At 71.7% G+C, this 56,300-nt stretch carries 52 protein-coding genes and 2 tRNA genes (2 of these 54 only partly in view); 18 read left to right on the forward strand and 36 right to left on the reverse strand.

Translation table 11 applies throughout. The features are described 5' to 3' along the window. The 4 genes from BMY61_RS31115 to BMY61_RS31130 form a co-directional block, all read right to left on the reverse strand. Positions 1-678, reverse strand: the 5' portion of a protein-coding gene (locus tag BMY61_RS31115) for a dienelactone hydrolase family protein (RefSeq protein ID WP_042444676.1). Its footprint begins 66 nt before the window's first position; 678 of the gene's 744 nt are visible here — the first part of the coding sequence; its start codon is at positions 676-678; its stop codon lies off the left edge, out of view. A gap of 92 nt (positions 679-770) precedes the next feature. Next, on the reverse strand, positions 771-1,355 hold the full coding sequence (locus tag BMY61_RS31120; protein ID WP_042444829.1) for an HdeD family acid-resistance protein: 585 nt from the start codon (positions 1,353-1,355) through the stop codon (positions 771-773). Between the two features lie 48 nt (positions 1,356-1,403). Beyond that, positions 1,404-1,476 (reverse strand) — tRNA-Asn (locus BMY61_RS31125). A gap of 29 nt (positions 1,477-1,505) precedes the next feature. Further along, positions 1,506-1,578: transfer RNA gene (locus BMY61_RS31130), tRNA-Asn, on the reverse strand. A 240-nt stretch (positions 1,579-1,818) separates the two neighbouring features. On the opposite strand from BMY61_RS31130, the gene BMY61_RS31135 reads away from it, so the two are divergent. Continuing rightward, a complete protein-coding gene (locus tag BMY61_RS31135) occupies positions 1,819-2,112 on the forward strand; it encodes a hypothetical protein (protein WP_042444674.1) in 294 nt (97 codons plus the stop codon). 235 nt (positions 2,113-2,347) lie between these two features. Next, on the forward strand, positions 2,348-3,772 hold the full coding sequence (locus BMY61_RS31140) for an FGGY family carbohydrate kinase (RefSeq protein ID WP_042444672.1): 1,425 nt from the start codon (positions 2,348-2,350) through the stop codon (positions 3,770-3,772). Positions 3,773-3,801: 29 nt separating this feature from the next. Here the strand turns inward: BMY61_RS31140 and BMY61_RS31145 are convergent, their stop codons facing one another. Next, the gene (locus tag BMY61_RS31145; RefSeq protein ID WP_042444670.1) at positions 3,802-4,140 is read right to left on the reverse strand and encodes a P-II family nitrogen regulator; all 339 of its coding nucleotides are present in this window, start codon (positions 4,138-4,140) and stop codon (positions 3,802-3,804) included. Beyond that, positions 4,137-5,459, reverse strand: coding sequence for an ammonium transporter (locus BMY61_RS31150; protein WP_042444668.1), 1,323 nt, complete (start codon positions 5,457-5,459; stop codon positions 4,137-4,139). The genes BMY61_RS31145 and BMY61_RS31150 overlap by 4 nt, the downstream gene beginning before the upstream one ends. A gap of 192 nt (positions 5,460-5,651) precedes the next feature. Here BMY61_RS31150 and BMY61_RS31155 point away from each other — a divergent pair, with 192 nt between their 5' ends. Beyond that, positions 5,652-6,485: a hypothetical protein gene (locus tag BMY61_RS31155; RefSeq protein WP_075004132.1), complete on the forward strand. Its 834-nt coding sequence runs from the start codon at positions 5,652-5,654 to the stop codon at positions 6,483-6,485. A 44-nt stretch (positions 6,486-6,529) separates the two neighbouring features. Here the strand turns inward: BMY61_RS31155 and BMY61_RS31160 are convergent, their stop codons facing one another. The 6 genes from BMY61_RS31160 to BMY61_RS31185 all read right to left on the reverse strand — a co-directional run bounded on the left by BMY61_RS31160 (position 6,530) and on the right by BMY61_RS31185 (position 14,181). After that, positions 6,530-7,711, reverse strand: coding sequence for an RNA polymerase sigma factor (locus BMY61_RS31160; protein WP_082014857.1), 1,182 nt, complete (start codon positions 7,709-7,711; stop codon positions 6,530-6,532). Between the two features lie 267 nt (positions 7,712-7,978). After that, positions 7,979-9,895 (reverse strand): DNA primase, encoded by a 1,917-nt coding sequence (gene dnaG, locus BMY61_RS31165; RefSeq protein WP_075004133.1) that lies wholly within the window; start codon positions 9,893-9,895, stop codon positions 7,979-7,981. Between the two features lie 139 nt (positions 9,896-10,034). After that, the gene (locus tag BMY61_RS31170) at positions 10,035-11,300 is read right to left on the reverse strand and encodes an NAD(P)/FAD-dependent oxidoreductase (RefSeq protein WP_042444662.1); all 1,266 of its coding nucleotides are present in this window, start codon (positions 11,298-11,300) and stop codon (positions 10,035-10,037) included. 107 nt (positions 11,301-11,407) lie between these two features. After that, the gene (locus tag BMY61_RS31175) at positions 11,408-12,676 is read right to left on the reverse strand and encodes a deoxyguanosinetriphosphate triphosphohydrolase (protein ID WP_042444660.1); all 1,269 of its coding nucleotides are present in this window, start codon (positions 12,674-12,676) and stop codon (positions 11,408-11,410) included. An 81-nt stretch (positions 12,677-12,757) separates the two neighbouring features. Then, complete coding sequence (locus tag BMY61_RS31180) at positions 12,758-13,150, reverse strand: hypothetical protein (RefSeq protein WP_042444658.1); 393 nt, start codon at positions 13,148-13,150, stop codon at positions 12,758-12,760. A 65-nt stretch (positions 13,151-13,215) separates the two neighbouring features. After that, the gene (locus BMY61_RS31185) at positions 13,216-14,181 is read right to left on the reverse strand and encodes a trypsin-like serine peptidase (RefSeq protein WP_052438490.1); all 966 of its coding nucleotides are present in this window, start codon (positions 14,179-14,181) and stop codon (positions 13,216-13,218) included. Positions 14,182-14,463: 282 nt separating this feature from the next. On the opposite strand from BMY61_RS31185, the gene BMY61_RS31190 reads away from it, so the two are divergent. Next, entirely contained in the window at positions 14,464-15,675 is a 1,212-nt protein-coding gene (locus tag BMY61_RS31190; RefSeq protein ID WP_063773207.1) for an alpha/beta hydrolase, read from the forward strand. Positions 15,676-15,774: 99 nt separating this feature from the next. Here the strand turns inward: BMY61_RS31190 and BMY61_RS31195 are convergent, their stop codons facing one another. Continuing rightward, on the reverse strand, positions 15,775-16,686 hold the full coding sequence (locus BMY61_RS31195) for a PAC2 family protein (RefSeq protein ID WP_042444656.1): 912 nt from the start codon (positions 16,684-16,686) through the stop codon (positions 15,775-15,777). Between the two features lie 453 nt (positions 16,687-17,139). Between BMY61_RS31195 and BMY61_RS31200 the strand changes: the two genes are divergently transcribed. Continuing rightward, positions 17,140-17,832, forward strand: coding sequence for a GNAT family N-acetyltransferase (locus BMY61_RS31200; protein ID WP_042444653.1), 693 nt, complete (start codon positions 17,140-17,142; stop codon positions 17,830-17,832). A gap of 87 nt (positions 17,833-17,919) precedes the next feature. Here BMY61_RS31200 and BMY61_RS31205 read toward each other — a convergent pair whose 3' ends face one another. The 5 genes from BMY61_RS31205 to BMY61_RS31225 all read right to left on the reverse strand — a co-directional run bounded on the left by BMY61_RS31205 (position 17,920) and on the right by BMY61_RS31225 (position 25,142). After that, positions 17,920-18,345 carry a hypothetical protein gene (locus BMY61_RS31205; protein ID WP_042444651.1) on the reverse strand — a complete coding sequence of 142 codons (426 nt, stop codon included), beginning with the start codon at positions 18,343-18,345 and terminating at the stop codon, positions 17,920-17,922. 78 nt (positions 18,346-18,423) lie between these two features. Beyond that, a complete protein-coding gene (locus BMY61_RS31210; protein WP_052438489.1) occupies positions 18,424-19,395 on the reverse strand; it encodes a hypothetical protein in 972 nt (323 codons plus the stop codon). Between the two features lie 414 nt (positions 19,396-19,809). Next, positions 19,810-22,560 (reverse strand): pyruvate, phosphate dikinase, encoded by a 2,751-nt coding sequence (gene ppdK / locus BMY61_RS31215; protein WP_042444649.1) that lies wholly within the window; start codon positions 22,558-22,560, stop codon positions 19,810-19,812. A gap of 487 nt (positions 22,561-23,047) precedes the next feature. Further along, positions 23,048-24,223 (reverse strand): tRNA dihydrouridine synthase DusB, encoded by a 1,176-nt coding sequence (gene dusB, locus BMY61_RS31220; RefSeq protein ID WP_042444647.1) that lies wholly within the window; start codon positions 24,221-24,223, stop codon positions 23,048-23,050. A gap of 37 nt (positions 24,224-24,260) precedes the next feature. Continuing rightward, the gene (locus tag BMY61_RS31225) at positions 24,261-25,142 is read right to left on the reverse strand and encodes a helix-turn-helix transcriptional regulator (RefSeq protein ID WP_042444645.1); all 882 of its coding nucleotides are present in this window, start codon (positions 25,140-25,142) and stop codon (positions 24,261-24,263) included. Positions 25,143-25,415: 273 nt separating this feature from the next. On the opposite strand from BMY61_RS31225, the gene BMY61_RS31230 reads away from it, so the two are divergent. Both BMY61_RS31230 and BMY61_RS31235 read left to right on the forward strand, forming a co-directional pair. Continuing rightward, positions 25,416-26,741: an MFS transporter gene (locus tag BMY61_RS31230; protein WP_236655925.1), complete on the forward strand. Its 1,326-nt coding sequence runs from the start codon at positions 25,416-25,418 to the stop codon at positions 26,739-26,741. A 54-nt stretch (positions 26,742-26,795) separates the two neighbouring features. Next, positions 26,796-27,386, forward strand: a complete 591-nt coding sequence (locus BMY61_RS31235; protein ID WP_042444641.1) for a riboflavin biosynthesis intermediates N-glycosidase — start codon at positions 26,796-26,798, stop codon at positions 27,384-27,386. A 1-nt stretch (position 27,387) separates the two neighbouring features. Here BMY61_RS31235 and BMY61_RS31240 read toward each other — a convergent pair whose 3' ends face one another. The 3 genes from BMY61_RS31240 to BMY61_RS31250 are packed head-to-tail and all read right to left on the reverse strand — an operon-like array spanning position 27,388 to position 30,073. Further along, positions 27,388-28,164, reverse strand: a complete 777-nt coding sequence (locus BMY61_RS31240; protein WP_042444639.1) for a DUF4097 family beta strand repeat-containing protein — start codon at positions 28,162-28,164, stop codon at positions 27,388-27,390. Positions 28,165-28,178: 14 nt separating this feature from the next. Then, positions 28,179-28,820, reverse strand: a complete 642-nt coding sequence (locus BMY61_RS31245) for a response regulator (RefSeq protein ID WP_042444637.1) — start codon at positions 28,818-28,820, stop codon at positions 28,179-28,181. Continuing rightward, complete coding sequence (locus tag BMY61_RS31250; protein ID WP_042444635.1) at positions 28,808-30,073, reverse strand: sensor histidine kinase; 1,266 nt, start codon at positions 30,071-30,073, stop codon at positions 28,808-28,810. The genes BMY61_RS31245 and BMY61_RS31250 overlap by 13 nt, the downstream gene beginning before the upstream one ends. 163 nt (positions 30,074-30,236) lie before the next feature. Between BMY61_RS31250 and BMY61_RS31255 the strand changes: the two genes are divergently transcribed. Beyond that, positions 30,237-30,665, forward strand: coding sequence for a hypothetical protein (locus BMY61_RS31255; protein WP_042444633.1), 429 nt, complete (start codon positions 30,237-30,239; stop codon positions 30,663-30,665). 134 nt (positions 30,666-30,799) lie between these two features. On the opposite strand, the gene BMY61_RS31260 is transcribed toward BMY61_RS31255, so the two are convergent. Then, complete coding sequence (locus tag BMY61_RS31260; RefSeq protein ID WP_042444631.1) at positions 30,800-32,182, reverse strand: glycine--tRNA ligase; 1,383 nt, start codon at positions 32,180-32,182, stop codon at positions 30,800-30,802. 141 nt (positions 32,183-32,323) lie between these two features. Between BMY61_RS31260 and BMY61_RS31265 the strand changes: the two genes are divergently transcribed. Genes BMY61_RS31265 through BMY61_RS31280 form a run of 4 tightly spaced genes read left to right on the forward strand, consistent with a single transcriptional unit; the run spans position 32,324 to position 35,263 of the window. After that, positions 32,324-33,283, forward strand: a complete 960-nt coding sequence (locus BMY61_RS31265; protein WP_042444629.1) for a metal ABC transporter solute-binding protein, Zn/Mn family — start codon at positions 32,324-32,326, stop codon at positions 33,281-33,283. Then, on the forward strand, positions 33,271-33,948 hold the full coding sequence (locus BMY61_RS31270) for a metal ABC transporter ATP-binding protein (protein ID WP_042444627.1): 678 nt from the start codon (positions 33,271-33,273) through the stop codon (positions 33,946-33,948). The genes BMY61_RS31265 and BMY61_RS31270 overlap by 13 nt, the downstream gene beginning before the upstream one ends. A 32-nt stretch (positions 33,949-33,980) precedes the next feature. Further along, positions 33,981-34,847 (forward strand): metal ABC transporter permease, encoded by an 867-nt coding sequence (locus tag BMY61_RS31275; protein WP_042444824.1) that lies wholly within the window; start codon positions 33,981-33,983, stop codon positions 34,845-34,847. Then, entirely contained in the window at positions 34,844-35,263 is a 420-nt protein-coding gene (locus BMY61_RS31280; RefSeq protein WP_042444625.1) for a Fur family transcriptional regulator, read from the forward strand. The genes BMY61_RS31275 and BMY61_RS31280 overlap by 4 nt, the downstream gene beginning before the upstream one ends. A gap of 15 nt (positions 35,264-35,278) precedes the next feature. Here BMY61_RS31280 and BMY61_RS31285 read toward each other — a convergent pair whose 3' ends face one another. Then, positions 35,279-36,118: an isoprenyl transferase gene (locus BMY61_RS31285; RefSeq protein WP_042444823.1), complete on the reverse strand. Its 840-nt coding sequence runs from the start codon at positions 36,116-36,118 to the stop codon at positions 35,279-35,281. A gap of 37 nt (positions 36,119-36,155) precedes the next feature. Beyond that, the gene (recO, locus tag BMY61_RS31290) at positions 36,156-36,902 is read right to left on the reverse strand and encodes a DNA repair protein RecO (RefSeq protein ID WP_042444623.1); all 747 of its coding nucleotides are present in this window, start codon (positions 36,900-36,902) and stop codon (positions 36,156-36,158) included. A gap of 205 nt (positions 36,903-37,107) precedes the next feature. On the opposite strand from recO, the gene BMY61_RS31295 reads away from it, so the two are divergent. Then, positions 37,108-37,821, forward strand: a complete 714-nt coding sequence (locus BMY61_RS31295; RefSeq protein ID WP_042444621.1) for a YoaK family protein — start codon at positions 37,108-37,110, stop codon at positions 37,819-37,821. Here the strand turns inward: BMY61_RS31295 and BMY61_RS31300 are convergent. Continuing rightward, entirely contained in the window at positions 37,763-38,425 is a 663-nt protein-coding gene (locus tag BMY61_RS31300; protein ID WP_063773211.1) for a TerB family tellurite resistance protein, read from the reverse strand. The two genes, BMY61_RS31295 and BMY61_RS31300, sit on opposite strands and share 59 nt — an antisense overlap. 230 nt (positions 38,426-38,655) lie before the next feature. Beyond that, the gene (gene leuA / locus BMY61_RS31305) at positions 38,656-40,422 is read right to left on the reverse strand and encodes a 2-isopropylmalate synthase (protein WP_042444611.1); all 1,767 of its coding nucleotides are present in this window, start codon (positions 40,420-40,422) and stop codon (positions 38,656-38,658) included. A 346-nt stretch (positions 40,423-40,768) separates the two neighbouring features. Here leuA and BMY61_RS31310 point away from each other — a divergent pair, with 346 nt between their 5' ends. After that, on the forward strand, positions 40,769-41,035 hold the full coding sequence (locus tag BMY61_RS31310) for a protealysin inhibitor emfourin (protein ID WP_425314718.1): 267 nt from the start codon (positions 40,769-40,771) through the stop codon (positions 41,033-41,035). A 105-nt stretch (positions 41,036-41,140) separates the two neighbouring features. On the opposite strand, the gene BMY61_RS31315 is transcribed toward BMY61_RS31310, so the two are convergent. The 3 genes from BMY61_RS31315 to BMY61_RS31325 are packed head-to-tail and all read right to left on the reverse strand — an operon-like array spanning position 41,141 to position 45,666. Further along, complete coding sequence (locus tag BMY61_RS31315; RefSeq protein ID WP_236655920.1) at positions 41,141-43,618, reverse strand: beta-glucosidase family protein; 2,478 nt, start codon at positions 43,616-43,618, stop codon at positions 41,141-41,143. A gap of 55 nt (positions 43,619-43,673) precedes the next feature. Further along, a complete protein-coding gene (locus BMY61_RS31320) occupies positions 43,674-44,372 on the reverse strand; it encodes an alpha/beta fold hydrolase (protein WP_042444601.1) in 699 nt (232 codons plus the stop codon). Positions 44,373-44,406: 34 nt separating this feature from the next. After that, the gene (locus tag BMY61_RS31325; protein WP_042444822.1) at positions 44,407-45,666 is read right to left on the reverse strand and encodes an MFS transporter; all 1,260 of its coding nucleotides are present in this window, start codon (positions 45,664-45,666) and stop codon (positions 44,407-44,409) included. Positions 45,667-45,889: 223 nt separating this feature from the next. Between BMY61_RS31325 and BMY61_RS31330 the strand changes: the two genes are divergently transcribed. Continuing rightward, positions 45,890-46,900, forward strand: coding sequence for a LacI family DNA-binding transcriptional regulator (locus BMY61_RS31330; protein ID WP_042444821.1), 1,011 nt, complete (start codon positions 45,890-45,892; stop codon positions 46,898-46,900). Positions 46,901-47,050: 150 nt separating this feature from the next. Here BMY61_RS31330 and era read toward each other — a convergent pair whose 3' ends face one another. From era to BMY61_RS31350, 5 genes are all read right to left on the reverse strand, one after another. Beyond that, positions 47,051-47,977, reverse strand: coding sequence for a GTPase Era (gene era, locus BMY61_RS31335; RefSeq protein ID WP_042444599.1), 927 nt, complete (start codon positions 47,975-47,977; stop codon positions 47,051-47,053). A 35-nt stretch (positions 47,978-48,012) separates the two neighbouring features. Continuing rightward, the gene (locus BMY61_RS31340) at positions 48,013-48,645 is read right to left on the reverse strand and encodes a Uma2 family endonuclease (RefSeq protein WP_143094611.1); all 633 of its coding nucleotides are present in this window, start codon (positions 48,643-48,645) and stop codon (positions 48,013-48,015) included. 88 nt (positions 48,646-48,733) lie between these two features. Beyond that, positions 48,734-48,895, reverse strand: coding sequence for a hypothetical protein (locus BMY61_RS46605; RefSeq protein WP_161791218.1), 162 nt, complete (start codon positions 48,893-48,895; stop codon positions 48,734-48,736). A 73-nt stretch (positions 48,896-48,968) separates the two neighbouring features. After that, a complete protein-coding gene (locus BMY61_RS31345; RefSeq protein WP_042444595.1) occupies positions 48,969-49,322 on the reverse strand; it encodes a cytidine/deoxycytidylate deaminase family protein in 354 nt (117 codons plus the stop codon). Positions 49,323-49,365: 43 nt separating this feature from the next. Beyond that, positions 49,366-49,851, reverse strand: a complete 486-nt coding sequence (locus BMY61_RS31350; RefSeq protein ID WP_052438488.1) for a GNAT family N-acetyltransferase — start codon at positions 49,849-49,851, stop codon at positions 49,366-49,368. Between the two features lie 83 nt (positions 49,852-49,934). Between BMY61_RS31350 and BMY61_RS31355 the strand changes: the two genes are divergently transcribed. Continuing rightward, the gene (locus BMY61_RS31355) at positions 49,935-50,798 is read left to right on the forward strand and encodes an LLM class flavin-dependent oxidoreductase (RefSeq protein WP_042444593.1); all 864 of its coding nucleotides are present in this window, start codon (positions 49,935-49,937) and stop codon (positions 50,796-50,798) included. Positions 50,799-50,934: 136 nt separating this feature from the next. On the opposite strand, the gene BMY61_RS31360 is transcribed toward BMY61_RS31355, so the two are convergent. Then, positions 50,935-51,465 carry an Lrp/AsnC family transcriptional regulator gene (locus BMY61_RS31360; RefSeq protein ID WP_042444591.1) on the reverse strand — a complete coding sequence of 177 codons (531 nt, stop codon included), beginning with the start codon at positions 51,463-51,465 and terminating at the stop codon, positions 50,935-50,937. 49 nt (positions 51,466-51,514) lie between these two features. Beyond that, on the reverse strand, positions 51,515-52,888 hold the full coding sequence (locus BMY61_RS31365) for an NAD(P)/FAD-dependent oxidoreductase (RefSeq protein WP_052438487.1): 1,374 nt from the start codon (positions 52,886-52,888) through the stop codon (positions 51,515-51,517). Positions 52,889-53,151: 263 nt separating this feature from the next. Here BMY61_RS31365 and BMY61_RS31370 point away from each other — a divergent pair, with 263 nt between their 5' ends. Further along, the gene (locus BMY61_RS31370; protein ID WP_082014854.1) at positions 53,152-54,726 is read left to right on the forward strand and encodes an APC family permease; all 1,575 of its coding nucleotides are present in this window, start codon (positions 53,152-53,154) and stop codon (positions 54,724-54,726) included. Between the two features lie 191 nt (positions 54,727-54,917). Next, positions 54,918-56,300: the 5' portion of a flavin monoamine oxidase family protein gene (locus BMY61_RS31375; RefSeq protein WP_042444587.1), read on the forward strand. It continues 324 nt past the right edge of the window; the window shows 1,383 of its 1,707 coding nt (coding positions 1-1,383); the start codon lies at positions 54,918-54,920; its stop codon lies beyond the right edge, outside the window.

Below are 56,300 nucleotides of genomic sequence, written 5' to 3' on the forward strand. Positions count from 1 at the left end.
CAGGAAGCTGTGCCCGGCGCCGGGGTAGGCGACGAACGCGTGCCGCGGACCCGCGGCCTCCAACGCGGCGGCGATCTCGCGCTGCTCCTCGGGGCCGATGACGTGGTCGTCGGCGCCGACCAGGTAGAGCAGCCGACCGGAGATCCTGGGGGTGAACGACAGCGTCGGCTCCGGGCCGGTGACCTGCAGGTCGGGGTTGCCGGTGAGCCAGCCGCCGTAGCAGACGACCGCGTTGGGGATGTCCAGGGCCGTCGCGGCCAGGTAGGTGAGGTGTCCGCCGGCGCTCAGGCCGAGCATGCCCGCCAGACGGACACCGCGGGCGTCGAGCGCGGCGAGGGCGGCGGAGACGTCGGCGAGGACGTCCGTGCGGGTCAGCTGCGGCAGCAGCTCGAAGCCGCGGGTCCGGCCGGAGGCGTCGTGCGGCAGATCGGCACCGGGCTGGACCCGGTGGTAGAAGTCGGGCGCGAGGGCGGTGAAGCCGCGCCGGGCCAGGTCGTCGCAGATGCCGCGGACGTGGGCGTCGACGCCGAACAGCTCCATCGCGACGATCACACCCGGGTGCTCCCCAGGCCCGGTCGGCCGGGCCAGGTAGCCGCCCATCGGCGAGCCGCCCGGAACGGGCATCTCGATGCGGTCGGTGGTGATGGCGGTGACAGCGGTGGTGTCCTCGGAGGTCATGCTCCGAACCTAGGCCGCACGGGAGATGCCAACCAGTGGGCCTTCATCCCGGTACCAAGGGCACCTGGTACCGGGATCGGCCTTGACCCGGCTCAGACGCCCTGCGGGATCGCCTTCGCGCGGCTGCGGAACTGCAGGCCCGTGACGATCTCGACCACACCCATCACCAGCAGCCAGATCCCGGTGAAGACGGTGAGGACCGCGATCGAGTGGAACGGCCAGACCAGCACGACGATCCCGCCGATCGCGGTGATCACACCCGCGAAGATCTGCCAGCCGCGGGCCGGCATGTACGGGTCGGAAGCGGCGGCCACGGTGTGCGTGATACCCCGGAAGAGCCAGCCGATGCCGATCCACAGCGCCAGCAGCAGGATCGACTCCAGCGCGCCGCGGAAGCAGAACAGGCCCAGCAGGATCGACAGCGCGCCGCTGATGAAGGCCATCACCCGCAGCGCGGTCGACACGTGCGTGCCGAAGGCCGCGACCAGCTGGAAGATACCGGCGAGCACCAGGTACACGCCGAAGAGCACGCCGACGACGGTGAGCGTGGCCTTGGGCCAGACCAGCACCGCGACACCGAGCAACAGGGTGAGGACGCCCAGCACCAGCACGATCTGCCACGCACTGCGGGCGAGCTGCTGCAACGGGCCGGGAAGGGGTTCCGTCATCTGGTCCATGAGGACCAGGATCGGAGGCAAACGCGCGGACCGCGCGCCGAGAGGAGGCTCCCCCAATTGGACTCGAACCAATAACCTGCCGATTAACAGTCGGCTGCTCTGCCAATTGAGCTATGGGGGACTGCACTTGGGTACAAGAATCGTACCGCGCTCCCCCAATTGGACTCGAACCAATAACCTGCCGATTAACAGTCGGCTGCTCTGCCAATTGAGCTATGGGGGATCGTCTGTCGCCGCCTGCGTCACTCCGGCGGACCGGCGCGGCGCTTGCTGCGGGTCATACATTAGCGCACGTGGGGGGGTGCTCCGCCAATCCGTTGCGGTTCGGGGCCCTCGGCGACGGGTAGTCGCCTTTGACGGGGCTCTCGCCGTCACCCGGCGGCGCGCCGAACGAGCAGGTCCGCGCCGCCGCGCCTAGGCTCCATCCCGGCGGCAGAGCCACTGAGCAGAAGGGCGGAGGGGTATGCGCAAGCTCACTTTCCTGGCGGGCCTGGCCATCGGCTACGTGCTGGGCACCCGCGCCGGACGGGAGCGCTACGAACAGCTGCGTCAGGCGGCGCGGGACCTCTCGCAGACGCAGGCGGTCCAGTCGGCGACCCGCAACGCGAAGTCCGCGGCGGGCAGCGCGGCGTCCAAGGCGGGCCAGGCCGTCGCCGACAAGGTCGGCGACCGCCTCCCGAACGCCGTCACCGACCGCATCCCGTACCTGAACGGCCGCGGCACGACCCTCGACGACTGGGACAGCGCGCGGAGCTGATGCATCGCCCCTGCAGGTCGTTGCACTCCGCCCAGGGGCGCGAGGAACGGCGCGAGGAACCCACCCGAGGCGGCTGGCCCTGCACGTTGAGGACCATCCGCACGCCGGTGGCCTGTCGCGCCCGCGCGGCGGAGCCGCACATCGGTAGAGCCTCGCGCCCCTGAGCGGCTGTGCCACCTGAGATGGTGCAGCTGAACGTCCGCGCAAGGGTGGCGCGATGAGGCATGATCTCGGCATGGCCATCGCCGCGGGAATCGACTGCTCCGCACAGTTCACGAAGATCACCGTCTGCGACACCGCCACCGGTGCGGTGCTGAGGGAGAACCGCGCCCCGCACCCCGGCGTCCCGGCCGGAACCGCGCCCGCGGAGATCGATCCGCAGGAGTGGCTGCGGTCCCTCGGCGCGGCCGCCGAGGGCGGGCTGTTGGAGGGGATCGCCGCGATCGGGGTCTCCGCTCAGCAGCAGGGACTGATCGGGCTGGACGCCGGAGGCGTCCTGGTGCGGCCGGCCATGCTGCGCAACGACCCACGGGCCGCGTCCGCGGCCGTCTCGCTCGTGGAGGAGCTCGGCGGGACCGCCGCCTGGGCGCACGCGATCGGGGCCGTGCCACTGGCCTCCGCGACGATCGCGAAGCTGCGGTGGCTCGCGGACAACGAGCCGCAGTCGGCCAAGCGGCTCGCGGAGGTCCTGATGCCGCACGACTGGCTCGTGTGGCAGCTGCTCGGGCAGTCCGCCCGCCGCACGACGGACCGGGGCGACGCGTCCGGCACGGGCTACTGGTCGACCGTGGAGGAGCGCTACCGCGGCGACCTCGCCGCGCTCGCGCTCGGGCACGAGCTGCAGCAGTTCCCGACCGTGCTCGGCCCGGCGGAGGCCGCCGGACACAGCCCGGAGGGCCTGCTGATCGCGGCCGGCACGGGCACCACCATGGCCACCGCACTCGGCCTGGGGATGGGCCTCGGGGACGTGATGGTCTCGCTGGGCAGCTCCGGCACCCTCCATGCCGTGCACGACCAGGCCGTCAGCGAGCCCGCCGTCTCCACCTACGCGGACGGGACGGGCCGCTTCCTCGCGCAGGTGGTGACGCTCAACGCGGCACGCGTGCTGCGCGCGACGGCGCTGATGCTCGGCACGGACCTGCAGGGACTGAGCGAACTGGCGCTGCGCTCCACGCCCGGCGCCTACGGGCTGGTGCTGCTGCCGTACCTGGAGGGCGAGCGGACGCCGCCGCTGCCGCACGCCGCGGGGACCCTGGCGGGGCTACGGGTGGAGTCGATGAAGCCGGAGCACCTCGCCCGCGCGGCGGTCGAGGGCATGCTGTGCGGGCTCGCGGACGCGCTGGACGTGCTGCGGGCGAACGGCGTGGCGGTGCGGCGGGTCTTCCTGACCGGCGTCGCGGGCCGCCTGCCCGCCGTGCAGGCGGCGGCACCGGCGATCTTCGGTGTCCCGGTGGTGGTCCCGGCGCAGGCCGAGTACGCGGCGATCGGTGCGGCCCGCCAGGCCGCGTGGGCGCTGGCGGGCACGCCGGAGCCGCCGACCTGGGAGCCGCCGTCCCCGCACACCGTGCTGGAGCCGGGCGACGACGCGCCCGTCGGCGGCGCGGTCCGCGCGCAGTTCGCAGCGGTGCTGAAGCGCACCCACCCGGAGCTGGGGCGTTAGCCGACCGCCCCAGACCGCCTCAGACCGCCTCAGACCGCGTCGGGGCCGCGTTCGCCGGTGCGGACGCGGACGACGGTGTCGACCGGAACCGCCCAGACCTTGCCGTCGCCGATCTTGCCGGTGCGGGCCGCGGTGACGATCGCGTCCATCACGGCGTCGGCGTCGGTGTCCTCGACGACGACCTCCAGGCGGGCCTTGGGCACCAGGTCGATGCGGTACTCGGCGCCGCGGTAGACCTCGGTGTGACCGCGCTGGCGGCCGTAGCCGCTGGCCTCGGTGACGGTGAGGCCGTGGACGCCCATGCCGGTCAGCGCCTCGCGGACCGCGTCGACGCGGAACGGCTTGATGACGGCGGTGATCAGCTTCATGCGACGGGGGCCTTGTCGGACGAGTGCGGGAGCCCGGCCGTCACCGAGAGGTGGGTCGCGCCGTGGCTCAGGACCCCGTGATCGTACGCGGTCTCCGCGTGCACGGCGAGGTCCAGGCCCGTCAACTCGTCGTCGCGCGAGGCGCGGAAGCCCATCAACTTGTCGATCGCCTTGCCGATGCCCCAGGTCACCGCGAAGGCGTACGCCGCGACCACCACGACCGCGACGGCCTGCTTGCCGGTCTGGCCGAGTCCACCGCCGTGCAGCAGGCCGCTGACGCGGCCGGTCATCGTCGCGGTGGCGAAGACACCGATGAGCACGGTGCCGATGACGCCGGCGACGAAGTGCACGCCGACGACGTCGAGGGAGTCGTCGAAGCCGAGCCGGAACTTCCAGCTCACCGCGAACGAGCAGACCACTCCGGCCGCCAGACCGATGGCCAGCGCGCCGGGCAGGTCGACGCTGCCGCAGGACGGGGTGATGGCGACCAGGCCGGCGACGGCGCCGGACGCCGCGCCCAGCGTGGTGGCGTGGCCGTCGCGGCGCTTCTCCACCACCAGCCAGCCGAGCAGGCCCGCGCAGCCGGCCACCTGGGTGTTGAGCAGGACGGCCGCCGCGATGCCGTTGGCGCCGAGCGCGGAGCCCGCGTTGAAGCCGAACCAGCCGAACCAGAGCAGGCCTGCGCCGAGCAGCACCAGCGGCAGGTTGTGCGGGCGCATGGCCTCCTTCTTGAAGCCGACGCGCGGGCCCAGCACCAACGCCAGCGCCAGGCCGCTGGCACCGCAGTTCACCTCGACGACGGTGCCGCCCGCGTAGTCCAGCGCGCCCAGGTGCGCGGCGATCCAACCGTCGGGCGCGAAGACCCAGTGGGCGACCGGCACGTAGACCAGCACCGTCCACACGGCCGTGAACAGCACCCAGGCGCCGAACCTGGCCCGGTCCGCGATCGCGCCGCTGATCAGGGCGGCGGTGATGATGGCGAAGGTGAGCTGGAACGCGGCGAAGAGCAGGGTGGGCACGTGGCCGGTGAGGCTGCTCGGGGTGATCCCGGCCATGCCCAGGTGGTCGAGGTTCCCGATGAGCCCGGCCCCCGCGTCGCGGTCGAAGGCGAGGGGGTAGCCGACGGTCAGCCAGACCACGGTGACGACCGCGATGGAGACGAAGCTCATCATGATCATGTTGAGCACGCTCTTGCTGCGGACCATGCCGCCGTAGAACAGGGCCAGGCCCGGCGTCATCAGAAGGACGAGCGCGGTGCTGGCCAGCAGCCAGGCGGTGTCACCGGTGTCGAGACCGGACGGGGAGGAGGCGAGGAGCATGCGGCAGTTTTTCCCGCCTCCGTTACCGCCGTCGGACGGCGATGTTTCGCGCGAGTTTCATGTTGCGTCGACGTTTCGTTCTTCTCACGTGGCCGGACGCGACGAGAAGCCCGAGTATCCGTCATCTCCCAACTCGGAACGGGCAGTTGTGCGACCATGACAACTCGGAAGTCGTCAATGCCGGGGGGCCCGATGCTGCCGCTGCCGTACCAAGCCACCTGGACGTGTCGCCAGGAGTCCCGTACGAAGGTCGCGAAGACGACCGAGGGCGAGTTGCTGCACGCGGCGACGTACACCTGTGTGATCACGCCCGGCGGTGCGACCACCGAATGGACGGTGGACGCCTGGATCAACACCCACCGGGAGTCGCCCTTCAAGCAGCTTGCCGGCTTCAGGGACAGTCTCCGACGTGCACGGTTCAAGCCGACGGCATCCCTTCTCGATGCCGTCGTGCCGCTCTTCCTCGACCTGCCCCTGGACTGGGACTGGCACCCGACCGCAGCGCATCCCACCGTCACGATCCCCGGGACCCCGTCGGCGGAGGTGCTGGCGGCGGTCCCCCTGCTGATGGCCGTGCGGGGCGAGATCGTCGTCCGGCTCAACGTCTGCCGGACGCTCAGCGTCGACCGGGTGACCGCCGTGCCGGCCAAGGCCGCAGTCGCCGCCAAGAACCCCCCGCTCGCGCTGCCACTCGACTGGGCCGCCGCACTCCAGGCCGGCCGTGCGCAGATCGACCACATGCTCAGCGCCGCCGACGTGGCCGACCACAAGGTCAACGCACCCATCGACCTCAACGCCCACCTGCTCGAGCTCATGTGCAAGGCCGACGCGAAGGGGCTCGGCACGCTCCTGGGCCTCGGCCTCATCGATCCCTCCGGCCGCGGGGGGAACCCGTTCCGCGAGAGGGCCAACGGATACGCCCTGGAACCGGACCGCTCCGGGGACCTCAACGCCGCCTACAACCACCTGCGGTTCATCCTGTTCATGGAGTACCTGGCTCTCCGCCAGATGTTCTACGCCGCCTGAACGTCCCTGCCGGGTGCCGACCGGGGGCACCCGGCAACAACGGCTCAGTCGAGGTAGCCACGCAGTTGGTCGGCGAAGGCGTGGTCGCGGAGCTTGTTCAGGGTCTTGGACTCGATCTGCCGGATGCGCTCGCGGGTCACCCCGAAGAGGCGGCCGATCTCCTCCAGCGTGCGCGGCCGGCCGTCGATCAGGCCGTAGCGCAGTTGCACGACCTTGCGCTCCCGCTCCCCCAGCGTGCTGAGCACCGCCTCCAGGTGCTCGCGCAGCAGCAGGAACGCGGCCGACTCGACCGGGGAGGCCGCGTCGCCGTCCTCGATCAGGTCCCCGAGGGCGACGTCCTCCTCCTCGCCGACGGGCGCGTGCAGGGAGACGGGCTCCTGGGCCAGCCGCAGCACCTCGCTGACGCGCTCCTCGGCCAGCTCCAGCACCGCCGCGACCTCCGCGGTGGTGGGCTCCATGCCGCGCTCCTGGAGCAGCTGCCGCTGCACCCGGACCACCCGGTTGATCAGCTCCACCACGTGCACCGGCACCCGGATGGTGCGGGCCTGGTCGGCCAGCGCCCGGCTCATCGCCTGCCGGATCCACCACGTCGCGTAGGTGGAGAACTTGTAGCCGCGGGTGTAGTCGAACTTCTCCACCGCGCGGATCAGCCCGAGGTTGCCCTCCTGGACCAGGTCCAGCATGGTCAGCCCGCGCCCGACGTAGCGCTTGGCGACGGAGACCACCAGCCGCAGGTTCGCCTCGACCAGGCGCCGCTTGGCGATCCGCCCGCGCACGATCAGCAGGTCCAGGTCGTCGGCGAGCCGGTCGTCGACCCCCTCCAGATGGAGGGTCAGGTACTCCTCGGCGAACAGCCCGGCCTCGACGCTGCGCGCCAGCTCGACCTCGTCGGCGGCGGTCAGCAGCGGGATCCGGCCGATCTCGCGCAGGTACTGGCGGAACAGGTCCGCGGCGGGGCCGCCGGAGTCGTCCAGGGCCGGCTGTGGCTCGTCCTCGACCGTGCGCAGCTCTTCGGCGGTCGGCTCGGCGGCGGGTCCGGTCGGCGGCTGCTGTGGCGGGTCGGACGGCGCGGACGGGTCGGACGGCGCGGACGGTGCGGTCGGTGCGGTCGGTGCGGTGTCGTCCGCGGGCCCGCGCGGGACGGGCACGGTCGGGGCGAGGGAGACGGGCGCAGGTACGTCGAGGGTCGATGGGTACACGGCCGTGGCGGCAAGTTCCACGTCCATCCCTTCCGGCGCCGGAGGACGCCCCGGTGACGGGGCCGACGCCTGCTCGGGAGCGGCTACGGGGGCACGCGGCAGCGGGACGTGGGGAGGGTTCTCGTCACCCCGCGTCCGGGAAGCCTGGGGCGCGGCGCCGCCCGGATCGGCAGGCCGCGGCTGAGAGGAGTGAGGCACCGAGAACCAGTGTGGGGCAGTCCGGGGGCGCACGCAGAGACCCGTGCGGAGAGTTTCTGTGAAGGACCGATCACCGAGGGTGAGGTCGACGCACCGTCAGAGTGCCGCAGCCCCACGGGAGCGCAGCTCCCCCTCGTACTGCTGCAGGCCCCACAGCTCCCGCTGGATCGCCTCCGTCTGCTCGGCCGGGGCGTTCGCGCCGAGCCGCTGGAGCTGGACGCGGCAGGCCGCCACCCGCCGGGCCACCGCCTGGATCCGCAACTTGACCAGGAACTCCCCCGCGTAGACGGCGTCCGGGGCGCGCCGGGTCCGGACCGGCTCGACGGCCAGCTCGGTGACCAGGCCGCGCACGGCGTCGTCCGGGGCGACCTCGCGCAGCACGTCGACCCAGATGTCGGCGGCCTGCGCGCCCGCGGTGACGCCGCCGCCCGCGGTGATCGCCTCGCGCACCGCCGCATAGGGCGGCGTCATGAACTCGTCCGGGGCGAAGGCGTCCAGGATCGGCGAGACCAGCGCGGGGAACTGCACGGCCAGCTTCAGCAGTTCGCGCTCCACGAACTGCTGCGGGTTGCGCGCGTCCAGCCGGTACGCCGGGCGGGCGGGCGCGGCCGGCGGCGGGGCCTGTCCGGGCCGCAGCGGCTGTCCGGGGCGCAGGTTCCCGCGTCCCTCGCGGCGCTCGGCGGCCCACTGCGCCACCTGCTGCACCCGGCGCACGACGAACCGCTCGTCGAGGATGCCGAGCATGCCGGCCAGCTGCACGGCGTACTCGTGCCGGATCGAGCCGTCCTTGATCTGCGCGACGATCGGCGCGCAGGCGTCCAGCGCGGCGGCGCGGCCCTCGGCGGTGTCGAGGTTGTGCCGGGCCACGGTGGAGCGGATCGCGAACTCGAACAGCGGCGAGGCCCGGTCGATGAGGTTGCGCACCGCCTCGTCGCCCTCGCCGATCCGCAGCTCGCACGGGTCCATGCCGCCGGGCGAGACGGCGATGAGGGTCTGCGCGGCGAACTTCTGGTCGTCCTCGAAGGCGCGCAGCGCGGCCTTCTGCCCGGCGGCGTCGCCGTCGAAGGTGAAGACGACCTTGGCGTCGCTGCCGTTGGTGTCCAGCAGCAGCCGGCGCAGGATCTTGATGTGGTCCTCGCCGAAGGCGGTGCCGCAGGTCGCCACGGCGGACGGAATGCCCGCGAGGTGACAGGCCATCACGTCGGTGTAGCCCTCGACGACGACGGCCCGGCCGGACTTGGCGATCTCCTTCTTGGCCAGCTCCACCCCGTACAACACGTGGGACTTCTTGTAGAGCGGCGTCTCGGGGGTGTTCAGGTACTTCGGCCCGTTGTCGTCCTCGCGCAGACGCCGCGCGCCGAAGCCGACGACCTCGCCGGTCAGGTCCCGGATCGGCCACACCAGCCGCGCCCGGAACCGGTCCATCGGGCCGCGCCGGCCCTCGGAGCAGATGCCGGAGGTCAGCAGCTCCTTGTCGGTGTAGCCCTTGCCGCGCAGCACGCGGGTGAGGTTCTCGAACCCGGCGGGCGCGTAGCCCACGCCGAAGTGCGCCGCGGCCTCGCGCTCGAACCCGCGCTCCTTGAGGAAGCGCCGCCCGATCTCGGCCTCCGGACTGTTCAGCTGCTCCTGGAACCAGGCCGAGGCGAGACGGTTGATCTCCAGCAGCCGGGTGCGCTCGCCCTGCTGGCGCCCGGGGACGTAGGAGCCGCCCTCGTACCGCAGCGTGATGCCGACCTGCGGCGCGAGGCGCTCGACCGCCTCGACGAAGGAGAGGTGCTCGATCTTCATCACGAAGCCGAGCGTGTCGCCGCTCTCCTGGCAGCCGAAGCAGTTGTAGACGCCCTTGGAGGGGTTCACGTAGAACGACGCGGACTTCTCGTCGTGGAACGGGCACAGCCCCTTGAGCTGCCCGCCACCACCGTTGGCGAGCTGGACGTAGTCCCCGACCACGGCATCGATCCGCAGCGCGGCTTTCACCGCCTGCACATCTTCATCCCTGATCCGTCCCGCCACGCATGAAGTCTACGGCTCGTCGCACTCCCCAGGGGCGCGAGGAGCTGCGCGAGGAACCCACCCCCCGCGGATGGCCCTGTCCGCTTAGGATCCCAAGGCCCGCGGTGGCTTGTCGCGCGGTTCCCCGCGCCCCTGATGGCTAGGCGAGCGTTTCCAGCGGCACCGTGGGATCTCCCAGGCGGTCCGGGTCGATCGCCGCTCCGGAGCGCACCAGCGCCTGGATCGGGTCCGTGACGTCCCACACGTTCACGTTCATGCCGGCCACCACGCGGCCCTCCGCGGTCTGCCAGAACGCGAGGAACTCGCGCTTGCCGACGTCGCCGCGGACGACCACCCGCTCGTAGCCGCCCGGTGCGACGAAGCCCGAGTACTCCATGCCGAGGTCGTACTGGTCGGTGAAGAAGTACGGGACCCGGTCGTGGACGACCTCCTGGCCCAGCATGGACTTCGCCGCGGCCGGGCCGCCGTTCAGCGCGTTGGCCCAGTGCTCGACGCGCAGGCGCCGGCCGAAGAGCGGGTTGAACGCGCAGGCGACGTCCCCGGCCGCGAAGACGTCGGGGTCGGACGTGCGCAGCGCCGCATCCACCGCGATGCCGCCGCCCTCCTCGCGGGTGGCCAGTTCCAGGCCGGACGCCTCGGCGAGAGCCGTCTGCGGGACGGCGCCGACGCCGATGAGAACCGCGTGGGCGGGGTGCTCCTGGCCGTCGCTGGTGTGGGCGGCCAGCACCATGCCGTCGCGGCCCTCGATCTCGGTGACCGTCGCGCCGAAGTGGAACTTCACGCCGTGGTCCTGGTGCAGCCGGGCGAAGAACTCGCCGAGCTCGGGGCCGAGGGCCACCTGCAGCGGCGTGCTCATCGGCTCGACGATCGTCACCTCCGCGCCGTAGCCGCGGGCCGCGGCGGCGACCTCCAGGCCGATCCAGCCGGCGCCGACGATGACCAGGGTGCCGTTCTCCCGGCCGAGCGTCTGCAGGGTGGCGCGCAGCCGCTCGGAGTCGGCCAGGCGGCGCAGGTAGTGGACGCCGCCGAGGCCGACGCCGGGGATGTCGAGGGCGCGCGGCGCGGAGCCCGTGGCCAGCAGCAGCTTGTCGTAGCCGAGGACGTCGCCGTCGCCGCCCAGGCGCAGCTCCCGCGTCGCGCGGTCGATCGCGACGACCGGCTGGCCGAGGTGCAGTTCGACGTCGTGCGCCGCGTACCAGGCGGAGTCGTGGACGAAGACCTCGGCGCGCTCGCTGGATCCGTTCAGGTAGCCCTTGGAGAGAGGGGGCCGCTCGTAGGGGTGGTCGCGCTCCTCGCCGAGCAGTATCACGCGACCGCTGAAGCCCTCCGCCCGCAGCGTCTCCGCTGCCTTCGCGCCGGCCAGTCCGCCTCCGACGATCGCCATCGTCGCGTGCGCGCCCACCATGTCCGTCTGCCTCCGTGGATCGCCTCGGTGGTTGTCAGGTGTCGCAGTGAGCCTCCCGCATGCTCACCCGCAGGTGAAGAGGGCGTCACTGATCATTCGTCAAGATCTCATGGGGACTTGGTGAGCACACGGTGCCTGGCCAGCGCGGATGCGTCGGTCAGTGTGGCGATCTGGTCGATCACCGCGCGCAGCCGCCCGGCCTCGTCCACCGCCTCCTCGTAGCGGCTGCGGAAGACCGGGTCCAGGCCCTCGGGTGCCATCCGGCCCAGGGCCTCGGCCAGCTCGCCGATGACGACGCGCTGCCGGCGCCGCAGCTGCTCCTGGTCCTCGCGCTGCATGACGTACCGGTCGGCGACGGCCTTCAGCACCGCGCACTCGAGGCGGACCTCACGCGGGACGATCAGGTCGGCACGGTAGCGGGTCAGCGGGCCGTCGCCGAAGGCGGCCCGGGTGGCCGTCTCGGCGGAGGTGCAGAACCGGCCGATCAGCTGGCTGGTGGTGTCCTTGAGCCGGGCCTGGTCGCGGGCGGAGCCGTCGTAGCGGTGCGGCCACCACTCCTCCGTGCGCAGCCGGTCGAGGGCCTCCGCGAACTCCTCCGGCTCGGCGTTGGGCGCGTAGCGGGCCGCCACCTGGTACAGCTCGGCGCGCTCGGCCGCCGAGCCGAGCGCGGCCGGGCGGATGTGGCCGGCGTGCAGGCCGTCCTCGACGTCGTGGACGGAGTAGGCGACGTCGTCCGACCAGTCCATCACCTGCGCCTCGAAACAGCGCCGATGGCCGGGCGCGCCCTGCCGCAGCCAGGTGAAGACCGGCAGGTCGTCGGCGTAGACGCCGAACTTGTGCGGCAGCTCCGGGTGCTGCCCGCGCGCCCACGGGTACTTCGTGGCGGCGTCGAGCGTGGCCCGGGTGAGGTTCAGGCCGACGCTGACCGGGTGGCCGTCGTCCTCGGGGTGCGGGACGAACCGCTTGGGCTCCAGCCGGGTCAGGATGCGCAGCGACTGGGCGTTGCCCTCGAAGCCGCCGCACGCCGCGGCGGCCTTGTCGAGCGCCTCCTCGCCGTTGTGCCCGAACGGCGGGTGGCCGATGTCGTGCGCCAGGCAGGCGGTCTCGACGAGATCGGGATCGCAGCCGAAGGCGGCGCCGAGCTCCCGGCCCACCTGGGCGCACTCCAGGGAGTGGGTGAGCCGGGTGCGCGGGAAGTCGCTCTCCAGCGGCGCGACGACCTGGGTCGTGCCGGCGAGCCGCCGCAGCGCGGCGGAGTGCAGGACGCGCGCGCGGTCGCGCTGGAACGCGGTGCGGCCGGGGCGCTTGTCCGGCTCCTCCACCCAACGCGCCTGCGCGGCGGGACTGTAGCTGGTGACCTGCGCGGTTTCGTCCATCCCCAGCACGGTAACGCGTACGACCGACAGCACGGGTCAGACTCGCAGATCAGGCGCGGACCGGCGGCCGACGGGCCTGGCTCAGGACGCGCGTCGGGCCCGGCGGGAGTCCTGAGCCAGGCCCGGGGCGAGCAGGCGCCGCCAGCGCGGGAGCTCGGTGAAGCAGGTCAGCACGGCGAGGCCGGTGACGACGACGGCGAGCCAGGGCCAGAACAGCAGCCAGGCCGCGGCCACGCCACCACCCAGCTCGGCGAGGACCATGACGATGGTCACCCAGCCCGGTACGGCGATGTTCGTCCCCGGCTTGTCGCCCGGCGTCTGGAAGATCGCCGGGACGCCGATCAGCAGCACGTCCACGCCGATGGCGGCGAGGACCGAGTGGTCCCACAGGGCGATCGGCAGGCCGATCCAGCCCACCAGCTCCAGCCCGGCCCGCAGCGCGGTGGCGTACCAGGGCTCCTTGTACGGCTCCATCGTGGCTCCCCCTCCGACGATCGCGGAGGAAGCGTAGCGCCCAACCAGCCGTGGCGGGCCGGACTTCACTGACTCGGCGAGCCCGAGGGGGAAGCGGCCTCGGAGGCGGAGGCGGAGGCGGACGCCGACGGGGTGCCGGCCGCGACCGCCTGGCCGTACAGCGCCTGGATCCGGTCGCCGAAGTACACCGAGTAGGAGACGTCGTCGGTGTCGCCGCCCTCCTGGTACCCGCCTATGACGCCGACCAGGGTGCCGAGGCCGGTGTGCGGGTCGATGCCCTGCAGCACCGGGCCGCCGCTGGCACCGTCGGTGAAGCCGGTGCAGTCGAACTCGGACTGCGTCGTGCTGTAGGCGGTCAGCTTGTTCAGGCAGGAGATCGGCCGGTCCGTGCCGCTCGGATAGCCGATGACGCCGACCATCGCCGGGCGGTCGGCGCCGAAGGCGATCCGCTCCGCGCCGACCTCGTTCTCGATCCTGGCGTTCGGGTCGCCGTCCTTGTGCACGACGAGGAAGGCGACGTCGGAGTCCTGGTCGCTGTTGGCGGCCCAGTGCGGGTCGATCAGGATCGCGGTGGAGCGCCACAGCCCGAACGGGTACTGCCCGTCGTGGTAGCCGGGCGCGAAGACCAGCGCGGTCGGGTTGGGCGAGCCCTGCGCGGGGTCGCTCAGGCAGTGCGCCGCGGTCGCGACGACGTCGCCGCCGGGCGAGTGCACCACGCTGGCGGTGCAGAAGTGGTGGCTGTAGGAGGCGTCGTCGGGGTAGAAGAGGGCCCCCACGGCCGGCAGCCCGTCGAACGGCGTGCTGTGCCCGTCGGGCGAGGCCTGCGCCCCCGCGAGGGACGCGGGCACGTGCGCGGCGGGGCCCGGCAGGGCCGGCACGGCCCGACGGGTGTCGGTGGGGGCGAGCGCCTGCGCGTCCTCGCCGCGCGATCCCGACCCGATCCCCCCGCGCACCAGCACCAGCACGAAGCAGACGGCGAAGGCCAGCACGCCGAGCGCCCGGGAGGCGCTGCGCAGCTGGGCTCGGGTCAATGGGCCGGGGATAGGTCGCACCCGGCCGATGATAGGCAGCCGGGCCCGGGTGCTGTCGAGAGCGCGGACGCAGGTGGCTTCGCGTGTCGTGTCGGTCACACCACCGCCCTGGCTGTCGCTCACAAGGCCACAGGATGCCTCACCCGTGCGACAGTTCTGTCACGAACCGCCCGGAACGGACAGGTAAGAGCCTTTCGCTCACCCGGCGCGGCTAACGTGCACGAGGGCTCCCGGGCACGGAGCCCTCCGAAGTCTGTCCAGCAGCGAGAGAGAAACGGGACTGTGAGCCTCACCGGCACCGCCTTCTTCTACACCCTGATCGCCGCGACGGTGGTCGCCGTCGCGGTGACCATGGTCGCCTGGGGTGCCGTACGTGGGCCCAAGGCCGTCCGAGCGGCCGTGCGACTGGCCCTGATCGGCCTGTGCCAGGTCACGGCGATCGCCGTGGTGGCCGTGTGGATCAACAACGCCAACGGCCTCTACTCCTCCTGGAGCGACCTCTTCGGTCAGCAGGACAACGTCGGCGTCGGCGTCGCCAGCGCGGACGGTACGAGCACCCAGGCGGCCTCGTTCACCGGCGGCCCCAACGGTTTCCAGCGCACCGTCCTGCACGGGCAGGCCTCCGGCCTGACCGGTGAGGTGCTGGTGTGGACGCCGCCGCAGTACGACGACCCGCAGTACCGCAACTACTCCTTCCCGGTCGTCGAACTGCTGCACGGCTACCCGGGCTCCCCGGAGACATGGCTCAAGGGCGGCGGCATGCCCGGCCCGCTGACCTACCTGATGTCCCAGGGCAAGATGAAGCCGGCGATCGTCGTGATCCCGCGGATCAACCCGAACGGCATCAACACCGACTGCACGGATGTCGGCAACGTCCGCAACGGCACCTGGCTCGACACCGACGTGCCGAACCTGGTGAAGAAGGACTTCCGCGTCCTCGGCGACGCCCACGGCTGGGGCCTGCTCGGCGACTCCACCGGTGGTTACTGCGCGACCAAGCTCGTCCTGCAGCACCCCGACCGGTTCGGTGCGGCGGTCGCGCTCAGCCCCGACGACTTCCGCGGCGACCCGTCCACGATCCGCGACAAGAAGGTCCTCGCGGCCCAGAACCCGCTGGCGCTGATGAAGGCCGCGGGCCCGCAGGCGGACGTCTCGATCCTGATCGCCACCACGGCCCAGGACCGCTACAGCACCCCGGCGAACGCGCAGGCCCTGCGCGCGGCGGCGAAGTTCCCCGTGACGGTGGAGCAGCCGATCGTCCTGAAGGACGGCGGCCACAACTGGGGCACCTGGGCGGCGCTCTTCCCGGTCGTCTTCCCGTGGCTCAGCCAGCAGCTGGACGCCCCGCAGCTGGTCCAGCCGGCCCCGCCCACCCCGCACCCGTCCCCGTCGCAGCACGGTCCCGCACAGCAGCAGCAGCCGGGCAAGCCCGCGCCCAACGCCGCCGGCAAGCCCGCCGCCGGTCTCGCCACGGGGGCGCACACCCACAGCTGACAGCCGGCCGTACCGACCCCGGGGGCGCGAGGAACTGCGCGAGAAACCCCCTGTGCGGATGGCCCTGCGCAGTCAGGACCATCCGCTCGTCGGTGTTTGTTACTCCGTGTCGCCCTGCTCGGCGAGGAACTCCTCGAAGGCGCGGCCGAGCTCGTCCGCCGACGGCAGGTCGACCGGCTCCGCCATGAGGTTCTCGCGGTCGGCCGCCCCCGCCACCGCGTCGTACTGCTGCTCCAGCCCGCTGATCGCGGAGCGCAGATCCGCGTCGCCCTCGGCGATCTGGCGGTCGACGTCCTCGCGGACCTCGTCCATCCGGGCGCGCAGGCCGGTACCGGGCAGGACCAGTCCGGTCGCGGACTGGACGGCCTCCAGGACGGCCACCGCGGCCTGCGGGTAGGGCGTCCGGGCGAGGTAGTGCGGGACGTGCGCGGCGAAGCCCAGGACGTCGTGGCCGGCCTCGTCGAGGCGGTACTCGAGCATGCCGCCCGCGCTGCCCGGCACCTGGACCTGCTCGAACCAGCGCGGGAACTGCCCGATCAGGTCCTTGCGGTTGCCGTGCGGGGTCATCCCCGTCGGCCGGGTGTGCGGGACGCCCATCGGGACGCCGTGGAAGGTGACCGCCAGGCGCACCCCGAGGCGCTCCACGACCTGGACGACGGCTGCGGCGAACCGCTCCCACTCCACGTCCGGCTCCAGGCCGGACAGCAGCAGGAAGGGCGCTCCGACCGCGTCGTGGACCAGGTGCAGGTCGAGCGTGGGGGCTTCGTAGGAGGCCCAGTGGTCGCGGTCGAACAGCATCGTGGGGCGACGGGCCCGGTAGTCGACCAGACGGTCGGCGTCGAAGCGCGCGATGAGTCGGCGCTCCGGATCCTCCAGCAGTTCGGCCACGATCTGCTCACCGGTCTCGCCGGCGTCCATGAAGCCGTCGAAGAAGTGCAGCAGGATCGAGGCGTCCGCGGCCAGCTCCTCGGCGTCCGGCTCGAACGCGTACAGCTCCTCGGGTTCCAGCACCTGGATCCCACTCCCGTCCTCAGGCTGTCGAAACAGCATCCACTACCCTGGTTCCAGCATCCCGGAACCAGGGTTCATTCCCCAATTCGGAGTGCGAAGCGCGGCCATGCGCCCCAGGGACACGCCGTGCACGTCGGATTCGCGCGGCTGGGGTGACTTCACCCCTCAGGCCGGGTATGGTCCTCTCGCTGCACTCCACTCTCGCACCAAGTACGCTGCGTGGAGAACGCCGCAGAACCTTTGCAGAACCCTCGCAGAACCCCTTGCTTCGCACCTTGCCTTCACCTGGCCGCCCGCTGTCCTTCGCGCTCTCGTTCCCGCCTCGGCCATTTTCCGGACACACACTGTCCCCTCGCTCCCCGCACGCCTCACGGCGAACGCGATCCGTCGCCGTACCCACGGCTGCCGGGGCGCACCTTTCCCGACCCCACCCGCCGAAGGACATAAGGCCCCGTGCCCGTACCCGTCTTCCTCTGCGGCCGCACCGTGCGGCTGGAGCCGCTCACTGAGCGCCACATCGAGGCCCTTGCCGCGGCCGCGGCAGAGGACCGATCTAGCTATGCGTTCACGCCCGTGCCGCACGGCATCGAGGCGACGGAACGTTACGTCAGCGACGCGCTGGCCGCGCAGGCGGCGGGCCGCGCACTCCCCTTCGCCACGGTCAGAGCGAGCGACGGCCTGGTCGTGGGGTCGACCCGGTTCACCGAGCTGGACTACTGGCAGGGCCCGGTCATCTGGCCGCCGGCCCCGCGCGGTCCCGTCGGCGACCCGCTGTCCGCGATCCCCGACGCGACGGAGATCGGCGGCACCTGGCTGTCCACGCGGGCGCAGGGAACCGGCATCAACACCGAGGCCAAGCTGCTGATGCTGCGTCACGCCTTCGAGACGTGGGGCGTGCGCCGCGTGTCGATGCGCGCGGACGCCCGCAACATGCGCTCGCGCGCGGCGATCGAGCACCTCGGGGCCGTGCTGGAGGGTGTGCACCGCAACCACACCCGCGGCCTGGACGGCATGGTCCGCGGCACGGCCTTCTACTCGATCCTCGACGAGGAGTGGCCGGCGGTCCGCAGCGGCCTCGAGCAGCGCGTCGCCGCGGGCCCCAGGACCCACCACGTCGCGGAATCCCGCCCGCTGATCTCCGCGTAAGCGGAACCAGGGGCGCGGAGCTCTGGGTGGCTTGTCACGCAGAGCCCCGCGCCCCTGGACCGTGCAGCCGTGCGCGGGAGCGAACAGTCAGCCCTTGACCACGATGGTGACCTTCCAGGTCTTCCCCGAAGGGGCCGAGCTGGTCAGCACCGACGTCCCGTCCGTCGTGCCGACGAACATCGCCGGGGTGACGCCGATCGGCGCCGTCATCACGCCCGTGTTCGTCGGGGCGAGGATGCTGCCCGAGGCCTGGACCTGGCTCCACAGGTCGCTGCTCCTCGCCGCCGTGAGGAAGACGTCCACGCGCTGCCCGCGCGGGAGGCAGTAGACCCCGGACTGCTGTTCCGTCAGTTCCCCTGCGGAGTGCGGCAGCACGGGATCAGGGAGCTTCGTGCAGGCGGGGAGCACCGTCGGGGTGGGCGTCGGCGCGGGGGCCGCCGCGGGTGCCGCGCTGGTGCAGGCGGACATCAGGGCCACCGCCGTCAGCGGCAGAACGCGCAGGGCTCGGTTCACGGCAGGCTCCTCGGGTGCGGTCCGGGTACGGCCGAAGGCCGAGCCCTCGCGGACTCGGCCTTCGACGTCGGTACGACGTCAGTGCTGGTTGCTCGCGCTGGTGTAGGAGGTCACGCAGCCACCCGCGCCGCCGCCGAAGTTGTTGCTCCACAGCGACTGCACGGCGAAGTTGGCGCCGTTCAGGGAGATGATCGACGACGCGCCCTGACCGCTGGAGATCCAGGCGCACTTGTCGCCGGTCTCGGCGCCCGTGCTGTCGACCCAGCCGCTGCTGGGCGCCGGGTCGGTCAGGGTCTCGGCGTACTCGTGGCCGCCGACGATGGTGATGCCCTCGTCCGCGCCGTTCACACCGGAGGAGCCGGTGGCGACGAAGTTCGCGCCGCAGCCGGAGCCCGCGTCGGTGATGTAGGGCATGTTGGTGTAGGGCAGGTCCGCGCCGTTGCCGGCGGTGGTGTGGTCGTGCCAGGCGCAGTACTGGGTCTTGAAGCCCGAGGGCACCACGCCGTGCGGCAGGTCGACGACGACCTGGACGTTGTCGCCGGAGATGCCGAAGTGCGTCGCCGCCTTGACCGCCTCGGCGGCGATCTGCGCGGTGGACGGACGGGTCGGGGCCTTGGCGGAGCTGTCCAGCCAGGTGCCGCCCAGCGGGTTCGACGCGGGGTGGCCGACGGGGGTGCCGGCGCCGTTGCACTGGGTGGTGCCGGTCGCGACGCCCTGGCAGTACTGGGTCTGCGAGGTGAAGAACGTGTCGCCGCTGCCGTAGGCGTGCGAGAAGAAGCTCTGCTGCAGCGCGACCTCACCCGACGGGTCGTTGGTGACGCTGGAGGTGCCCCACTGGCTGCCCCAGTAGACGTAGTAGACGGTCGGCGCGGTGACGATGTTGCCGCCGCCGTAGGCGAGGTTGCCGCCGGTGGCGGTGGCCGCCGTCTTCGCGGCATGCGCGTTCATGTGGTGCGGGGCGAGCTCGCTGGCGCCGGCGGGGGCGGCGATGGCGAGACCGGCGACGGCGAGTGCGGCGGCGGAGCCGGCGACGAGTGCGGAACGAAGCACGATGGTGCCCTTCTCGAACGGGGGAGAAGCGGGAGGGCTGTGCAACGCCGCTGGCCAGGCGGCACGTTGGTGTCACCACGAAGGGGGGTGTGCTCTTGCTTCCCGAGACGTTAGGTGATCCGCCAGACCACGTTCAAGAGTGCGTCACCAGGGTCAGAGCGAACTCAGAGGCTCCGGTAACCGCGCCGACGCACGGGGACACAAAAAGCCCGGGCGGGAACGGACGCCATTGTCCGTTCCCGCCCGGGCGGGTGTCCGTCGCGGCTACTCTGCGCCGAGCTCCGCGACGGAGCAGGTGCGGGCAGCGGCCCCTCCCCCTTGCATCAACTAACCGCCTTGGTCGGGGACGGTGTGACGTAGGAGGGGCATACCTCGCGCTGGCACCCGGTGAGGTGAAGACCGGGTGAGGGTTTGTCAGCGCGAGTCGCTGCCCGCCGTCTCGATGGCGGCGCGGCCTGCCTCCAGGCGCGCCACCGGGATCCGGAAGGGCGAGCAGGACACGTAGTCCAGACCGACCTCGTGGAAGAAGTGGACGGAGTCCGGGTCGCCGCCGTGCTCGCCGCAGACGCCGAGCTTGAGGTCCGGACGGGTCTTGCGGCCCTCGATCGCGGCGTTGCGGACGAGGGCGCCCACGCCGTCGCGGTCGATGGTCTCGAACGGGGAGACCCCGAAGATGCCCTTCTCCAGGTAGGCGGTGAAGAAGCTGGCCTCGACGTCGTCGCGGCTGAAGCCCCACACCGTCTGGGTCAGGTCGTTGGTGCCGAAGGAGAAGAACTCGGCGGCCTCGGCGATCTGACCGGCGGTCACCGCGGCGCGCGGCAGCTCGATCATGGTGCCCAGCGCGATCTTCAGGTCGACGCCGGTCCTGGCGGAGACCTCGGCGAGCACCTTCTCGGCCTCGTCGCGGACGATCTCCAGCTCCTGGACGGTGCCCACCAGCGGGATCATGATCTCGGCGCGCGGGTCGCCGGCGGCGAGCTTGCGCTCGGCCGCGGCCTCGGCGATCGCCCGGACCTGCATGGCGAACAGGCCGGGGATGACCAGGCCGAGACGGACGCCGCGCAGACCCAGCATCGGGTTCTGCTCGTGCAGGCGGTGGACCGCCTGGAGCAGACGCAGGTCGTTCTCGTTCGGGTCCTTGCGGGCCTCGGCGAGCGCGACACGCACCGACAGCTCGGTGATGTCGGGCAGGAACTCGTGCAGCGGCGGGTCCAGCAGGCGGACCGTGACCGGCAGGCCGTCCATGGCCGTGAAGAGCTCGACGAAGTCGGTCTTCTGCAGCGGCAGCAGGACGGAGAGGGCGGCCTCGCGGTCGGCGTCGTTGTCGGCCAGGATCAGCCGCTCGACCTCCTTGCGGCGCTCCTCGCCGAGGAACATGTGCTCGGTGCGGCACAGCCCGATGCCCTGGGCGCCGTAGCGGCGGGCGCGCGAGGCGTCCTCGGCGTTGTCGGCGTTGGCGCGCACCCGCAGGCGGCGGGCGGAGTCGGCGTGGGAGATGATCCGGTGGACCGCCTTGACCAGGCCGCCCTCCTCGTCGGCGCCGGCGTGCAGGGTGCCCTCGAAGTACTCCACGACCGGGCTCGGTACGACCGGTACCTCGCCGAGGTAGACCTTGCCGGTGGAGCCGTCGATCGAGATGAGGTCGCCCTCCTCGATCACCTGGCCGTCGGCGGTGGTGAACCGGCGCTTCTTGGTGTCGACCTCGAGCTCCTCGGCGCCGCAGACACAGGTCTTGCCCATGCCGCGGGCGACGACGGCCGCGTGCGAGGTCTTGCCGCCGCGCGAGGTCAGGATGCCCTGGGCGGCGATCATGCCGTCGAGGTCGTCCGGGTTGGTCTCGCGGCGGACCAGGATGACCTTCTCGCCGGAGCGGGACCACTTGACGGCGGTGTAGGAGTCGAAGACCGCCTTGCCGACCGCGGCGCCGGGCGAGGCGGCGATGCCCCGGCCGATCTTCTCCGCCTTGGTGTTCTCGTCGAAGCGCGGGAACATCAGCTGCGCCAGCTGTGCGCCGTTGACGCGGTGCAGCGCCTCGTCGAGGTCGATCAGGCCCTGGTCGACCAGCTGGACGGCGATGCGGAAGGCCGCGGCCGCGGTGCGCTTGCCGACGCGGGTCTGCAGCATCCAGAGCTTGCCGCGCTCGATGGTGAACTCGATGTCGCACAGGTCCCGGTAGTGGTTCTCCAGGGTCTGCATGATGGCCATGAGCTCGTCGTAGGACGTCTTGTCCAGCTGCTCGAGCTCGGCCAGCGGCAGGGCGTTGCGGATACCGGCGACGACGTCCTCACCCTGCGCGTTGGACAGGTAGTCGCCGTAGACGCCCTGGTGGCCGGAGGCGGGGTCGCGGGTGAAGGCGACGCCGGTACCGGAGTCCTCGCCCAGGTTGCCGAAGACCATGGAGCAGACGTTGACCGCGGTGGCCAGGTCGTGCGGGATGCGCTCCTGACGGCGGTAGAGCTTGGCGCGGTCGCTGTTCCACGAGTCGAAGACGGCGTGGACGGCGAGGTCCAGCTGCTCGCGCGGGTCCTGCGGGAAGTCGCGGCCGGCGTGGTCCTTGACGATCTGCTTGAACGTCGCGACCAGGGCCTTGAGGTCGGCGGCGTCCAGGTCGAGGTCGTTGACGGTGCCCTTGGCGCGCTTGACGGAGTCCAGCGCCTCCTCGAACAGCTCGCCCTCGACGCCCAGCACGGTCTTGCCGAACATCTGGACCAGGCGGCGGTAGGAGTCCCAGGCGAACCGCTCGTTGCCGGACTGCGCGACCAGGCCCTGCACCGAGGCGTCGGACAGGCCGATGTTGAGGACGGTGTCCATCATGCCGGGCATGGAGAACTTGGCGCCGGAGCGCACCGAGACCAGCAGCGGGTCCGCGGCGTCGCCGAGCTTCTTGCCCATCTGCGCCTCGAGGGCGGCGAGGTGCGCACTGACCTCGTCACGCAGGGAGGCCGGCTCGCTGCCGGTCTCCAGGTAGACCTTGCAGGCCTCGGTGGTGATGGTGAACCCCGGAGGGACGGGGAGCCCGAGGTTGGTCATCTCGGCGAGGTTCGCACCCTTTCCGCCGAGAAGGTCCTTGAGGTCCTTGTTGCCTTCAGTGAAGTCGAAGACGAACTTTTCCTGAGTGGCCACGAGCCTCTCCTGCCGCACGGTTGCCCTGATGCCGGAGAACATACCCAGATCGAAGGCTCTTGGCTGCCCCAGATAGGCCGTCAGTGGCTGGTACCGACCGGTAACCCGTGAGATCGAAAGCCCGGAATCGGGCTTTGCCTGCGAAAGTAAAATCGTCGTCCTGACGCTAGCGCGCCTTCATCTGTTGAACCCAGTAAACGCCGATCTCACATGTCCGCAACCGGACGACCACGGAAGGCTACGTTCAGGTTGCCTTGGCTTGATCCTCTGGACACAAGCGGGCGATCGTCTCGTCGGTCTCGTTCGGGAACCGTTTCACACCCCTCCCCACCTGCGGTTTTATGTCCATCTGACGCAAAGTGACCGCGAATGTGGCCGGAGTCACGCCGCCAAAGGGGCTCCGTCTCACCCCTTGTCCGTACCGCGTCTCACCCTGCGTCGCCCGGTGTCCACTCTGTGCTCACGAACGGGCATGGCCCGCCTTGGAAACCAAGGCGGGCCATGCGCTCGGGTGGGTTCGCGCGGGTCGTCAGCCGCCGGAGGTGTCCAGCTCCGCGTCGGCGGACGGGACGGCGCAGTCGTACGGGTCGTCGAGCCAGCCCTCGGGCAGGACCACGCGGTGGGCGCCGGAGGTGCGGCCTCGAGGGCCGTCGGCGCTGTCGGGCCAGGGCTGGTCCTGGTCGACGCGGGAGAGCAGCTCCTCCAGCTCGGTGAGCGAGGAGGCGGTGGCCAGGCCGTTGCGCAGCTCCGAGCCGACCGAGAAGCCCTTGGTGTACCAGGCGACGTGCTTGCGGAAGTCGACGACGCCGTGCTTCTCGTCCCCGATCCACTCCCCCAGCAGCTCGGCGTGGCGCAGCATCGTCCTCGCGACGTAGCCGAAGTCGGGGCGGGCGTGGTCGACGGTGCCCTCGAAGACGGAGACCAGCTCCTTGAAGAGCCACGGACGGCCCAGGCAGCCACGGCCGACCACGACGCCGTCGCAGCCGGTCTCGCGAACCATGCGGGCCGCGTCGTCGGCGGACCAGATGTCGCCGTTGCCCAGCACCGGCACGTGCGCCGGGACGGCCTCGCGCAGGCGGGCGATGGCGGACCAGTCGGCCTCGCCGCTGTAGTGCTGGATGGCGGTGCGCCCGTGCAGGGCGATCGCCGCCACGCCCTCCTCCGCGCCGATCCGACCGGCGTCGAGGTAGGTGATGTGATCCTCGTCGATACCGATGCGCATCTTCATCGTCACCGGCAGGTCGCCCGCGTTGCCGACGGCCTGGCGCAGGATCTCGCGCAGCAGGTTGCGCTTGTAGGGCAGGGCGGAGCCGCCACCCTTGCGGGTGACCTTGGGGACCGGACAGCCGAAGTTCAGGTCGATGTGGTCGGCGAGGTCCTCCTCGGCGATCATCCTGGCCGCGCGGCCGACGGTCTCCGGGTCCACCCCGTACAGCTGGATCGAGCGCGGCTGCTCGCTCGGGTCGAAGTGGATCAGGTTCATGGTCTTGGCGTTGCGCTCGACCAGGGCCCGGGTCGTGATCATCTCGGAGACGAACAGGCCCTTGCCGCCGCTCTGCTCCCGGCAGAGGGTGCGGAAGGGCGCGTTGGTGATCCCCGCCATCGGCGCCAGCACGACAGGCGGCCACACCGTGAGCGCCGAGCCCAGCTTCAGCGGGGCGGCGGTGAGCGGCGCGGCGGCGACGGCAGTGTCCGTGCTGGTCATCCCGGGCGGTCCTTCGAAACGGCGACAGGCAGAACCCCTATTGTCCCACTGCCGCCAGCTGCTCCACGCGGGCCTTGGTCACCGGGTCCGCCGGGATGTAGGTGATCATGCGGTAGCCGGGGCGCGGACCGAGCCAGAGATTGGTGTACTCGAAGTTCAGCAGGCCCACCTCGCTGTTGAGGAAGCGCTTGGTGCCCTCCGAGGTGCCGGTCACGTCGTGGCGCTCCCACGCCTCGGCGAACTCGGGCGAGGCCAGCAGCAGTCGCTTGAGCAGCGACTTGTAGGCGGGCTCGGCCACGTGCTCGGCCAGCGTGACGCGGAACTTGGCGGTCATGTGCCGGGCCGCCTGGTCCCAGTCCACCAGCAGCTCGCGCCAGGCCGGATCGGTGAAGGCGAGCCAGAGGAGGTTGCGCTCGTCGGCCTCGAACCGCTCCAGCCCGCCGCAGAGCCGGGAGTAGACGTCGTTCCAGCCGATGATGTCGAAGCGCGCGTTGAGCACGACCGCCGGCATCGGCGAGAGCTGGTCGAGGACGGCCCGGACCGGCGGGGTCACCACCGGGCACTCCCGCGTCGCGTGCACCGGGTCGGCGGCGCCGGCCAGGGCGAACAGGTGCTGCCGCTCCACCTGGTCCAGCAGCAGGCCGCGCGCGATCGCGTCCAGGACCTGACCGGAGACCTGGATGTCCCGGGCCTGCTCCAGCCACGTGTACCAGGTGACCCCGACCGCGGCGAGCTGCGCCACCTCCTCACGGCGGAGCCCCGGCGTGCGGCGGCGGCCACCGCTGGGCAGGCCGACCTGCTCGGGCGAGATCCGCTCGCGGCGGCTGCGCAGGAACGCGCCGAGCTCACGTCGGCGCAGCTCCTCGGGCTTGCCGAGGGGTGCGACGAGCTGCAGGGTGGACGCGGGTGCGGTTGTCATGTATTCCAGGATGCGTCCATTTTGATCCCGTTGCCAGGTACTCCTGATACCTGGATAACCAGACACTGGTACCAGGTTATCGGCGGGCGGACAGTAGTGGACGTGACGATCCACACCGCACCTCAGCAGACCACCGGGACGCCCACCCGGGCCAACGTGCTGCCGCGCATCACGCGCCTCGGCGGCAGCACCACAGCCGCTCCTGCCGTCCCCCCTTCCGGCCGACTCAGCACCCTGGGTCTGGTCACCGTCCTGCTCGGCGCCTTCCTGCCGATGCTGGACTTCTTCATCGTCAACGTCGCCCTGCCCACCATCGACAAGGACCTGTCGGCGGGCCCGGCGACCCTGGAGCTGTTCGTCGCCGGCTACGGCATCGCCTACGCCGTGCTGCTCGTCCTCGGCGGCCGCCTCGGCGACCTCTACGGGCGCAAGAAGCTGTTCGTCGCCGGTGCGCTGCTCTTCGGCCTCACCTCGCTCGCCTGCGGCTTCGCCCCCACCGCGCTGGCGCTCGTGGTGGCCCGCGTCGCCCAGGGCGCCTCGGCCGCGCTGATGCTGCCGCAGGCGCTGGCCACCATCCAGGCCGCCACCGAGGGTGAGCGCCGGGCCAAGGCCATGGGCATCTACGGCGCCGTCGGCGGCATCTCCGTCGTCATCGGCCAGGTGCTCGGCGGCGTGCTGCTGTCGGCGAACCTCTTCGGCACCGGCTGGCGCTTCATCTTCCTGGTCAACGTGCCCGTCGCGCTCGTGGCCGTGGTGCTCGCCCTGCGCACCGTCCCGGAGACCCGCTCCGCCAACCCCGCCCGCGTCGACATCCCCGGCACCGTGCTGCTGGCCGCCTCGCTGCTGGCGCTGCTGGTCCCGCTCATGGAGGGCCGCTCGCTGGGCTGGCCGGTGTGGACCTGGGTGGTGCTGGCACTCTTCCCCTTCCTGCTGACCGCTTTCGTCCTGGTCGAGCGGCGCGGTGAGCGCGCCGGTCAGGTCCCGCTGATTCCGCTCTCGCTGCTGAAGCTGCGTGGGCTGAGGGTCGGCCTGACCATGGCCGTCCCGTTCTTCGCCGGCTTCGGCGGCTTCATGATGGTGATGGCCGTGGCGCTGCAGGTGGGCCTGCGCGAGGGCCCGATCGCCTCCGGCCTCGCGATGGTGCCGATGGCGACCGGCTTCTTCGCCGCCTCGCTGGCCGGCCCGCGCCTGCTCTCCCGCTTCGGCTCCCGCGTCATCGTCACCGGCGCGGTCATCCAGGCGATCGGCCTCGGGACGCTCGCGCTGACCGTCGCCAACGACTGGTCCGGCATCAGCCCGTGGGTGCTGCTGCCCGGCATGGCGATCGCCGGCACCGGCCAGGGCCTGGTCATGCCGCCGCTCATCCGCCTGGTGCTGAGCCAGATCCCGGTCGAGCGCGCGGGCGTCGGCGGCGGCATCCTCGCCACCACCCAGCAGTCCTCCCTCGCCCTCGGCGTCGCCACCCTCGGCACGCTCTTCCTCTCGCTGGCCCCCTCGATGGGCATGAAGGACGCGCTGACCCTGGTGCTGGTGCTCCAGTTCGCGGCGACCTTCCTGGTCATCGCCCTGGCGACGCGCCTGCCGCGCTCGGTCGGGTGAGGGCTGTGGATAACGCGTGGCCGGGTGTCAGTGCCGAGTGCCAGGATCACGGGCATGGACGCGAACGACATCACCACCCACAACCACCCGGCACGGACCCGTAGCCGGAAGCAGCTGGCCGCCCTCGTGGCGGCCGGCGCGCGTCCCAAGTGGCTGATGTTCTGGGGGCATCAGCCGCAGCAGGACGGCTCGGTCGGGCCGGGGTCGCTGAGCCAGTGGTGGCCCTGCCGGCTCGAGATCGAGGGGGTCGAGTACGCCAGCGCCGAGCACTGGATGATGGCGGCCAAGGCCCGCCTCTTCGGTGACGAGGCGTCGGTTCCGGCGATACTCGCGGCCCGCACCCCCGCCGAGGCGAAGGTGCTGGGCCGCAAGGTCACCGGCTTCGACGAGGAGCGCTGGGAGGCCGAGCGCTTCGAGCTCGTCGTCCGGGGCAACGTGGCCAAGTTCGGGCAGGACGCCGCACTGCGGGAGTACCTGCTCGGCACCGCCAACCGGGTCCTGGTCGAGGCCAGCCCGCGGGACAGCGTCTGGGGCATCGGGCTCGGCGCCGCGAACGAGGCGGCCACCGATCCCCAGCGCTGGCGCGGCCTCAACCTGCTGGGCTTCGCACTGATGGAGGCGCGGGATCGGCTGGCCGCCGAGTAGGTCAGCGGTAGCTCACGTCCGCCTCCCCGCTGGTCACCGAGACCTTGACGGTGCTGCTCGCGGAGGCGGAGGCGAGGCCGCCCTCGACGTTGCTGACGCCGGTCGCCACCGAGGAGCTGACGCGGTACTGCTGCCCCCTGGGCAACGTGATCGAGGTCTGGCCCGAGCTCACCTCCGCCGTGACCGAGGCGGGCGGGAGGGCGAAGTCCAGCTCGACCTGGCCGCTGCCTGCCTTGGCGGTGACCTGCTGACTCTGCAGGGACGTACCGACGATCTGGCCGGAGCCGACCTGGACGTCGAGGGTGCCGCTGTCGCGCTCCAGATCGATCTCCCCGGAGCCTCCCTGCGCGGTGATCGGCCCGGTCATGCCGCTGATGTCCACCGTTCCCGAACCGCCGTCGGCGTTGATCGGCACCCCGGCCGGCACGGCGACGGTCAGCCGGACGTCGCAGTGGCCGAGGATCTTCCCGCCCTCGCAGCCCGCGTCGACATGGAGGGTGCCGGTGGCGGGGTCCAGCCGCTCGGTGATCGTGGGCCGGGAGAAGATCCAGCGCATCTCCTGCGTCACCGTGGCGTCGCCGCCCGATGTCGGGACGACCCGCACCGAGGCCGACCCGGTGGTCAGCTCGACCGACTTGATCGCGGACGCCGTGTAGGTGTCCGTCTGGGTGTGGCGCTCCTGGAGGATCCCGGTCACCAGGCCGCTCACCGTCACGCTCGCCGTCACCACGATGACGAGTGCCGACAGCACCCACCAGATCGTCCTCTGCCTGTTCATCGGATTCCTTCGCCTCACGCGTCGAGGAAGCGCAGCACCGCCATGACGCGGCGGTGCTCGCCCTCGGCCGGGGGCAGGTCGAGCTTCATGAAGATGTTGTTGATGTGCTTGGCCACCGCGCTCTCGCTGACCACCAGCTCCCGGGCGATCGCCGCGTTGGAGCGCCCCTCCGCCATCAGCCCGAGCACCTCCCGCTCACGCGGCGTCAGCAGGTCCAGCGGTCCGCTCTGGCGGCGCAGCAGCAACTGCGAGACGACCTCCGGGTCCAGCGCGGTGCCGCCCGCCGCCACGCGCTCCAGCGCGTCGAGGAAGTCGTCGACGTTGCCCACCCGCTCCTTGAGCAGGTAGCCGACGCCCCGGTTGTCGCCGGTCAGCAGGTCGGCGGCGTAGCGCTCCTCGACGAACTGCGACAGCAGCAGCACGGCGATCTCCGGCCACTGGCGGCGGATCAGCAGAGCGGCCCGTACGCCCTCGTCGGTGAAACCCGGGGGCATCCGCACGTCCGTCACCACCACGTCGGGGCGGTGTTCCTCGACGGCGGCGAGCAGCTCCTCCGCGTCGTTGACGGCGGCGACGACGGTGTACCCGACGGCCTCCAGCACCTTGACCAGTCCGGCCCGGAGGAGGACGGAGTCCTCGGCGATCACAGCACGCACGGCAGCTCCACGAGAAGAGTCGTCGGTCCCCCGAGGGGGCTGGTGATGCGCAGCGTTCCGTCCACGGACGCGGCGCGTTGGCGCAGGCCCACCAGGCCCGTGCCCTTGCCGGGATCGGCGCCGCCCACGCCATCGTCGGTCACGGTGATGTGCAGGAGTTCGCGGCGCTGGTCGACGAGGACCTCGGCGCGCGAGGCCCGGGCGTGCTTGGCGACGTTCGCCAGCGCCTCCGACACCACGAAGTACGCGACCGCCTCCACGGCGGGGGCGGCCCGGCGCTGCATCCGCACGTCCAGCTTGACCGGCAGCGGCGCGCGGGCGGCGATGCCGGACAGGGCCGCGTCCAGACCGCGGTCCTCGAGCACCACCGGGTGCAGGCCGCGGACCAGGTCGCGCAGTTCGGCGATGGCGGCCTGCGCCTCGTCGTGCGCCTCCGCGATGACCGTCATGGCCTTGGCCGCCTGCTCCTCGGCGGGCAGGTTCCGCAGCATGCGCCGGGCCAGGCCGAGGTTCATCGCGAGCGAGACCATCCGCTGCTGGGCGCCGTCGTGCAGGTCCCGTTCGATCCGGCGGCGCTCGGCGTCGGCGGCGTCGACCACCTCGGCCCGGCTCTCCGCCAGGTCCTCCACCCGCCGGACGAGTTCCCGGGTCCGGTTCGGGCCCAGCAGTCCGGCCGCGGCGCGGGTGTCCATGGCCCGGCCGAACAGCGCCAGCCAGGGCACGGCGACGAGTGCGATCGCACCCAGCACCGCGATCCAGGTGACGCCGTGGTGGGTGACCGCCACGACGAGCACGTCCGGCTGCTTCCCGGGCGCCGGCGCGGAGGGCAGCAGGTCGTTGGGCAGGGCGAAGTACCAGGCCGGCAGGGTGACCCCGACGAGCCCCGCGGTCGCGACGAAGACGACCCCCAGCGCGTACAGCGCCACCCCGACGTTCACCAGGACGTGGTAGAGAAACTGCCGCCAGGTCGTCTCCGCGGTGAACGCGCGCAGGCGCGGTCGGATCGGGGGAACGACCGGGATGTCCAGTCCCAGCAGCGAACGGAAGCGGCTGCGTTGAATGCGGGTCAGCAACGGGACCAGCACCAGCGTGACGGGCGGCAGCAGGAACAGGGCGAAGCCGCTCGGCCAGACGAGGAGGACGAACCCCGGCAGCAGGGCCGGCGGCACGGCCGAGGCAAGGAAGACGATGTCGCGCACGCCTTGGCGCCCGTAGGGCCCGAAGACGCGGCGGATCGTCCGGTGGATGAGCATGCGCCCAGGCTAGGGGCTGATGATCACTCCGCACCATGAACCCTGAGACCGTCTCAGGGTGTACCCAGCACCACCATGAGGAGGGCGACTGGCGCTACGGCGCTTCACAGGCCGATCCGGAAGGCTTGGACCAGAGAGAGCGACGACGAGGCGGGAGGGCACGGTGAACGACACCGGACTCGGCGAACCCAACGTCCTGGACCTGGAGTTCCGCGGGCTCGCGCTGCTGGACTCCCCGTGGTCCGTCCAGTTCGCGCGCGGCACGCGCGGGCGACGGGCGCTGGAGGTCTACAACAACGGTCTGCTGCTGGACGTCATGGTGGAGACGGCGTTCTCCTCGCACGTGCTGCGCGGTGCGCGCCGCGGTTCCCGCGACGGCCGTCACAGCGTCCTCGCCTGGGGCCACGTCTGCGCCGACGGCAGCGCGCCGTCACTGACCCTGGGCCGCGCGGCCACACCCCTTCTCGGCGCGATCACCACCCCGGGCGGCTTCTGGCTGGCCCTGGCCGAGGGCGACACCGACCGGGTGGTCGCCCACGCGCCGGACGGCACCCACGCCAGACTCCGCGTGCGCGCGGGCTGGTCGCGGTGAGGAACCACAACAGGGGCGCGAGGAACTGCGCGACAGGCCACTGATGGGCAGATGGTCCTCAATGAACAGGGCCATCCGCACAGGGTGGTTGCTCGCGCAGTTCCCCGCGCCCCCGGGTAGTGCGGCTACAGCTCTCAGCAGCCGATCAGCTTCGGGGCCAGGAACTGGGTGACCTGGTCCAGGGAGACGCGGGTCTGCTCCATGGTGTCGCGGTCGCGGATCGTCACCGCGTTGTCCTCGAGGGTGTCGAAGTCGACCGTGATGCAGAAGGGCGTGCCGATCTCGTCCTGGCGGCGGTATCGACGGCCGATCGCGCCGGCGTCGTCGAACTCGACGTTCCAGAGCTTGCGCAGGTCGGCCGCCAGGCCGCGCGCCTTCGGGGAGAGGTCGGCGTTGCGGGAGAGCGGGAGGACCGCGACCTTGACCGGGGCGAGACGCGGGTCGAGACGCATGACGACGCGCTTCTCCATGACGCCCTTGGCGTTCGGCGCCTCGTCCTCGCGGTAGGCGTCCAGCATGAAGGCGAGCATGGCGCGGTTGACGCCGGCCGCCGGCTCGATGACGTAGGGGTACCAGCGCTCGCCGGACTCCTGGTCGAAGTACTTGAGGTCGACGCCCGAGGCCTCGCTGTGCGAGGCGAGGTCGTAGTCGGTGCGGTTGGCGATGCCCTCCAGCTCACCGAACTCGTTGCCGCCGAAGTTGAAGCGGTACTCGATGTCCACGGTGCGCTTGGCGTAGTGGGAGAGCTTCTCCTTCGGGTGCTCGAAGAAGCGGATGTTCTCCTCGCGGATGCCGAGGTTGCGGTACCAGTCCCAGCGCTCCTGCAGCCAGTACTCGTGCCACTTCTCGTCCTCGCCCGGCTTGACGAAGAACTCCATCTCCATCTGCTCGAACTCGCGGGTGCGGAAGATGAAGTTGCCCGGCGTGATCTCGTTGCGGAAGCTCTTGCCGGTCTGCGCGATGCCGAACGGCGGCTTCTTGCGCGAGGTGGTCTGCACCGCGGCGAAGTTGATGAAGATGCCCTGCGCGGTCTCCGGGCGCAGGTACGCCAGGCCGGAGGCGTCCTCGGTCACGCCCAGGTGGGTCTTGAGCATGCCGGAGAACTGCTTGGGCTCGGTGAACTGGCCCTTGGTACCGCAGTTGGGGCAGTTGACGTCGGCGAGGCCGTTGGCCGGGAGCCGGCCGTGCTTGGCCTCGTACGCCTCCTCCAGGTGGTCGGCGCGGTAGCGCTTGTGACAGGAGGTGCACTCGGTCAGCGGGTCGTTGAAGGTGGCGACGTGGCCGGAGGCCTCCCAGACCTCACGGGCCAGGATCACCGAGGAGTCGAGACCCACCACGTCCTCGCGGCCGGTGACCATCGCACGCCACCACTGGCGCTTGATGTTCTCCTTCAGCTCCACCCCGAGCGGTCCGTAGTCCCAGGCGGCACGCTGTCCGCCGTAGATCTCACTGCAGGGGTAGACGAAGCCACGGCGCTTGCTCAGGCTGACGATGGTGTCGATCTTGTCGGCGGCCACAGTGCTCTCTTCAGGTACGACGAAGCGGTCAAGGATGGATTTCCATGCACGCGGTTATCACAGGCTACCGGGATGCCGGGGGAAGGTTTCACTTTGGCGCTTGTTTGACAATCGTTTTCAACTTACCTGAATATGGTTTTCATGAGCAGCCGATCCGTCCCTCCCCGTCACGCCCGCCGACTCCGCGCCACCGTCGCCCTGCTCGCCGCGGGAGCGGTCGGGGTGACCGCGCCGGCCCTGACCGGGACCGGGCGGGCCGAGGAGCGCGATGCGGACGGAAAGGTGCAGGTCGTCGCGGCGTTCTACCCGCTGGAGTACCTGGCCAGGACGATCGGCGGCGACCACGTCGACGTCACCGGGCTGACCGCGCCCGGCGTGGAGCCGCACGACCTGGAGCTCAGCCCCAAGCAGGTCGCCGCCGTCGGCGAGGCCGACCTCGTGGTCCACCTCAAGGGCTTCCAGCCCGCCGTGGACACGGCCGTGGAGCAGGCGGCACCCGGGCACGTCGCCGAGGCGAGCCACTACTCCCCCCTCGTCGAGCACACGGGCGCCGAGGAGGACGACGGTCACGCCCACGCGCACGAGGGCGCCGACCCACACCTGTGGCTCGACCCCACCCGCTACGCGCTCGTCGCCGACGGCGTCGCCGACCAGCTCACCGCCGCCGACCCGGCCCACGGCGCCGAGTACCGCGCCAACGCCGCCGCGCTGACCGGCAAGCTCAAGACCCTCGACGCCGACTACCGCGCGGGCCTCGAGCACTGCACCAACCAGACCTTCCTCACCTCCCACGCCGCCTTCGGCTACCTCGCCGACGCCTACGGGCTGCACCAGCTCTCCGTCAGCGGCCTGGACCCGGAGGCCGAGCCGAGCGCGGCCCGCCTCGCGGCGATCAAGCAGGAGGCCACGGAGCACGGCGTCACCACCGTCTTCACCGAGACCCTCGCCAGCCCGAAGCTCGCCGAGACCCTCGCCCGCGAGCTGGGCCTGAGGACCGCCGTCCTCGACCCCATCGAGGGGGTCTCCAGGGACAACGACTACTTCTCCGTGATGCGCGCCAACCTCGCCGCACTCCAGGACGCGCTCGGATGTGCCAAGTGACCCCGCTGGCCCTGCACGGCGTCCACGTCCACCGCGACGGACGGCCGGTGCTGCGCGGCCTGGACCTGACCGTGCGTCGCGGCGAGGTCGTGGCGCTGCTCGGCGGCAACGGCTCCGGCAAGTCGACGGCCGTCCAGGCGGCCGTCGGCGCGCTGCCGGTCGCCGCCGGACGGGTCGAGCTCTTCGGTACGCCCCCCGCCCGGTTCCGCGCCTGGCGGCGCGTCGGCCACGTACCGCAGCGGTCAACGGCGACCGGCGGCGTCCCGGCCACCGTCCGCGAGGTCGCCGCCGCAGGCCGGCTCGCCCACCACGGGCTGCGGCCGTTCCGGCGCGACGACGCCGACGCGGTCGACGCCGCGCTGGACGCCGTCGGCCTGCTGGACCGCGCCGAGGACCCGATCGACGCGCTCTCCGGTGGCCAGCAGCAGCGGGTGACGATCGCCCGCGCCCTGGCCGGCCGACCGGACCTGCTGCTCATGGACGAGCCGCTGGCCGCCGTCGACCTCGCCCAGCAGCACGCCCTCGCCCGCACCCTGGCCGCGGAGGCCGCCCGCGGCACCGCCGTCCTCCTGGTCCTGCACGCGATCGGACCGATGGAAGGACTGATCGACCGCCGCGTGGTCCTGGACACCGGCCTGCCCGTCCCGGCGGAGGTGGCGGCGTGAGCGGCGTCAGCGGCCTCCTCGACCACACCTTCATGCGCCACGCGCTGCTCGCCGCGCTGCTGGTCGGCATCGCCGCGCCCGCCGTCGGCACCTACCTGGTGCAGCGGCGGCAGGCGGTCATGGGCGACGGGATCGGGCACGTGGCCCTGACCGGTGTCGCCCTCGGCTTCCTGCTGCAGACCAGCCCGGTCTGGACGGCCGTCGCCGTCTCCGCGCTCGGCGCGGTCGGCATGGAGCTGATCCGCTCCCGCCGCCGGGCGGGCGGGGACCTGGCGCTGGCCCTGCTGCTCTACGGCGGGATGGCCGGCGGCGCGCTGTTGATCAGCCTCGCGCCCGGCGCCTCGACGGCCAGCCTGACCGGCTACCTGTGGGGCTCGATCCTCACCGTCTCCCCCGCCGACCTGGTCGCCATGGCCGTGCTCACCGTGCTCGTCGCGGCGATCTGCATCGGGCTGCGCCGCCAGCTCTTCGCCGTCTGCCAGGACGAGGCCTTCGCCAGCGTCACGGGGCTGCCGGTGCGGGCGCTGAACCTGCTGCTCGCCGTCACCGCGGCCGTCACCGTGACGGTGTCGATGCGGGTCGTCGGCCTGCTGCTGGTCAGCGCACTGATGGTGATCCCGGTCGCGGCGGCCCAGCGCGTGGGTCGCTCGTTCGCGGTGGTGCAGCTGCTGGCCGTCGTGGTCGGCGTGCTCTCCTGTGTCGGCGGAACCGTCGGTTCCTACCAGCTGGACCTGCCCTCGGGACCGACCATCGTGGTCGCCTCGATGGTGCTGCTGGCGATCCTGGCCGTACTCGCCGCCGCCCGTCCGGCTCTTGCGCGGTCACGAACTGGCACAATGGCGCGGGGGGCCGTCCTCCGCCCCCGTGCCAACCGTCAAGAGCCGCAGGAGAGCCGGTGACCCCCGCGAACCCGTCGTCCCCCGCAAGGTCGACCCGTCAGCGCACCGCCGTCGCCTCGCTGCTCGCGGAGATCGACGACTTCCGTAGCGCACAGGAGCTGCACGACCTGCTCAAGCACCGCGGCGACTCGGTGGGTCTGACCACCGTCTACCGCACGCTGCAGTCGCTGGCCGACGCGGGCGAGATCGACGTGCTGCGCACCGACGACGGCGAGGCCGTCTACCGCCGCTGCAGCAGCGGTCACCACCACCACCTGGTCTGCCGCTCCTGCGGCCGGACCGTCGAGGTGGAGGGGCCGGCCGTGGAGCGCTGGGCCGAGGGCATCGCCCGCGAGCACGGCTTCGTGGACGTCGCGCACACCCTGGAGATCTTCGGCACCTGCGCGGACTGTGCCGCGCAGGCTGCGAAGGGCTGATTTCAGGGGCTGTGCTCAGGAAGAGGTGACGGGGCCCGGCTGCGTCGGGACCTCGTTGGGCAGCGCCCCGCCGTACCGGCGGTCGCGCATCGCGAACTCCTCGCACGCCCGCCACAGGTCGCGGCGGTCGAAGTCCGGCCACAGCACGTCCTGGAACACCATCTCGGCGTAGGCGGACTGCCACAGCAGGAAGTTGGACGTGCGCTGCTCGCCGCTCGGGCGGATGAACAGGTCCACGTCCGGCATGTCGCGGTGGTACATGTACTTGGCGAAGGTCTTCTCGTTGACCTTGCCCGGGTCCAGCCGGCCCTCGGCGACATCCTTGGCCAGCGCCGCCGCCGCGTCGGCGATCTCGGCGCGGCCGCCGTAGTTGACGCACATGTAGAGGGTCATGGCGTCGTTGTCGCGGGTCATCTCCTCGGCGACCTGCAGCTCCTGCACGACGGACTTCCACAGCTTGGGCATGCGGCCGGCCCAGCGGATCCGGATGCCCATCTCGTTCATCTCGTCGCGGCGGCGGTGGATGACGTCACGGTTGAAGTTCATCAGGAAGCGCACCTCGTCGGGCGAGCGCTTCCAGTTCTCGGTGGAGAAGGCGTAGAGCGAGAGGTTCTTCACGCCCAGCTCGATACAGCCCTTGAGCACGTCGAGGACGACCTGCTCGCCCACCTTGTGGCCCTCCGTGCGGGGCAGGCCGCGCTCCTTGGCCCAGCGGCCGTTGCCGTCCATGACGATCGCCACGTGCTCGGGGACGAGCTCACCCGGGATCTTGGGCGGCTGCGCGCCGCTCGGGTGCGGGGAGGGCGGGAGGTACTCCCGGGTCCGCCTGCTGCCGAAGAGTCCGCGCCGTGCCACAGCCATGTGCCCTACTTCTTCATCTCTGACTATTGCCTCAGTGGGCAACGTACCGGAGGGAACGCAGGCCGCGCTCCAGGTGCCACTGGACGTACGCGGCGACCAGCCCGCTGCCCTCGCGCCGGTGCCGCGGCTCGCAGGCGTCCGCGGTCTCCCAGTCGCCGGACAGCAGTGCGCCCAGCAGCTCCAGTGTCTCAGGGGAGGGTACGACACTGCCGGGCACCCGGCAGTCGGTGCACAGCGCCCCACCGGTCTGCACCGAGAAGAAACGGTTCGGTCCCGGCAGCCCGCAGGCCGCGCACGCGTCGAAGGACGGCGCGTAACCGTTGACGGCGAGCGAGCGCAGCAGGAACGCGTCCAGCACCAGGTGCGGCTGGTGCTCGCCGCCCGCGAGGGTCCGCAGCGCGCCCACGAGCAGCAGGTACTGCTGGACGGCCGGCTCCCCCTCGTTCTCGGTGAACCGCTCGGCGGTCTCCAGCATCGCCGAGGCGGCGGTCCAGCGGTCGTAGTCGACCGCTATCCGCCCGCCGTAGGGGGAGATCGTCTCCACCTGCGTGCACAGGGCGAGGTGCCGACCGACGATCTCGTCACCACGGGCGAAGAACTGCACGTCCACGTGGGAGCAGGGCTCCAGCCGGGCCCCGAACTTCGACTTCGTCTTCCGCACCCCGCGTGCGACGGCACGGACCCGCCCGTGCTGGCGGGTCAGGATGGTGATGATCCGGTCCGCCTCACCCAGCTTCGTGGTGCGCAGCACCACCCCGTCGTCCCGGATCAGACTCATGCCCCCATTGTGCTGCACCATCCAGGGGCGCGGGGCACTGCGCGAGCAACCCACCCGGGGCGGGCGGCCCTGCGCATGGAGGACCAACTGCTCATCAGAGGGGGCACCCGGCCGCAGGCTGGGGGACTGTCGCGCAGTTCCTCGCGCCCCTGAAGGACGAACGACCCTGCCTCACCCGACCGGCGTGTTCCTAGGCTGGGGTGCCGTGACCAGCGTGCGGACCGTCGTCGAGAGCCCCTGGGTGGGGCTCGTGCTCGCCGTCTCGGGTGGGTTCCTGGACGCCTACACGTATGTGGCGCAGGGCGGCGTCTTCGCCAACGCGATGACCGGCAACGTCGTCCTCGCCGCCGTCTCGCTGTCGCAGCACGCCTGGGGCGAGGCGCTGCTGAAGTGCTGGCCGATCCTCGCCTACGCCGCGGGCGTCTGCGCCTCCGAGGCACTGCGCCTGCCGCGGGTCTGGGCGGCGGTGCGCCGCCCCTACCTGGCGATCCTGGGCCTGGAGATGCTGGTCCTGTCAGCGGGCGCGCTCAACGCGGACCGGCTGCCGCAACCGTGGGTGGTCGTCGGTATCGGCTTCGTCGCCGCGCTGCAGACCACGACGTTCCGCCGGATCGGCGCCTTCGCCTACAGCTCGGTGATGACCACCGGCAACCTGCGCTCCTTCGCCTGCGCGAGCTTCCACGCCGTCGCCCGGCGTGACGCGCAGCAGCAGCGCAAGGCCCTCGTCTACGCGTCCGTGATCGTCTGCTTCTTCGCGGGCGCGCTGCTGGGCGCGGGCAGCGCGCACGTCTTCGGCAACGCCGCGCTGTGGCTGCCGGTCGCACTGGTCGGTACGGCCGTCGCGCTGCTGGTGCTGCACCTCAGGGCCGGAGGGGCCGCGCCGCGACCGCCAGCGTGGCATCCGTCTCCTCGCGACTGAAGCCGAGGCACTGCCCGATCGCCCGCAGCACCGACCGCTCGGCGGGCCGGTAGGGCCCGTCCGCGAGAGCGACCATCGCGCCCTGCGTCAGCAGTCGGGTCAGGCCCGGCCCGAGCAGATGCGGCGCGAGGGGCTCGATCGCCGTGTGCAGCTCGACGACGAGGGCGCTGCCGCAGCCGCAGACGTCCTGCAGCGGGTCCTCCTCCTCGGTCGCGGCGGCGAGGTCGGCGAGCAGGCCCGGCTCGTCCAGATCCGCGTAGCCGGCTTCGCGGAGCACGGCGATGGCGCTCTCCTTGACCGCGGGCGCGGCGCCGGGGCCGCCGGAGGCGGCGAGCACGGCGAGGGCGACGGCGTGCTGGGCGTTCCGGAGGAGGGCCAGGAGCTGGCCCGAGGTCGGGTACGCAAGGGCGTCCATGCCGTAGCGGTGCCGGCAGGAGGTGCACTGGAGCGTGGCCGCGGTCCGGCGCAGGGGCAGCAGGGGCAGGCCGAGCAACCGCAGCCAGTTGCGGCCGCGCTGTCTGCGGTAGTTGCGGTCGCCGCCGCAGGCGAGGCAGTAGAACTCCCCGAGCAGCTCGGTGCACCACCGGGCTTGGACAGCGACCACGTGCGCCACGTTGCGCTCCCGACTCCGTCGTCAGCCGGCGCGGCCCCGTCGCCGTCCGGCTGACCTTTGATGCTGCCACTCAGATGACGCCATGTCAGCACCACGAACCTACCTAAAGGGGCGCGAGGAGCTGCGCGAGCAACCACCGTGTGCGGATGGCCCTGAACAATGGGGACCATCCGCTCATCAGTGGCTTGTCGCGCAGTTCCTCGCGCCCCTGGTGTCAGTGGTTACTGTCGCTGCGCGCGGTTGACGGCGGAGACGATGGCCTTGATCGACGCGCGGACGATCGAGGTGTCGATGCCGACGCCCCAGACCACCTTGCCGTCGACCGCGCACTCCCAGTACGCCGCCGCCTGGGCGCCCGAGCCCTGGCTCAGGGTGTGCTCGGCGTAGTCCAGGACGCGGACGTCGACGCCGATCTGGGCCAGCGCCGCGACGAACGCGTCCGCGGGGCCGTTGCCGGTGCCGCGCAGCGTGACGTCGGAGTCGTCGACGACCGCGTCGACGGTGATCGTCTCGGTGCCGTCCGCCGCCGAGGAGGCCTGGTGCGAGCGCAGCTGGATGCGGCCCCAGGGCGCGTCGGGGGTGGGCAGGTACTCGTCCTCGAAGACGGCCCAGATCTGCTTGGGCGTGACCTCGCCGCCCTCCGCGTCCGTCTTGGCCTGGATGGTCTTGGAGAACTCGATCTGCATCCGGCGCGGCAGGTCCAGGTTGTGGTCGTTCTTCAGGACGTAGGAGACGCCGCCCTTGCCGGACTGGCTGTTGACCCGGATGACCGCCTCGTACGAGCGGCCCACGTCCTTCGGGTCGATCGGCAGGTAGGGGACGCCCCAGGTGTACTCGCCGACGGGGACGCCCGCCTTGGCCGCGTCGGCCTCCAGCGCGTCGAAGCCCTTCTTGATGGCGTCCTGGTGGGAGCCGGAGAAGGACGTGTAGACCAGGTCGCCGACGTAGGGGTGGCGCTCGGCCAGCGTCATCTGGTTGCAGTACTCCCAGGTGCGCCGGATCTCGTCGATGTTGGACAGGTCGACCTCGGGGTCGACGCCCTGCGAGAACAGGTTCAGCCCGACGTTGACCAGGTCCAGGTTGCCGGTGCGCTCGCCCTGGCCGAACAGGCAGCCCTCGACGCGGTCGGCGCCGGCCATCACGGCCAGCTCGGCGGAGGCGACGCCGGTGCCGCGGTCGTTGTGGGGGTGGGTGGACAGCGCGACGAACTCGCGGCGCGACAGGTTGCGCGACATCCACTCGATCTTGTCGGCGTAGACGTTCGGCGTGGAGCGCTCGACCGTGGTCGGCAGGTTCAGGATGATCTCGCGGCCCTCGGCGGGCTGCCAGACGTCCATGACCGCCTCGCAGACCTCCAGCGCGAAGTCCAGCTCGGTGTCGATGAAGATCTCCGGCGAGTACTGGTAGCCGAAGACCGTGTCGTCGCCCAGGATCTTCTCGGCGTAGCCCATGACCAGCTGCGTGCCGTCGACGGCGATCTGCTTGATCTCGGCCTTGGAGGCGTTGAAGACGACCCGGCGGAACAGCGGCGAGGTCGCGTTGTACAGGTGGACGGTGGCCCGCGGGGCGCCGCGCAGCGACTCCACGGTGCGCTCGATCAGCTCGGCGCGGGCCTGGGTCAGGACGGAGATGGTCACGTCCTCGGGGATCGCGCCGTCCTCGATGATCGAGCGGACGAAGTCGAAGTCGGTGGCGCCGGAGGCGGGGAAGCCGACCTCGATCTCCTTGTAGCCCAGCTTGACCAGCAGGTCGAACATGGCGCGCTTACGGGCCGGGGACATCGGGTCGATCAGGGCCTGGTTGCCGTCACGCAGGTCGGTCGACAGCCAGCGGGGGGCCTTGGTGATGACCTTGCTCGGCCAGGTGCGGTCCGGCAGGTCGACGGTGCCGAAGGGTACGTAGCGCTGGAACGGCATCCCGGACGGCTGCTGGCGGACGCTCGCCGCGGTGATCGGGGTGGGACGCTCGTTGAAGGGCTGCTGGCTCATGGTGGGTGGGTCTCCTGATGCTCGTCGCTCCGAGAGGCGGCCGACGGCTGCGGGATCAACCATGATCAACTAACGCGCAGCACCCACCCCCGCGGCGAGGGAGTCGGCCTCGATCAACTCGGGCCCTCGCCGCGGCAGCTAAGAAGAAGCAGACCGCTACGCATGATGCTGCCCAGAGTAACCCAGGGCGTCGGCATAACTGAGCAGAACCCGCCGGTAGTCCGCTTGGTGAGACGGGAGGTCTGGACCACTGTGCCCCTGGATGGCCCGGCCACCGTCAAGAGTCAAGGCCCGCAGGGACTCCATTTTCGTCGCTCCCCGGAGCACACTGATTACTATGCGCATCATGGTCACCCGCACCGGCGGGTCCGCCGCGGCGGAGCACTGGGCTCAGCTGGACACCGAGGGGCGCCCCGACGCGCCCCACATACACGCTCTGGTGCGCGAGGCCCTCGGGGCATGCGGCCGCAGCCCGTCCTACGGCCTGCCGCAGGCCCACCACTTCGCCTACGCGATCACCGTGGACGGCCGCCCGACCGGCTACTGCGCCGACCCCCAACTGACCTCCTCACAGCGGTCGCTGATCACGCTCGTGCTCAACGGCGCGTTCTAGTCGCAGGACGCAGGAGCAGGAGGGGACGCGAGCAGCAGGAGGGGACGGACAGGGACCGGCTCCCGTCCTGCACCAGGCACGGCGCAGGACGGGAGCCGGCGGGGGTCAGCCGCGGAGAGGCACCTCCGCGGTGACGTCCAGGGGAAGGTCGGCCAGGCTGCGGCCGGCCTGGACGCGGTAGCCGCCCGCGCGGTCGGTCCAGCCGGACTCGCCCCAGGTCTGGAACGCCCGGCGCGGCAGCGCCACGCGGACCTCCGCCTGCTCGCCCGGCTCCGCCGTCGCCGCGCCGAAGCCGCCGAGCGCGGTCGCCGGGCGGGAGGCGTCGGAGCCGTCCGGGGACAGGTAGACCTGGACGACCTCACGGCCCGCCCGCGCGCCGGTGTTCCGCAGCAGCACCACCGCCTCCGCGACCGGCGCATACGGGTCGTCTCCCGCCGGCGTCGGCAGCACCCGGACGTCGAGTCCCTCGAACGTCCACGTGGTGTAGCCGAGGCCGTGGCCGAACCAGTACGCCGGGGCGACACCGCCCCGCCGCTGCCAGGCGCGGTAGCCGACGAACAGGCCCTCCGGGTAGGCCAGCACCCCGTCCACCGGCTCGACGTCCCAGACCGGGACGTCCGCCTCGGTCGCCGGCCAGGTGGTGGGCAGGCGGCCGCCGGGCTCGCGGGCGCCGGTGAGGACGTCGGCCAGCGCCGCGCCCGCCTCCTGGCCCGGGAACCAGCCCAGCAGCACCGCCGCCACCTCGTCACGCCACGGCATCAGCACCGGCGCACCGGCGTTGACGACGACCACGGTGCGCGGATTGGCAGCGGCGACCCGGGCGACGAGCTCGTCCTGGCGGCCCGGCAGGGCCAGCGAGGCGCGGTCGACGCCCTCGCTCTCCACCTCCTCCGTCGTGGCGACGACGACCACCGCCACGTCGGCGGCCGCCGCGAGGGCGACCGCCTCGTCCAGCAGCTCGTCGGCGGTGCCGACGGGCTCACCGTGGCCGAGGGTGAAGGAGACCAGGCCGAAGCCGGCGAACCCGCCGCGCTCCGGCAGGATGTGGCGCAGCTTCAGCTCGACCGGTGCGGTGCCGTCGAGCTCCAGCTCGAAGACCTGCTCCGGCGGGTTGAGGAACGCCGCCGCCGGGTCCTCGCCGGCCGGCAGCACCACGTCGTCGAAGAGCACCGCGCCGTCCGCCTCCAGGACGAACCGGCCGACGCCGCGGATGCCCACCCGGTGCGTGCCCTCACGGCCCGGCCCGAGCGTGCCGGTCAGCTCGACGGAGGCCAGGTCCGCGAAGGAGAGGCCGTCGGGAAGCTGCCCGATCCAGCGCGCGGCGCCGTCCGGGAGCGTGGCGGTGCCGAGCTCCGCGCCGTCCCGGCCGAGGAAGCGGGACTCGGTCCGGACGGCGAGCGGGCGCAGGTGCACGTTGGGGTCGGCGCCGACGGCGTAGGCCAGGGCGGTGCCCTGCGGCAGTGCGGTCCGCAGGCCCTCCAGCGGGCTGACCACGCGCGTCGGGAACACCTGCGCCGACCCGCCGCCGCCGATGCGTGCCTCCTGCGCGGCCTGGCCGATCAGCGCGACCGAGCCGACGCCCGCGGCGAACGGCAGCACACCGTCGTTGGCCAGCAGCACCGTGCCGGCCGCGGCGACCTCGCAGGCCAGCGCCTCGCCGTCGATCGGCGCCGGCAGCGCGGCGGCCGGGACGGCTGCGGGCGCGCCGTCGAGGATCCCGACGCGGGCGGCCAGCCGCAGCACGCGGCGGGCCAGCTCGTCGACGGTCTCCTCGGTCACGAGCCCCTCCCGCACCGCGCGGACCAGGTTCTCGCCGTAGACGGTGACCGGGCCCGGCATGGCGACGTCCAGGCCGGCCAGCGCGTCGCGCACCGTGTCTCGGGCACCGGTCCAGTCCGAGACGAGCATTCCGTCGAAGCCCCACTCACCGCGCAGGACGTCGTTGTTGAGCTCCTGGTGCTCGGTCATGAAGGTCCCGTTGACCTTGTTGTAGGCCGACATCAGGCCCCACGGCGAGGCCTTGCGGACGATCGCCTCGAACGGCGCGAGATAGACCTCGCGCAGCGTCCGCTCGTCGACGTGGATGTCGACGGTGAAGCGGTCGGTCTCGGAGTCGTTGCCGACGAAGTGCTTGGGCGTGGTGCCCACGCCGCCGGACTGCACGCCCGCCACGAAGGCCGCGCCGAGCTCACCGGTGAGCAGCGGGTCCTCCGAGTACGCCTCGAAGTGCCGGCCGCCGCGCGGGCTGCGGTGCAGGTTGACCGTGGGTGCCAGCACGACGTGCGCGCCCTTGCGACGGGCCTCCTGCGCCAGCAACTGCCCCGTGCGGTGGGCCAGCTCCGGATTCCACGTCGCGGCGAGCGCCGTCGGCGACGGCACGGACACCGACGGGTCGTCCGGCGTCCAGTTCTCCCCGCGCACGCCGGCCGGGCCGTCGGACATCACCAGCCGCCCGAGGCCGATGTCCTCGTTGGCGGGCAGCGACCACATGTCCGCTCCCGCGAGCAGGGCGACCTTGGCGGTCAGGTCCAGCTTGCCGAGCGCCGCCTCGACGGCGGTTTCACGCTGGTGCTCGAGTGTCATTGTTTCCTGCATCCTTTCTCGCTCCCCCGCTGTTGCCGCCTGTGTCAACTGTCCGTCAGATCCAGCCGTCGAGGGAGGACATGAAGCCCTCGAAGTCGTCGCGGTGAATGGTGTGTCCCGCGCCCTTGACCACCCGGACCTCGAAGCCACGCTCGCGCAGCGTCTCCTGGTCCTCCACGGAGAGCAGGAAGCTCGGGTCCGCGACCTGGACCAGGGAGGGGACGACCGGCGCTGCGGGCATCAGGTCCCGGCCGCCCAACGCGCCCATCGTGCCGAGGGTGGCCGGGTCCCACAGGGCCAGCGTCCGCAGCTCGATCTCGACGTCCTCCGGCGCCCAGCGCGGGTTCATCGCCGCGACGGACTCCGCCGTGGCACCCTGCGCGAACTGCAGGAACATCGACGGGTCGAAGTCGTCGCCCGGGGCCGGGATCTTCCAGCCCGGGTCGGAGAAGACGGCACGCGCCGGCGCCAGGCGGTCCACGGCGAGGGAGAGCGTCAGGCCGCCGAGGGAGTGGCCGATGGCCAGCTCGGCGCCGGCCGGCAGGGTGTCGACCAGATCCTGGGCGAACAGCTCGGGGCTGTACTCGCCCCGCCCGGACTCGCCGTGGCCGCGCAGGTCGACGGCGATGACGCGGTAGCCGCGGTCGGCCAGGGCCGGGGCCACCAGGCGCCAGGTGCGGTGGTCGGACAGCATGCCGTGGACGAGCAGGGCGACGCGGTCGCCGGAGCCGTACTCGTGGGTGTTGAGCTTCATGTGCCTACGTGCCTTTCGGATCGCCCGTCGGGTCTCAGCGGACGGAGCGGATGGGTCGGATGGCCAGGGCGCCGAGAACGGCGAGGGCGCCGCCCGCGGCGAAGAGCAGGTTGTAGCCACCGGCGCTGACCAGGACCGAGGCGACGAACGGCGCCACGATCTGCGGCCCGGCGTTGGCGACGTTCAGCACGCCCATGTCGCGGGCGGCGTCCTCGGCCTTCGGCAGGACGAGGGTGACCAGCGCGTTGTCGACGGCGAAGAAGCAGCCGAAGGCCAGGCCGTTGACGACGGAGAAGAGGAGCATCCCGGCGAAGGTCGGGCTGCTGATCGGGATCAGTACCGCCAGGCCGGAGGCCGTGGCCGAGATGCCGACGAACAGCTTGCGGCGGTCCACCTTGTCCGAGAGCGGCCCGCAGACCGCGATGGAGACGACCATCGCGACGCTGGAGACCGGCGTCAGGATCGCCGCCGCCGCGGTCGCGCTCATGCCGTGCGGCAGGCTGATGTGGTCCTGCAGGACGTAGAGCTGGTAGCCGCTGACGCCGAAGTAGCCCAGCACCAGCAGCGCGCGGCCGATGAAGGCCCAGCGGAAGTCGTGCGCCTTGAGGCTGTCGGCGAAGGCGCGGACCTGCTCGCCGAAGGTCGCCGGGGCCTTGGGCGGCCGACGGGTCTCCTTGGTGAGCGAGGTGAACAGCACCGCCACGGCGGCGACGATCAGGCCCAGCACCAGGTAGCCGGTGGCGAAGTGGCCGGAGAACCCGTTGGCCACCAGCACGCCGAGGATCGAACCGATCGGCACGCCGAGTCCGACGGCGGCGGAGGCCGTGCCGCGGCGGGCGACGGGCACCCGGTCGGGGATCACCGAGGTGATCGCGGCCTGGTAGACGTTCATCACGGCCTGCCCGAGGCACCAGGCGATGGCGACCAGCAGCACCGAGTTCACCGCGCCGAGCAGCAGCATCGCCGGGACGGCGAGCAGTCCGCCGCCGAGGATCCACGGGTTGCGCCGCCCGGAGCGGTCCGAGAGCGCACCCGCGACGGGGTTGAAGACGGTGGCGAAGACCGCGCTCACCCCGGCGACGAGGCCGAGCATGGCGACCTTGTCGTGGGGGGCGATCTTCTCGATCTGCAGCGGCAGCAGGATGCCGCCGACGCCGACATAGAGCGCGTACATGGCCGAGTTGCCGGCGAACAGCAGCGGCAGCAGGCCTCTGGTGGGTCTCGATCCGGCGGCGTCGGCGGCAGCGGACTGCTCGGCCGGGGCCGGGGTGGGGGTCGACTCGGAAAGGGCCACGTTGCCCAACTTTCTGGACTGGAGCTCGGGTGGGGAGTCGCCGTCACGGGTGAGGGGGGCCGTGACGGCGGTGGGGTCCGGGGACCCCGCGCCGCTCCTGCGCGTCGTGCGTGCTCACTTGTTCACTCATTGGTTACACGTGTCACCTGACTCGTGTAACCACATGTTTAGCACCGGTTTTCGCCATCCACCAGACCCGGCGCATGGAAAGATGTGGAGCGCCATGAGCGAAACGTCACTCCCCGCGCCCACAAGCGCCGACGTCGCCCGCCTCGCGGGCGTCTCCCGAGCCACCGTCTCCTACGTGCTCAACGACACGGCCGGCGGCCGGGTCAGCGAGAAGACCCGCCTGCGCGTCCGCGCCGCCGCCGACCAGCTGGGCTACGTCCCGCACGCCGCGGCCCGCTCGCTGCGGGCCGGCCACTCCGGGCTGGTGCTGATGGCGACGCCCGAGATCACCTTCGGGCCGCTGTTCAACGAGTTCTTCAGCGAACTGCGCGCGGGCCTGCGGGACCACGGCTACACCGCGGTCCTCTACGGCAGCCGGGCCGACCTCTCCGGCCGCGAGATCGCGCGCGCCTGGGCGGAGCTGCGCCCGACGGCGGTCATCACCGGCGTCACCGACGACCTCTCCCCGGAGGGCGTGGAGATCCTGCGCCGCAGCGGCACCCGCGCGGTCCTGACCCTCGCCGCGAAGCCCGTCTCCGGCGCGCACGCGCTGGTCCTGGACCAGAGCGAGGTCGGCGAGACCGCCGGCGCGCACCTGGTGGCCCGAGGCCACCAGGAGATCGGCGTCATCATGCCCACCGACCCGACGCTGCGGCTCTTCAGCGAGCCGCGCCTGTCGGGCGTCCGGAGCGCGGCGACGCCGGCGGGCGCGCGGGTGGAACCGCTGGACCTCGACTACACCGAGGAGTCGGCGGCGGCGCTGGCCGCACGCTGGCGCTCACTCGGCCTGACGGCCCTGTTCTGCTACAACGACGAGTACGCGGCACTGCTCCTGGCGGCGTTCCACGACGCGGGCATCGCCGTCCCGGCGGAGGCCGCGTTCGTCGGCTCGGACGATCTGATGCTGGCGCGGCTGCTGCGCCCCCGGCTGACGTCCGTCCACGTCGCACTGCCGCAGGGGCTGTTCCTGGCGGACCTCATCGACCGCCTGATCCGTGAGCCGGACGCCCCCCTGGAGACCCACCGCGTCGGCACCGCGACGATCACCGTCCGCGACAGCAGTTAGGTGCAGCACGCCCAGGGGCGCGGGGCTCTACGCGAGCAACCACCCTGTGCAGATGGCCCTCTTCGATGAGGACCATCTGCTCGTCGGTGGCTTGTCGCGCAGTTCCCCGCGCCCCTGGAGGCTCCGCCTCCTGGGCGGTGCAACTGAACCTCAGAAGCCCAGCTTGCGCAGCTGCTTCGGGTCCCGCTGCCAGTCCTTCGCGACCTTGACGTGCAGGTCCAGGAAGACCGGCGTGCCGAGCAGCGCCTCGATCTGCTGGCGGGCGGCGGTGCCCACCGCCTTGAGGCGCGCGCCGCGGGCACCGATGACGATGGCCTTCTGGCTCTGCCGCTCGATGTAGACGTTCGCGTGGATGTCCAGCAGCGGGCGGTCCGCGGGGCGGCCCTCGCGGGGGATCATCTCCTCGACCACGACCGCCAGGGAGTGCGGCAGCTCGTCGCGCACGCCCTCGAGCGCGGCCTCGCGGATCAGCTCCGCGACCATGATCTGCTCGGGCTCGTCGGTGAGGTCGCCGTCCGGGTAGAGGGTCGGGCCCTCCGGCAGCAGCGGGACGAGGAGGTCGACCAGCAGGTCGACCTGGTGGCCGTCCTTGGCCGAGACGGGGATGATCTCCGCCCACTCGATGCCGAGCTCCGCGCCCATCTTGGCGACGTCGAGCAGCTGCTCGGCCAGGCGCTTGGAGTCGACCAGGTCCGTCTTGGTGACGATGGCGACCTTGGGGCGCCGCTTGATCGCGGCGATCTCCTTGGCGATGAACTTGTCGCCGGGGCCGATCTTCTGGTCGGCGGGCAGGCAGAAGCCGATGACGTCGACCTCGGCCCAGGTGGCCCGCACGACGTCGTTGAGGCGCTCGCCCAGGAGCGTGCGCGGCTTGTGGAGCCCGGGGGTGTCCACCAGGATCAGCTGCGCGTCGGGGCGGTGCACGATGCCGCGCACGGTGTGGCGGGTGGTCTGCGGGCGGTCGGAGGTGATCGCAACCTTGGTGCCGACGAGCGCGTTGGTGAGCGTGGACTTGCCGGCATTGGGGCGCCCGACGAAGCAGGCGAAACCCGATCGGTGCTGCTGGGTAGAACTCATGCCGCCATTCTCCCTTACGCGGGGAGCGCGCGTACTCAGCGGTGGAGCCGCCGGTCGGTGAGGTCCACCTCGATCGGGTAAGGGAGCTCGATCTCCAGCTTGCCGCGGTGGACGCCCGTCGGAGCATAGGCGCCTATGGCCTCGTCCAGCTCGAACGTGTGGACGACCGGCTCGCCGCCCTCGTTCTCGACGCCCCAGAAGTACCGGATTCCTGCGGCGGCGTACTTGCGGGGCTTCACCTCGCGGTCGCGCACGTCGGACTCGGGCGAGACGACCTCGACGGTGAGCTGCACGTCCTCGGGCTGGAGGGTGGTCTGCTCGTCGTCGACCGCCTCCGCCGGGACGACCATCAGATCGGGCTCGGGCCGATCACGCTTCCCCAGGGTGACGGTCATCTCCCGCAGAACCGCCAGCTCGTCCGGGCAGGTGGCCATGAGGCTGGACATCAGCAGGTTGATGACGCGCATGCGGACGATGCGCTGTGGGGACATGAAAACGAGGCTCCCGTCGAGCAGCTCCGTGTGGCGGGGCAGATTCGGGAGGTGGTCGAGGTGCTCCGCCGTCCAGCCGCCCTCGGGCGGGAAGAGCCATGCCGGGATCTCCGCGCACTCGGGGTCGTCCGGGCTCGCGGGTGGGTCGGTCGGCGCGACGGTCATCGTTGCTCCCATGAGAGGGATCCTCGTCGTCCACTTCAGCGTACCCAGAGGGTTTTCGCGCTCACTCATCCGAACGGGCGAGCACAGGCGCGACAGGGGCTCACTTCCCCCGTTTGAAGAGCGACCCCAAACCCCCGACCACGGTGAACAGCGCGACGACGATCGACGCCGTGAGCCACCACGGGTTCTGGTCCTGCTGCCAGTGGCCCATGCCCATGAGCACGAACAGCACGCCGCAGATGAACGCGATGCCCTTCATCATTGCCCACTCCCCCAGCACAGCTCGACGGCCGACGTCCCGACCCTAGTCGGGGCGTCGGCCTTGGCAAGAGGCCTCAGACGACGATGCTGTCCCGGACGACCGCGTCCGTGCCGGCCAGGTAGACGGGGGTGCCGGCGCCGCCGAGGTCGCGGGCGGCGGAGAGGTCGGTCTCGGCGAGGTGGTTGGCGTCGCTGACGACGGCGGCGGCCTCCAGGCTCTTCGCACCGCTGGCCACGGCCATGGCGACGGCCGTCTGCAGGGCGCTGAGGTGCAGGGACGGAAGGGAGACGGTCGCGGCGACGTAGGTCCGGCCGGTCTCGTCGCGCACCGCGGCGCCCTCGGCGACGCCGTTGCGGGCGCGGGCCGACCGGGCGAGGGTGATGATCTTCTTGTCTTCGGCGTCAAGCTCGACGGACTGCTCGCTCATGGCACGAGGATAAGGTCTGCGGGCCTGCCATGATCAGTCGTGTTCACGGTACGGTCGCCGGCCGAGGCTCTGCTGCCGCGAGCGGCAGGGTCAGCCGGACCTCCTCCTCGGCGAAGCCGAGCGCCGCGTAGAAGGCGCGGGCGGAGTCGTTGGCGGCGCCCGTCTGCAGCGTGACGTTCGCGAGCCCGCGCTGCACGGCCCAACTGCGGACGATCGCGACCAGCGCGCGCCCGATCCCGCGCCGAGCCGCGACGGGCGCCACCGCGAGTTCCCCGATGTAGGCGTCCCGGTCGCCGGTCCAGTGCGTCTGCACCGCCACGGAGACGACCCCGAGGACCTCCCCCGCGCCCTCGGCCACGAACATCGCCCCGTCGTCGAGGGATCCGGACAGCCAGCCCCGCGCGGTGCGCAGTGCGGCCTCCTGGTCGCGCCAGGGCGCGACGCCTTCGGTGAGACGCGGGGCGAGGGCGAGCACGGCGGCGCGGTCGTCGGGGCCTGCGGGGCGGATGACGAGGTCCAAGGTGTCCATGGCGAGCAAGGCTGGCACGGCAGGGGGCGGTTGATAAATGGTCGCGGGACGAAGGAGCCGTCGGGGCGCTAGCTTGTGGGCTCATGACGGATCTTCGTATCGGTGTGATGTACGACCGCTCCTGGGACCCGGCCGGGCTGCCCGCGTTCGCGCGGGAGGTGGAGGCGCTGGGCGTGGACGACCTGTGGGTCGTCGAGGACCTCGGGTGGAACGGCGGGATCTCCGCCGCGGCCGTCGCGCTGGGCGCGACCCAGCGGCTGCGGGTCGGGCTCGGCATCGCCCCGGCGCCGCTGCGCAGCCCCGCGCTGCTGGCGATGGAGATCGCCACGCTGGCGCGCGTCTTCCCGGGTCGGCTGGTGGCCGGGGTCGGCCACGGCGTGCGCGAGTGGATGCAACAGGTCGGCGTCGCGCCACGGTCGCCGCTGGCGCTGCTGGAGGAGACACTGACGGCGGTGCGCGGCCTGTTGCGGGGCGAGAAGGTCACCGTCGAGGGGCGCGAACTCTCGATCAGCGGCGTGGAGTTGGTCCATCCTCCGGAGCCGGACGCGGTGCCGTCGGTGATCGCCGGGGTGGTCTCCCCCAAGTCCCTGGTGCTGGCCGGCCGGGCCGCCGAGGGCACGCTCGTGGCCGAGGGCCACGGCCCCGGGGACCTGCGCGCGGCTCGCGCGGCGGCGGAGCACGGCGGCGGCGGGGCGGACCACACCCTGACCGTCTTCACCTTCCTCGGCGTGGGCAAGGCGGCGGGACCCGCGCTGCGGGAGGCCGTCGCGGGCCACGCGCAGTGGCTCGGCCGGGACGCCGCGGACACGTTCGCCGCGGGCGGCACACCGAAGGACGCGGCAGCGGCCGTCCACGCGCTGGGCGCGGCGGGCGCGCAGACGGTGGTCCTCCGCGCCTGCGGCCCCGAGCCGCTGGCTCAGCTACGCGCGGTACTGGAGGCACTCTGAGCCGTTGCACTCCCCAGGGGCGCGGGGAACTGCGCGAGCAACCACCGGCGTGCGGATGGCACTGCGCGTTCGGCCCGCCGGCTGCGTGGGTGGCTTGTCGCGCAGTTCCTCGCGCCCCTGAGGTGGTGCAACCGGCTCAGTCCGCATCCACCGAAGCCGCCTCGACCTCGCCGACGCCCCAGCCGTAGGCGAGCTTGTGGACCTCCAGGACCAGGAAGGACTCCGTCGAGACGACGCCGTCCACCCGCTGCAGGCGGTTCGTCACCAGGTCCGTGAAGTGCGCCGTGTCGCGGCAGATCACCTCCGCCATGATGTCGAACCGGCCCGCCGTCAGGATCACGTACGAGGTCTCCGGCAGCTCGCGCAGCGCCCTGCAGACGTTCTGGGCCTCGCCCGCGCGGACGCGGATGCCGATCATGGCGAGGCGGTCGAAGCCGATCTTGAGGGGGTCGGCGATGCCGACGATCTGCAGGATGCCGCTCTCCTCCAGCCGCTGGACCCGGTAACGGACCGAGGAGGGCGGGATGTTGAGCTCCTCCGCCAGGTGGCTGTAGGGGCGGCGGCCGTCCGTCTGCAGGATGGCGATGATCCGGCGGTCGAGCTCGTCCAACTGGAGGGCGGGGGCTCGGCCGGGGCGTACGGTCGGGTCCGCGTCAGGGGTGGCCATCGTCGGTCTCCGGTTCGATTCGTGTCGATATCACCGCTTCGCGGTCGGGTCAGGAGTCGAATCCTAGGCCCAGGCGGTCGAGGGTCCGCAGCCACAGGGTGCGGTGTCCGGTGCGGTCCTCGTGGGCCAGGGCGCGGCGCGTGGCGGCGACGGCGAGCCAGCGGGCCGGTTCCGGCGGGAAGGGGACAGGTGGGCGCCGCATCATCGTCAACTCGGTTCGCTCGGTGCGCAGTCCGTCCAGCAGGTCGAGGACGGTCGCGGCGGCGAAGCGGGTGGCGGAGACGCCGAGGCCGGTGAAGCCGAGGGCGTAGGCGACGCGTCCGCGGGCGGCCTGGCCGGTGAACATGGTGAAGCGGGTGGAGGAGTCGATCGCCCCGCCCCACGCATGGGAGAAACGGACCTCGCCCAACTGCGGGAAGGTCTCCCGGAACTGCTCCGCCAGCAGCCGATGGCTGTCGTCGCGCCGGCTGAGACCGTCGTGGACGGGGCTGCCGTAGTGGTAGACGGCGTCGTAGCCGCCCCACAGGACGCGGCCGTCGGCGGTCTTGCGCAGGTAGTGGAACTGGTTGCCGGAGTCGGTGATGCCGTGGTCGCCCTGCCAGCCGACCGCCTTGAACTGCGCGTCCGTCAGCGGCTCGGTGGTCAGGGCGTAGTCGTAGACGGGGATGGTGCGCAGACCGAGGCGGCGCAGCAGCGGCGGGTAGGCGTTGGTGGCCAGCGCCGCGCGGCGGGCGGTGACGGCTCCGTAGGGGGTGGTCAGCCGCAGCAGCGGGTCGGTGCGGGTGTCGAGGTGGGTGACCTTGGTGTGTTCGGCGATCCGGACGCCGGCGGCGAGGCAGGCGGCCCGCAGGCCCCAGGCCAGGCGGGCGGGGTCGAGCAGCCCGTAGCGCGGCTGCAGCAGGCCGGTGGACCAGGCCGGGGAGTCGATGTGGTCGCGCAGGTGGGCGCCCTCCAGCAGGACGGCCTCCTCCCCGTGCCGGTGGGCCAGCTTGGCGGTGGTGCGCAGGGCGGCGGCCTGCCAGGGGGTGGTGGCGACGGAGAGCTTGCCGGCGAGGCGGAAGTCGCAGTCGATGCCGTGGCGGTCGAGGTCCCGCCGCAGGGCGTCGAAGTTCTCCGCGCCGAGCCGCTGCAGGGCGGCGATCTCCCGGGGCCAGCGTTCGGCGCCGTTGGCGAGGCCGTGGGTGAGGCTGGGTGAGCAGAAGCCGCCGTTGCGCCCGCTGGCGGCGGAGCCACAGCTGCCCTGTTCGAGGACGAGCACGTCGAGGCCGGGGTGGCGCTCCTTGGCGAGCAGGGCGGTCCACAGGCCGGTGTAGCCGCCACCGACGACCGCCAGGTCGCACGTGGCGTCCCCGGTGAGGCAGGGCAGTGGTTCGGGGCGTTCGGGTCGGTCGAGCCAGTACGGCTCCCGCTTCGGTCCCTCCATCTGGGCCTCCCGGGAAAGGGCGGGGACGGGCGCCATGGTCGGGCGGCGGCGGGAGGGTTGTCAATATTCCTCGGCCGTAACGAATCGGCAATGATCATGGGCCAGATTTGCTTGAACGAGAGCGTTGACAGCCATCTCTTGGCGCTTCTATAACCGATCCCCACAAGCGTTTGTTCGTCGTACCCGCGTGCAGTCGTCCGCGTGTCCCCTGCGCCCCGCGTCCCCAGCTCGGTCCCGCCCCGGAAGAAGGCAGAGGATCCACCATGAGCACACCGCTCACCAGACCAGACGAGACGGGCGGCCCCGCCTCCACCGGGGCGGACGCCCTCGGCGGCAAGGGGCTGCGCGACGGCGCCCTCGGGCTCTTCTCGTCCGTGGCCATCGGCCTCGCGTCGGCGGCCCCTGCCTACAGCCTCGCCGCGACGCTCGGCCTGATCGTCGCCGGTGTCGGCCTGCAGGCGCCGATCATCACCATCCTGGCGTTCATCCCGATGCTGCTCATCGCCTACGCGTACAAGGAGATGAACGCGGTCGACCCGGACTGCGGCACCACCTTCACCTGGGCGGCACGGGCCTTCGGGCCGCGCACCGGCTGGATGGGCGGCTGGGGCATCATCGTCGCCGACATCATCGTCATGGCCAACCTGGCCCAGATCGCGGGCGGTTACACCTTCCAGCTGTTCGGCTTCGACTCGCTGGCCTCCAGCACCCTGTGGACCACCGTCGCCGGTGTCGTCTGGATCGCCCTGATGACGCTGATCTGCTACATCGGCATCGAGGTCTCCGCCGCGCTGCAGCGGGTGCTGCTCTGCGTCGAGGTGGCCATGCTGGTGCTCTTCTCGGTGACCGCCCTGGTCCGCGCCTACAGCGGTACGAAGGGCTCGATCCACCTCTCCGCCTCCTGGTTCAACCCGTTCGCGGTGACCTCCGCGTCCGCGTTCACCGCCGGAATCCTGTCCGCGATCTTCATCTACTGGGGCTGGGACACCGCCGTCTCCGTCAACGAGGAGACCGCCGACAAGACCCGCACCCCCGGCCGCGCGGCCGTCATCTCCACGGGTCTGCTGCTGCTGATCTACGCCCTGGTCTCCACCGCCGCGCAGGCTTTCGCCGGCGTCGGCGCCACCGGCACGGGACTCGCCAACTCCAACAACTCCGGTGACGTGCTCTCCATCCTGGGTGGCGCCGTCTTCGGCACCAAGGGCCTGGGCTGGTTGCTGGCCAAGATGTTCATCCTGACGGTGCTCACCTCCGCGGCCGCGTCCACGCAGACCACCATCCTGCCGACGGCCCGCACCGCCTTCTCCATGGCCGTGCACAAGGCCATCCCCTCCCACTTCGCGCGCGTGCACCGCCGCTTCCTCACCCCCACCTGGTCCACCGTCGGCATGGGCCTCGTCTCGATCGCCTTCTACGTGCTGCTCACCAAGATCAGCGGCAATGTGCTGCTGGACTCGATCTCCTCGGTCGGCCTCGGCATCGCCTTCTACTACGGCCTCACCGGGTTCGCCTGCTTCTGGTACTTCCGCAAGGTGCTCCGGCGCAGCGCCCGCGACCTGTGGTTCAAGGGCATCTTCCCGCTGCTCGGCGGCATCATGCTGCTCTACTTCTTCTGCTACGCCGCCTTCGACGTCTACGCCGACCCGAACTACGGCCACACCTCGATGACCCTGCCGCTGGTCGGCAAGGTCGGCGGCGTCTCCGTCATCGGCCTGGCGGCGCTGGCCCTCGGCGCCGTCCTGATGCTGATCCAGTGGGCCTTGCAGGGCTCCTGGTTCCGCTCCCCCGACGTCCCGGTGAGCGCGGCCACCGAGCAGGAGGTCGCGTCCGTCGGCTGACGTCACACACCGCACCGCGCACCACCGCACCGCGCACCACCGCACCGCGCACCACCGCACCGCGCACCACCGCACCGCGCACCACCGCACCGCGCACCACCGCCCACGCGCGAACCGCACCTCGCACGTCGGTCCGTTCCTGCACCTGTTCCTGCACCTGCCTTCGTACCGTACGGAGTTCAGGAGGGTTCATGCCTCGCACCAACGGCCGTGCCATGACCTACTCACCGGCGACCAGGCTCATGCAGCGCCTGTTCGCCGCCCATCAGGAATCCGCCCGGACCGGCGTCCCCGTGGACGACGTGCTCGGTGCGCTCGAGGTGCGGGAGGCGGCCGAACGCCGCCTCCGCGCGCTGGGCCGCGAACAGGCCGCGGAGGCGGGACCGAGCCGCCGCGACCTGTTCCGCTACGGCGCCGCGGGCGGCGCCGCCGTCCTCGGGCTCGGCGCGCTGAGCCGGGCCACCCCGGCCCGCGCGGCCACCGCACCCAGAATCGCCATCGTCGGCGCGGGCCTGGCCGGCGTCCGCTGCGCGCACATGCTCTGGACCGGCAGCAGCTCCAAGGGCCCCGTCGCCTCGACCGTCTACGAGGCCGACACCACCCACATCGGCGGCCGCTGCTGGTCGCTGCGCGGGTACTTCGACAACGGACTCGTCGGCGAGCACGGCGGCGCGTTCATCAACAGCAACCAGAAGTCGGCACTCAACCTGGCCCGGACGCTGGGCCTCACCACGGAGATCACCAACGGCGGCGACCTGCCGACCGGCAACCAGATCTACTGGTTCGACGGCAAGCCCTACACCTACGCCCAGGCCAACGCCGACTGGTCCGCCATCGGCTTCCCCGCCTTCAGCGCCGCGGGCAAGGCCGCACCCTGGCCGCAGGCGTACAACAGCTTCACCGCGGCCGGCCAGAAGCTCGACCAACAGACCGTGCCCGAATGGCTGGACTCCACCGGCATCGGCCAGACCACGCTCTTCGGCCGGCTGATGCTGGCCAACTCCGTCTCCGAGTACGGTGGCGACCCGTCCCTGCAGTCGGCTCTCAACCTGGTCTACCTGCTCTACAAGAACAGCCAGAACCAGCTGCAGCCGATGACCGGCTACGACGAGAAGTACCACATCGTCGGCGGCAACGATCAGCTGGTCAGCGGCATGCTCGCGCAGTTGCCGGCCGGCACCGTCCAGCAGGGCCACCAACTGGTCGCGCTGGCCCGCAACTCCGACGGCAGCTACACGCTGACGTTCCAGCAGCCCGGCCGGACCAGCACCACCACGGTCGTGGCGGACCACGTGGTACTCGCCCTGCCGTTCACCGCACTGCAGAAGGTCGACTTCTCGCAGGCCGGACTCTCGGCGTTCAAGACCTCGGTCGTCAACGCCGGCGTGCTCGGCCAGAACGCGAAGATCCATGTCGAGGTCTCGCACAAGACCTGGCCGGCGCTGGGTGACAGCGGCAGCGCCTACACCGACTGGAACGCCTTCTGCGTCGCCTGGGACGACTCCGTCCCCACCGGACCTAACGGTGCCCCCTCCGTCCTGCTGGCCTTCCCGGGCGGCAGCACGGCCCAGCAC

The sequence above is a fragment of the Streptacidiphilus jiangxiensis genome (assembly GCF_900109465.1).
GTDB classification, from domain to species: domain Bacteria; phylum Actinomycetota; class Actinomycetes; order Streptomycetales; family Streptomycetaceae; genus Streptacidiphilus; species Streptacidiphilus jiangxiensis.

Coding starts and splice junctions, on each gene's coding strand:
- BMY61_RS31120 (WP_042444829.1), bottom strand. CDS start 1,355: ATGGACCAGATGACGGAACCCCTTCCCGGCCCGTTGCAGCAGCTCGCC.
- BMY61_RS31135 (WP_042444674.1), top strand. CDS start 1,819: ATGCGCAAGCTCACTTTCCTGGCGGGCCTGGCCATCGGCTACGTGCTG.
- BMY61_RS31140 (WP_042444672.1), top strand. CDS start 2,348: ATGGCCATCGCCGCGGGAATCGACTGCTCCGCACAGTTCACGAAGATC.
- BMY61_RS31145 (WP_042444670.1), bottom strand. CDS start 4,140: ATGAAGCTGATCACCGCCGTCATCAAGCCGTTCCGCGTCGACGCGGTC.
- BMY61_RS31150 (WP_042444668.1), bottom strand. CDS start 5,459: ATGCTCCTCGCCTCCTCCCCGTCCGGTCTCGACACCGGTGACACCGCC.
- BMY61_RS31155 (WP_075004132.1), top strand. CDS start 5,652: ATGCTGCCGCTGCCGTACCAAGCCACCTGGACGTGTCGCCAGGAGTCC.
- BMY61_RS31160 (WP_082014857.1), bottom strand. CDS start 7,711: ATGGACGTGGAACTTGCCGCCACGGCCGTGTACCCATCGACCCTCGAC.
- BMY61_RS31170 (WP_042444662.1), bottom strand. CDS start 11,300: ATGGTGGGCGCGCACGCGACGATGGCGATCGTCGGAGGCGGACTGGCC.
- BMY61_RS31175 (WP_042444660.1), bottom strand. CDS start 12,676: ATGGACGAAACCGCGCAGGTCACCAGCTACAGTCCCGCCGCGCAGGCG.
- BMY61_RS31180 (WP_042444658.1), bottom strand. CDS start 13,150: ATGGAGCCGTACAAGGAGCCCTGGTACGCCACCGCGCTGCGGGCCGGG.
- ppdK (WP_042444649.1), bottom strand. CDS start 22,560: ATGTTCTCCGGCATCAGGGCAACCGTGCGGCAGGAGAGGCTCGTGGCC.
- dusB (WP_042444647.1), bottom strand. CDS start 24,223: ATGACCAGCACGGACACTGCCGTCGCCGCCGCGCCGCTCACCGCCGCC.
- BMY61_RS31225 (WP_042444645.1), bottom strand. CDS start 25,142: ATGACAACCGCACCCGCGTCCACCCTGCAGCTCGTCGCACCCCTCGGC.
- BMY61_RS31230 (WP_236655925.1), top strand. CDS start 25,416: ATGCTGGACTTCTTCATCGTCAACGTCGCCCTGCCCACCATCGACAAG.
- BMY61_RS31235 (WP_042444641.1), top strand. CDS start 26,796: ATGGACGCGAACGACATCACCACCCACAACCACCCGGCACGGACCCGT.
- BMY61_RS31240 (WP_042444639.1), bottom strand. CDS start 28,164: ATGAACAGGCAGAGGACGATCTGGTGGGTGCTGTCGGCACTCGTCATC.
- BMY61_RS31250 (WP_042444635.1), bottom strand. CDS start 30,073: ATGCTCATCCACCGGACGATCCGCCGCGTCTTCGGGCCCTACGGGCGC.
- BMY61_RS31265 (WP_042444629.1), top strand. CDS start 32,324: ATGAGCAGCCGATCCGTCCCTCCCCGTCACGCCCGCCGACTCCGCGCC.
- BMY61_RS31270 (WP_042444627.1), top strand. CDS start 33,271: ATGTGCCAAGTGACCCCGCTGGCCCTGCACGGCGTCCACGTCCACCGC.
- BMY61_RS31275 (WP_042444824.1), top strand. CDS start 33,981: ATGCGCCACGCGCTGCTCGCCGCGCTGCTGGTCGGCATCGCCGCGCCC.
- recO (WP_042444623.1), bottom strand. CDS start 36,902: ATGAGTCTGATCCGGGACGACGGGGTGGTGCTGCGCACCACGAAGCTG.
- leuA (WP_042444611.1), bottom strand. CDS start 40,422: ATGAGCCAGCAGCCCTTCAACGAGCGTCCCACCCCGATCACCGCGGCG.
- BMY61_RS31310 (WP_425314718.1), top strand. CDS start 40,769: ATGGTCACCCGCACCGGCGGGTCCGCCGCGGCGGAGCACTGGGCTCAG.
- BMY61_RS31315 (WP_236655920.1), bottom strand. CDS start 43,618: ATGACACTCGAGCACCAGCGTGAAACCGCCGTCGAGGCGGCGCTCGGC.
- BMY61_RS31320 (WP_042444601.1), bottom strand. CDS start 44,372: ATGAAGCTCAACACCCACGAGTACGGCTCCGGCGACCGCGTCGCCCTG.
- BMY61_RS31330 (WP_042444821.1), top strand. CDS start 45,890: ATGAGCGAAACGTCACTCCCCGCGCCCACAAGCGCCGACGTCGCCCGC.
- era (WP_042444599.1), bottom strand. CDS start 47,977: ATGAGTTCTACCCAGCAGCACCGATCGGGTTTCGCCTGCTTCGTCGGG.
- BMY61_RS31340 (WP_143094611.1), bottom strand. CDS start 48,645: ATGGGAGCAACGATGACCGTCGCGCCGACCGACCCACCCGCGAGCCCG.
- BMY61_RS46605 (WP_161791218.1), bottom strand. CDS start 48,895: ATGATGAAGGGCATCGCGTTCATCTGCGGCGTGCTGTTCGTGCTCATG.
- BMY61_RS31345 (WP_042444595.1), bottom strand. CDS start 49,322: ATGAGCGAGCAGTCCGTCGAGCTTGACGCCGAAGACAAGAAGATCATC.
- BMY61_RS31350 (WP_052438488.1), bottom strand. CDS start 49,851: ATGGACACCTTGGACCTCGTCATCCGCCCCGCAGGCCCCGACGACCGC.
- BMY61_RS31355 (WP_042444593.1), top strand. CDS start 49,935: ATGACGGATCTTCGTATCGGTGTGATGTACGACCGCTCCTGGGACCCG.
- BMY61_RS31360 (WP_042444591.1), bottom strand. CDS start 51,465: ATGGCCACCCCTGACGCGGACCCGACCGTACGCCCCGGCCGAGCCCCC.
- BMY61_RS31365 (WP_052438487.1), bottom strand. CDS start 52,888: ATGGAGGGACCGAAGCGGGAGCCGTACTGGCTCGACCGACCCGAACGC.
- BMY61_RS31370 (WP_082014854.1), top strand. CDS start 53,152: ATGAGCACACCGCTCACCAGACCAGACGAGACGGGCGGCCCCGCCTCC.